Annotated in this window: 51 protein-coding genes and 1 pseudogene (1 of these 52 running past the window's edge); 23 read left to right on the top strand and 29 right to left on the bottom strand. The window is 64.8% G+C overall.

All coding sequences use genetic code 11. The annotated features are described in order from the left end of the window. The 4 genes in view from MJ606_RS06590 to MJ606_RS06575 are tightly spaced (at most 33 nt apart) and all read left to right on the top strand, a layout consistent with a single transcriptional unit that may run on beyond the window. On the top strand, nucleotides 1-2,275 hold the 3' portion of the coding sequence (locus tag MJ606_RS06590; RefSeq protein ID WP_243048652.1) for a TonB-dependent receptor. 227 nt of this gene lie to the left of the window's left edge; only the last 2,275 of its 2,502 coding nucleotides appear in the window; its start codon lies off the left edge, out of view; it ends in the stop codon at nucleotides 2,273-2,275. A 26-nt stretch (nucleotides 2,276-2,301) separates the two neighbouring features. Further along, a complete protein-coding gene (locus MJ606_RS06585) occupies nucleotides 2,302-3,570 on the top strand; it encodes a histidine-type phosphatase (protein WP_243048651.1) in 1,269 nt (422 codons plus the stop codon). Between the two features lie 33 nt (nucleotides 3,571-3,603). Then, nucleotides 3,604-3,777 (top strand): hypothetical protein, encoded by a 174-nt coding sequence (locus tag MJ606_RS06580; RefSeq protein WP_243048650.1) that lies wholly within the window; start codon nucleotides 3,604-3,606, stop codon nucleotides 3,775-3,777. 23 nt (nucleotides 3,778-3,800) lie between these two features. Beyond that, entirely contained in the window at nucleotides 3,801-4,808 is a 1,008-nt protein-coding gene (locus tag MJ606_RS06575; protein ID WP_243048649.1) for an NAD(P)H-quinone oxidoreductase, read from the top strand. Here MJ606_RS06575 and MJ606_RS06570 read toward each other — a convergent pair. Further along, nucleotides 4,805-5,035: a hypothetical protein gene (locus tag MJ606_RS06570; RefSeq protein ID WP_243048648.1), complete on the bottom strand. Its 231-nt coding sequence runs from the start codon at nucleotides 5,033-5,035 to the stop codon at nucleotides 4,805-4,807. The two genes, MJ606_RS06575 and MJ606_RS06570, sit on opposite strands and share 4 nt — an antisense overlap. Nucleotides 5,036-5,158: 123 nt before the next feature. Between MJ606_RS06570 and MJ606_RS06565 the strand changes: the two genes are divergently transcribed. Further along, the gene (locus tag MJ606_RS06565; RefSeq protein WP_243048647.1) at nucleotides 5,159-5,386 is read left to right on the top strand and encodes a hypothetical protein; all 228 of its coding nucleotides are present in this window, start codon (nucleotides 5,159-5,161) and stop codon (nucleotides 5,384-5,386) included. A 59-nt stretch (nucleotides 5,387-5,445) separates the two neighbouring features. Here the strand turns inward: MJ606_RS06565 and MJ606_RS06560 are convergent, their stop codons facing one another. The 3 genes from MJ606_RS06560 to MJ606_RS06550 all read right to left on the bottom strand — a co-directional run bounded on the left by MJ606_RS06560 (nucleotide 5,446) and on the right by MJ606_RS06550 (nucleotide 9,935). Beyond that, nucleotides 5,446-6,117 carry a c-type cytochrome gene (locus MJ606_RS06560; RefSeq protein ID WP_243048646.1) on the bottom strand — a complete coding sequence of 224 codons (672 nt, stop codon included), beginning with the start codon at nucleotides 6,115-6,117 and terminating at the stop codon, nucleotides 5,446-5,448. Between the two features lie 61 nt (nucleotides 6,118-6,178). Next, nucleotides 6,179-8,818, bottom strand: a complete 2,640-nt coding sequence (locus MJ606_RS06555) for an MtrB/PioB family outer membrane beta-barrel protein (protein WP_243048645.1) — start codon at nucleotides 8,816-8,818, stop codon at nucleotides 6,179-6,181. Between the two features lie 31 nt (nucleotides 8,819-8,849). Further along, complete coding sequence (locus MJ606_RS06550) at nucleotides 8,850-9,935, bottom strand: DmsE family decaheme c-type cytochrome (protein WP_243048644.1); 1,086 nt, start codon at nucleotides 9,933-9,935, stop codon at nucleotides 8,850-8,852. Between the two features lie 279 nt (nucleotides 9,936-10,214). Here MJ606_RS06550 and MJ606_RS06545 point away from each other — a divergent pair, with 279 nt between their 5' ends. Then, a complete protein-coding gene (locus MJ606_RS06545) occupies nucleotides 10,215-11,174 on the top strand; it encodes a LysR substrate-binding domain-containing protein (RefSeq protein WP_243048643.1) in 960 nt (319 codons plus the stop codon). Nucleotides 11,175-11,202: 28 nt separating this feature from the next. Here the strand turns inward: MJ606_RS06545 and MJ606_RS06540 are convergent, their stop codons facing one another. Beyond that, nucleotides 11,203-11,637: a universal stress protein gene (locus MJ606_RS06540; RefSeq protein WP_243048642.1), complete on the bottom strand. Its 435-nt coding sequence runs from the start codon at nucleotides 11,635-11,637 to the stop codon at nucleotides 11,203-11,205. A 291-nt stretch (nucleotides 11,638-11,928) separates the two neighbouring features. On the opposite strand from MJ606_RS06540, the gene MJ606_RS06535 reads away from it, so the two are divergent. The 3 genes from MJ606_RS06535 to MJ606_RS06525 all read left to right on the top strand — a co-directional run bounded on the left by MJ606_RS06535 (nucleotide 11,929) and on the right by MJ606_RS06525 (nucleotide 13,903). Beyond that, nucleotides 11,929-12,366, top strand: a complete 438-nt coding sequence (locus MJ606_RS06535; protein WP_243048641.1) for a universal stress protein — start codon at nucleotides 11,929-11,931, stop codon at nucleotides 12,364-12,366. Between the two features lie 102 nt (nucleotides 12,367-12,468). Next, complete coding sequence (locus tag MJ606_RS06530; RefSeq protein ID WP_243048640.1) at nucleotides 12,469-13,050, top strand: GNAT family N-acetyltransferase; 582 nt, start codon at nucleotides 12,469-12,471, stop codon at nucleotides 13,048-13,050. Nucleotides 13,051-13,066: 16 nt separating this feature from the next. Further along, nucleotides 13,067-13,903 carry a universal stress protein gene (locus tag MJ606_RS06525; protein WP_243048639.1) on the top strand — a complete coding sequence of 279 codons (837 nt, stop codon included), beginning with the start codon at nucleotides 13,067-13,069 and terminating at the stop codon, nucleotides 13,901-13,903. Nucleotides 13,904-13,941: 38 nt separating this feature from the next. On the opposite strand, the gene MJ606_RS06520 is transcribed toward MJ606_RS06525, so the two are convergent. The 5 genes from MJ606_RS06520 to MJ606_RS06500 form a co-directional block, all read right to left on the bottom strand. Next, complete coding sequence (locus MJ606_RS06520) at nucleotides 13,942-16,233, bottom strand: TonB-dependent receptor (RefSeq protein ID WP_243048638.1); 2,292 nt, start codon at nucleotides 16,231-16,233, stop codon at nucleotides 13,942-13,944. 652 nt (nucleotides 16,234-16,885) lie between these two features. Then, nucleotides 16,886-19,963, bottom strand: a complete 3,078-nt coding sequence (locus MJ606_RS06515; protein WP_243048637.1) for an error-prone DNA polymerase — start codon at nucleotides 19,961-19,963, stop codon at nucleotides 16,886-16,888. Continuing rightward, nucleotides 19,960-21,369, bottom strand: a complete 1,410-nt coding sequence (locus tag MJ606_RS06510) for a DNA polymerase Y family protein (RefSeq protein ID WP_243048636.1) — start codon at nucleotides 21,367-21,369, stop codon at nucleotides 19,960-19,962. Before MJ606_RS06510 ends, MJ606_RS06515 begins: the two co-directional genes overlap by 4 nt. 9 nt (nucleotides 21,370-21,378) lie before the next feature. Next, complete coding sequence (imuA, locus tag MJ606_RS06505) at nucleotides 21,379-22,002, bottom strand: translesion DNA synthesis-associated protein ImuA (protein ID WP_243048635.1); 624 nt, start codon at nucleotides 22,000-22,002, stop codon at nucleotides 21,379-21,381. A gap of 4 nt (nucleotides 22,003-22,006) precedes the next feature. After that, nucleotides 22,007-22,576 (bottom strand): S24 family peptidase, encoded by a 570-nt coding sequence (locus MJ606_RS06500; protein ID WP_243048634.1) that lies wholly within the window; start codon nucleotides 22,574-22,576, stop codon nucleotides 22,007-22,009. 182 nt (nucleotides 22,577-22,758) lie between these two features. Here MJ606_RS06500 and MJ606_RS06495 point away from each other — a divergent pair, with 182 nt between their 5' ends. The 3 genes from MJ606_RS06495 to MJ606_RS06485 are packed head-to-tail and all read left to right on the top strand — an operon-like array spanning nucleotide 22,759 to nucleotide 24,887. Continuing rightward, the gene (locus MJ606_RS06495) at nucleotides 22,759-23,034 is read left to right on the top strand and encodes a hypothetical protein (protein ID WP_243048633.1); all 276 of its coding nucleotides are present in this window, start codon (nucleotides 22,759-22,761) and stop codon (nucleotides 23,032-23,034) included. Then, nucleotides 23,031-23,288: a hypothetical protein gene (locus MJ606_RS06490; protein WP_243048632.1), complete on the top strand. Its 258-nt coding sequence runs from the start codon at nucleotides 23,031-23,033 to the stop codon at nucleotides 23,286-23,288. The genes MJ606_RS06495 and MJ606_RS06490 overlap by 4 nt, the downstream gene beginning before the upstream one ends. A gap of 15 nt (nucleotides 23,289-23,303) precedes the next feature. Then, on the top strand, nucleotides 23,304-24,887 hold the full coding sequence (locus MJ606_RS06485) for a PepSY-associated TM helix domain-containing protein (RefSeq protein WP_243048631.1): 1,584 nt from the start codon (nucleotides 23,304-23,306) through the stop codon (nucleotides 24,885-24,887). On the opposite strand, the gene MJ606_RS06480 is transcribed toward MJ606_RS06485, so the two are convergent. The 8 genes from MJ606_RS06480 to prfB form a co-directional block, all read right to left on the bottom strand. Further along, nucleotides 24,881-25,198 carry an antitoxin Xre/MbcA/ParS toxin-binding domain-containing protein gene (locus MJ606_RS06480; RefSeq protein ID WP_243048630.1) on the bottom strand — a complete coding sequence of 106 codons (318 nt, stop codon included), beginning with the start codon at nucleotides 25,196-25,198 and terminating at the stop codon, nucleotides 24,881-24,883. The two genes, MJ606_RS06485 and MJ606_RS06480, sit on opposite strands and share 7 nt — an antisense overlap. 147 nt (nucleotides 25,199-25,345) lie before the next feature. Continuing rightward, nucleotides 25,346-27,058, bottom strand: a complete 1,713-nt coding sequence (locus MJ606_RS06475) for an alpha/beta fold hydrolase (protein ID WP_243048629.1) — start codon at nucleotides 27,056-27,058, stop codon at nucleotides 25,346-25,348. A 172-nt stretch (nucleotides 27,059-27,230) separates the two neighbouring features. Next, a complete protein-coding gene (gene zipA, locus MJ606_RS06470) occupies nucleotides 27,231-28,265 on the bottom strand; it encodes a cell division protein ZipA (RefSeq protein WP_243048628.1) in 1,035 nt (344 codons plus the stop codon). An 11-nt stretch (nucleotides 28,266-28,276) separates the two neighbouring features. Then, a complete protein-coding gene (gene smc, locus MJ606_RS06465; RefSeq protein WP_243048627.1) occupies nucleotides 28,277-31,786 on the bottom strand; it encodes a chromosome segregation protein SMC in 3,510 nt (1,169 codons plus the stop codon). A 264-nt stretch (nucleotides 31,787-32,050) separates the two neighbouring features. Continuing rightward, complete coding sequence (locus MJ606_RS06460; RefSeq protein ID WP_243048626.1) at nucleotides 32,051-32,314, bottom strand: BolA family protein; 264 nt, start codon at nucleotides 32,312-32,314, stop codon at nucleotides 32,051-32,053. After that, nucleotides 32,311-32,616, bottom strand: coding sequence for a YciI family protein (locus MJ606_RS06455; RefSeq protein WP_243048625.1), 306 nt, complete (start codon nucleotides 32,614-32,616; stop codon nucleotides 32,311-32,313). Before MJ606_RS06455 ends, MJ606_RS06460 begins: the two co-directional genes overlap by 4 nt. Before the next feature lie 3 nt (nucleotides 32,617-32,619). Further along, nucleotides 32,620-34,164, bottom strand: coding sequence for a lysine--tRNA ligase (gene lysS / locus MJ606_RS06450; RefSeq protein WP_243048624.1), 1,545 nt, complete (start codon nucleotides 34,162-34,164; stop codon nucleotides 32,620-32,622). A 147-nt stretch (nucleotides 34,165-34,311) separates the two neighbouring features. Next, a protein-coding gene (prfB, locus tag MJ606_RS06445) for a peptide chain release factor 2 (RefSeq protein ID WP_243048623.1) occupies nucleotides 34,312-35,437 on the bottom strand; the annotation gives its coding sequence in 2 pieces (ribosomal slippage) (nucleotides 34,312-35,361 and nucleotides 35,363-35,437; 1,125 coding nt in all). Between the two features lie 142 nt (nucleotides 35,438-35,579). On the opposite strand from prfB, the gene MJ606_RS06440 reads away from it, so the two are divergent. The 4 genes from MJ606_RS06440 to MJ606_RS06425 all read left to right on the top strand — a co-directional run bounded on the left by MJ606_RS06440 (nucleotide 35,580) and on the right by MJ606_RS06425 (nucleotide 41,459). Next, nucleotides 35,580-36,884, top strand: coding sequence for a retropepsin-like aspartic protease (locus tag MJ606_RS06440; RefSeq protein ID WP_243048622.1), 1,305 nt, complete (start codon nucleotides 35,580-35,582; stop codon nucleotides 36,882-36,884). Between the two features lie 139 nt (nucleotides 36,885-37,023). After that, complete coding sequence (locus MJ606_RS06435) at nucleotides 37,024-38,097, top strand: 1-acyl-sn-glycerol-3-phosphate acyltransferase (protein WP_243048621.1); 1,074 nt, start codon at nucleotides 37,024-37,026, stop codon at nucleotides 38,095-38,097. Nucleotides 38,098-38,109: 12 nt separating this feature from the next. Beyond that, entirely contained in the window at nucleotides 38,110-38,967 is an 858-nt protein-coding gene (locus MJ606_RS06430; protein WP_243048620.1) for a phosphatase PAP2 family protein, read from the top strand. After that, complete coding sequence (locus MJ606_RS06425) at nucleotides 38,964-41,459, top strand: PEP/pyruvate-binding domain-containing protein (RefSeq protein WP_243048619.1); 2,496 nt, start codon at nucleotides 38,964-38,966, stop codon at nucleotides 41,457-41,459. Before MJ606_RS06430 ends, MJ606_RS06425 begins: the two co-directional genes overlap by 4 nt. Before the next feature lie 50 nt (nucleotides 41,460-41,509). Here the strand turns inward: MJ606_RS06425 and asnB are convergent, their stop codons facing one another. From asnB to MJ606_RS06405, 4 genes are all read right to left on the bottom strand, one after another. Then, entirely contained in the window at nucleotides 41,510-43,183 is a 1,674-nt protein-coding gene (gene asnB, locus MJ606_RS06420; protein WP_243048618.1) for an asparagine synthase B, read from the bottom strand. Between the two features lie 94 nt (nucleotides 43,184-43,277). Then, a complete protein-coding gene (locus MJ606_RS06415) occupies nucleotides 43,278-43,466 on the bottom strand; it encodes a hypothetical protein (RefSeq protein ID WP_243048617.1) in 189 nt (62 codons plus the stop codon). Continuing rightward, nucleotides 43,463-43,855 (bottom strand): STAS/SEC14 domain-containing protein, encoded by a 393-nt coding sequence (locus MJ606_RS06410; protein ID WP_243048616.1) that lies wholly within the window; start codon nucleotides 43,853-43,855, stop codon nucleotides 43,463-43,465. The genes MJ606_RS06415 and MJ606_RS06410 overlap by 4 nt, the downstream gene beginning before the upstream one ends. Nucleotides 43,856-44,062: 207 nt before the next feature. Next, nucleotides 44,063-44,278 (bottom strand): hypothetical protein, encoded by a 216-nt coding sequence (locus MJ606_RS06405; RefSeq protein WP_243048615.1) that lies wholly within the window; start codon nucleotides 44,276-44,278, stop codon nucleotides 44,063-44,065. Nucleotides 44,279-44,539: 261 nt separating this feature from the next. On the opposite strand from MJ606_RS06405, the gene MJ606_RS06400 reads away from it, so the two are divergent. The 3 genes from MJ606_RS06400 to MJ606_RS06390 all read left to right on the top strand — a co-directional run bounded on the left by MJ606_RS06400 (nucleotide 44,540) and on the right by MJ606_RS06390 (nucleotide 47,569). Beyond that, entirely contained in the window at nucleotides 44,540-45,367 is an 828-nt protein-coding gene (locus MJ606_RS06400; protein ID WP_279236707.1) for an SAM-dependent methyltransferase, read from the top strand. Between the two features lie 127 nt (nucleotides 45,368-45,494). Then, nucleotides 45,495-45,782, top strand: a complete 288-nt coding sequence (locus MJ606_RS06395; RefSeq protein WP_243048613.1) for a hypothetical protein — start codon at nucleotides 45,495-45,497, stop codon at nucleotides 45,780-45,782. 77 nt (nucleotides 45,783-45,859) lie between these two features. After that, nucleotides 45,860-47,569, top strand: a complete 1,710-nt coding sequence (locus MJ606_RS06390; RefSeq protein ID WP_343214799.1) for a GGDEF domain-containing protein — start codon at nucleotides 45,860-45,862, stop codon at nucleotides 47,567-47,569. 122 nt (nucleotides 47,570-47,691) lie between these two features. Here MJ606_RS06390 and MJ606_RS06385 read toward each other — a convergent pair whose 3' ends face one another. Beyond that, complete coding sequence (locus MJ606_RS06385) at nucleotides 47,692-48,162, bottom strand: Hsp20 family protein (protein ID WP_243048612.1); 471 nt, start codon at nucleotides 48,160-48,162, stop codon at nucleotides 47,692-47,694. A gap of 261 nt (nucleotides 48,163-48,423) precedes the next feature. After that, nucleotides 48,424-49,056 carry a hypothetical protein gene (locus MJ606_RS06380; protein WP_243048611.1) on the bottom strand — a complete coding sequence of 211 codons (633 nt, stop codon included), beginning with the start codon at nucleotides 49,054-49,056 and terminating at the stop codon, nucleotides 48,424-48,426. 497 nt (nucleotides 49,057-49,553) lie between these two features. Between MJ606_RS06380 and MJ606_RS06375 the strand changes: the two genes are divergently transcribed. Further along, nucleotides 49,554-49,841 carry a helix-turn-helix transcriptional regulator gene (locus MJ606_RS06375; protein WP_279236706.1) on the top strand — a complete coding sequence of 96 codons (288 nt, stop codon included), beginning with the start codon at nucleotides 49,554-49,556 and terminating at the stop codon, nucleotides 49,839-49,841. Between the two features lie 51 nt (nucleotides 49,842-49,892). After that, nucleotides 49,893-51,410, top strand: a complete 1,518-nt coding sequence (locus MJ606_RS06370; RefSeq protein WP_243048609.1) for a PAS domain-containing sensor histidine kinase — start codon at nucleotides 49,893-49,895, stop codon at nucleotides 51,408-51,410. Here MJ606_RS06370 and MJ606_RS06365 read toward each other — a convergent pair. Genes MJ606_RS06365 through MJ606_RS06355 form a run of 3 tightly spaced genes read right to left on the bottom strand, consistent with a single transcriptional unit; the run spans nucleotide 51,394 to nucleotide 53,643 of the window. Beyond that, the gene (locus tag MJ606_RS06365) at nucleotides 51,394-53,094 is read right to left on the bottom strand and encodes a GspE/PulE family protein (RefSeq protein ID WP_243048608.1); all 1,701 of its coding nucleotides are present in this window, start codon (nucleotides 53,092-53,094) and stop codon (nucleotides 51,394-51,396) included. The genes MJ606_RS06370 and MJ606_RS06365 overlap by 17 nt on opposite strands. Next, nucleotides 53,087-53,248 (bottom strand): hypothetical protein, encoded by a 162-nt coding sequence (locus MJ606_RS06360; RefSeq protein ID WP_243048607.1) that lies wholly within the window; start codon nucleotides 53,246-53,248, stop codon nucleotides 53,087-53,089. Before MJ606_RS06360 ends, MJ606_RS06365 begins: the two co-directional genes overlap by 8 nt. Further along, on the bottom strand, nucleotides 53,245-53,643 hold the full coding sequence (locus MJ606_RS06355; RefSeq protein WP_243048606.1) for a response regulator transcription factor: 399 nt from the start codon (nucleotides 53,641-53,643) through the stop codon (nucleotides 53,245-53,247). The genes MJ606_RS06360 and MJ606_RS06355 overlap by 4 nt, the downstream gene beginning before the upstream one ends. Before the next feature lie 373 nt (nucleotides 53,644-54,016). On the opposite strand from MJ606_RS06355, the gene MJ606_RS06350 reads away from it, so the two are divergent. Together MJ606_RS06350 and MJ606_RS06345 are read left to right on the top strand one after the other, a co-directional pair. After that, nucleotides 54,017-55,156, top strand: coding sequence for a hypothetical protein (locus MJ606_RS06350; protein WP_243048605.1), 1,140 nt, complete (start codon nucleotides 54,017-54,019; stop codon nucleotides 55,154-55,156). Next, nucleotides 55,153-55,563, top strand: a complete 411-nt coding sequence (locus MJ606_RS06345) for a hypothetical protein (RefSeq protein ID WP_243048604.1) — start codon at nucleotides 55,153-55,155, stop codon at nucleotides 55,561-55,563. The genes MJ606_RS06350 and MJ606_RS06345 overlap by 4 nt, the downstream gene beginning before the upstream one ends. 78 nt (nucleotides 55,564-55,641) lie before the next feature. Here the strand turns inward: MJ606_RS06345 and MJ606_RS18260 are convergent. Next, a pseudogene (locus MJ606_RS18260) lies at nucleotides 55,642-55,791 on the bottom strand (integrase core domain-containing protein); the annotation flags it as partial. Between the two features lie 38 nt (nucleotides 55,792-55,829). Further along, nucleotides 55,830-56,711 (bottom strand): IS3 family transposase (locus MJ606_RS06340; RefSeq protein WP_279236705.1); only part of this gene is annotated, 882 nt, incomplete at its 5' end.

Here is a 56,711-nt window from a genome sequence, read left to right as displayed (position 1 = left end):
CAGGCAACAGCTGGCGCAGCTGCTGAAAGGCACCGGGCTGGGCTATCGCTTCCTCACCCCCACCACGGTCAACATCGTGCCGGAGCATGCCGCGGGAAACGCGACGGCCGCGGACGCAGCGACGTCGCGCGGCCTTCCGCCGGTCAATCCCAATGACGGCACGCACGATCTCGCCCCGATCAGCGTGCATGCCAACGCCGTGGATACCCTGGCGCCCAGCGCCGCACCGCTGGATGCCGTGCAACCGACCTCGGTGATCGACGAACGCTTCATCCGCGACGGCCTGCGCTTCAACGCCAATTTCGACGACATCATCAAATACGCGCCCAGCGTCACCGTCACCTCGCCGGAAGGCCCGGGCCTGGGCAAGAACGAAGGCATCAGCATCCGCGGCTTCCAGGACGGCCAGTTCAACGTGACTTTCGATGGCATTCCGTTCGGCGATGCCAGCGACCTGCACCACACCACCTCGGCCTATTTCAACAATCACGTGCTGGGCCAGGCCGAGATCGATCGCGGCCCCGGCGGCGGCTCCACCATCGGCAACGCGACGTTTGGCGGCACCGTGGCCTTGCGCTCGCGTGATCCGAACGAGGTACCGGGTGTCACGCCGTACATGACCATCGGCAGCTGGAATACGCGGGCCGGCGGCGTCAACGTCGATGAGAACCTTGGCGACCACACCAAGTTGTTCGCGGATATCTCCAAGGAAGCCAGCGATACCTATCTCAAGGGCACGGACGACCGTCGCGAGCATATTTTCATCAAGACCATCACCGAGCTGGGCGAGGCAACCACGCTCACCTTCGTCACCAGCTACAACCGCGAGCACCAGAACACCGTGCAAGGCGCCACCAAGGAAGAGATCGGCCAGTACGGCTGGCGCTACGGCCTCACCGACGATCCCGCGTTGCAGTCGTACCAGGGCTACAACAACGCGGCTTACTACTCGAGCTTCACCTACGTGGGACTCGCCAGCCGCCTGGGCGACTGGGACGTGGACAACAAGGTCTACCTCAACACGTTCGACCACTGGGCCAACAAGACCAGTGACGCGACCGACAACGACCCTGCCGACAATGGCGTCACGCTGTATGACGCCAAGGGCAAGAAGGTGGGCAAGTCGGCCACCGATGTACCTGGCAAGCTGGCGGATTCGGGCTTCCATGCCTTTGGCGACGTGCTGCGGCTGGCGCGCGAGCTCGGCCCGGGCACGCTGCAGACCGGTGTGTGGCTGGAACGCAATCTCGACGCGCGCTACCAGTTGCCGCTGGACATGACCACCGGCGAGGCCACCGGCACCAAATACGGGCCGCTCTACAACTACCAGTTCAACGATCGCACCGACACCGCGCAGCCCTTCGCGCAGTACGACTGGAACGTCACCGACACCTTCACGCTGAGCCCCGGCGTGCGCTATTCATCGGTGACGCGCCAGCTCAATGCGGCGCTCAACAAGATCTCGCCGCCGGTACCGTCCTACGCCCAGGCCACCTACGATGCCACCCTGCCATCGCTGAGCGCGCACGAGAAGCTCAGCGACGAGTGGAGTGCCTATGCCCAGGTCGCCAAGGGCTTTCTCGCGCCGCCGATCGATGTGATCGAACTCAACGGTGCGCATGGACTGGACCCGGAGCAGACCACCAACTACCAGCTCGGCACCGCCTACGCGACGCGCCAGTTCACCTTTGGCGCCGACATCTACTACATCGACTTCTCCAACTATATTGCCCAGGCCGAGGTGAAGACCTCCAACGGCAACGAGAGCACCTACGTCAATGCCGGCGGTGCGATCTACAAGGGCGCGGAAGTGGAGGCCACCTACGCGCTGACGCAAACCCTCAGCCTCTATGGCAATGCGAGCTACAACAAGGCGAACTACAAGAACTCCGATGTGCAGGTGGCGGCCACGCCCAAGACCACGGCGGCGCTGGGACTGCTCTACAGCAGCCCGCAGGGATACTTCGGCTCGCTGATGGGCAAGTTCGCCGGCAAGCAATACGGCGTGGACAACGTGACGCTCAGCAATGGCAACAGCATGTTCCAGAACAGCCAGCCCATCGCCGGCTACCTGACCACCGATGCCGCGCTGGGCTATCGCGCCGATCACGGCCCCTGGGGTACCAAGGGCTACTCGGTGAGCGTGGATATCAACAATCTGTTCAATGTCCACAAGATCACCGGCTACGCCGGCACCCAGTCGGTCAGTGGCGCACCGTTGTTCTTTGGCCTGCCGGGCCGCGGCGTATTCCTCGACCTGTCGGTGAAGCTGTGATGCCTGCCGCCTCCCGGATCTCACTCATGGGGCGCTGGTTCCTTGGCTTCTGTGCGCTCGGGCTTGCCCTGACGGCCACGGCAAGCACAGCGCCGGAAACAAGGCCGGCACCACAGCTGCTCCTGCGCATCGTGGTGATGCGCCACGGCGTGCGCTCGCCCACCAGCGCACCAGGGGAGCTGGCGCCCTACGCCCATCGTCCCTGGGCCGAATGGCCGGTCGCACCCGGCATGCTCACCAGCCATGGCGCACAAGGCATGACCGCGCTGGGGCAGCGCTATCGCCAGTCATTCGGCGATGCCGGGCTATGGTCGGGGCGTTGCGGCACGCTGGACAAGGTGGTGGTGATCGCCGACAGCACCCCACGCAATCGCGCCAGCGCGGCGGCCTTGGTGCAGGGCCTGGCGCCTTCCTGCCATGGTCATTACCTCGCCCTGGCCGCGGACCAGTCCAACCCGCTGTTCCATTTCGGCGAATCGAAGGATGCCAAGGAAGACGATGGCGCGCCGTCATCCATACCTACCCCATGGCCACCCGATGCACTCAGGCTGTTGCAGCGGGTACTGCTGGACTGCAGCGGCGACGCGTGCCTGGCGCAGGCGAAAACAGCCGGACGCAAGCTGCTGGTGGACCCGGCCCATGCTGACGATGCCGCGCGCGCCAAGTCGCTCAAGACCGCCGGCAGCCTGAGCGAGAACCTGATGCTGGAATATGCGCAGGGCTTGCCGATGGCGCAGGTTGCCTGGGGAGCGGGCGACGGCGGCACCATCGGCCAGCTCATCACGCTGCACAACCTGCAGTTTGCATTGAGCAAGAAGAGCATGCCGGCGGCCGTGCAGGCGGGCTCCAACCTGATGGCGCATATTCTGGCCACGCTGCAGCAGGGCAGTGGCGCAACGCCAGTGGTCGCCCCCTTGTCCGACCGGCATGCCAAGGTGGTGATCCTGCTCGGTCACGACACCAACCTGGCCAATCTCGCCGGCATACTTGGGCTGGACTGGCACGACGCACGGCAACCGGACGACTATCCACCGGGCGGCGCACTCGTGTTCGACCTGCTGGACGAGCATGGCCAGTACACCGTGCACGTGGCCACTGCCATGCCGACGCTCGATGCCTTGCGTCGTGCCGACTTCAGCGAGGAAGAAGCCCTCGTGCGGCATACGCTCAGCCTGCCCGCCTGCCCCGGCCAGTCCACCTGCCCGCTATCCGTGGTAAGCCATTGGCTGGGCTCCCGCCTGGACCCGCAGCGCATCGAGGAAGCCATTCCCGTCATGCCAATCAACATGCCCTGAGCGGCCCTTGAACCCCTGCTGGCCTTGCCGGCGATGCTGGCCGGCTACAACGGCATCTACGGCCGCAGCGGCAGGTTCGTGATGTACAGCCAGACCCGCATGCTGCAGTTCGAGGCGATCGCGGCGGTTCTTCTCCTGATCGTCATGATCCTCGCCATACGCTGGGCCATCCGTCGACGCAGGCGCCGCCACGCCGCCTCGGCATAGCGTGCCCGCCTCGAAGGAACCCGATGCGCCAGCTACCCGCCACCATGACCGAAATACGGATCAACGCGCCGGGCGGCCCGGAGGTGCTGCAACCGCATCTCGTCCCCGTTCCGCGGCCGGGCCCGGGGGAAGTGCTGGTGCGTGTCGAGGCAGCGGGCGTGAATCGACCCGACGTGCTTCAACGTGCGGGCCAATATCCGCTGCCGCCGGGCGCCAACCCCATTCCCGGGCTCGAGGTGGCCGGCACGGTGGTGGCGCTGGGCGAAGGCACCCACAGCTTCGCCCTGGGTGATGCCATTTGCGCACTGACCAACGGCGGCGGCTATGCCCAGTACTGCGTGGTACCCGCTGGCCAGGCCATGCCGATACCCGCAGGCATCCGGATGCTGGAAGCGGCCGCCATTCCGGAAACGTTCTTCACGGTCTGGGCCAACCTGTTCGACATGGGGCACGCCCGCAAAGGTGAGATCGTACTGATCCATGGCGGTACCAGCGGCATCGGCACCACGGCGCTGATGCTCTGCCGCGAATTCGGCATACGCACCTTCGCCACCGCGGGTGGCGCGGAGAAATGCGCGGCGATTCGCGAGTTGGGCGGCGAAGCCATCAACTATCGCCAGGAGTCCTTCGCCGAGGTCGTGCTTGCCAGGACCGATGGGCATGGCGCCGACGTGATCCTGGACATCATGGGCGGCAGCTATTTCGCCGACAACCTCGACACCCTCGCCCGCGATGGACGGCTATTGATCATCGGCGTGCTCGGCGGCCCGGTGGCCGAGCGGGTCAACCTGCACGCGATCATGGCCAAGCGCGCGGTGATAACGGGCTCGACCATGCGTCCGCGCACGACCAGAGAAAAAACGGCCATCGCCGAAGCCCTGCAGAAGCATGTCTGGCCCGCGCTTGCGCAGGGCCGCTGCGTGCCGATCATCCACGCGGTCTACCCGCTGGAACGCGCCGCCGACGCACACCGCATGATGGAAGCCAGCGAGCACATCGGAAAGATCGTGCTCGAAGTCGGCGAACGCTAGTAGACCCGCGCTTCCAGGCCCGCCATGGACGGAAACGGCGTGCGTCCGCGCGACGTCTCCACCAGCTCCTCCATCTGGCGCCGGGCCTCCCGGATCTGAAGCTCGCCAGAGGGATGCCGGCGCAACTGCGCGCGCAGCAACTCCACCTCCTGCTGCAGCAGCGAGTTCTGCTCAACCAGCTCGTCGCATGCGCGGGAAAGCAGGTCGTTTTCGCGATCCCATTCCATGACACGCTCCGCCTCGTCGCCAATGAGGGACATTGAAGCTGCCTCGACCGCCGTTAAACCAGCGTGACCCTTTGGATAAAACTTTCGCGCCGCGTTCATGGACAGCTGATATAGGCTCATGCCATGGCCAAGTCACGCGCCGAACTGGAGCAGATGCTCGATGCCCTGGACGCATTCATCCCGGGGCTGGTGCGGAGCAAGCCGGACGCCGGCGACTTCTGGGACGCATTCAACCGCCTGGCTGATGCAGTGCAAAAAAATGCCGCCCCTGGCGATAGCGGCTGGGTTTGCGACCGGCTGGACGCCATCCAGGTAAAGCATCATCTGGTACCACCCGCCGACCAGATCTGAGCGAGGCCCTGTCGCGGCGCTCACACTCGCCCTGTCGATGCCGCCTTACAGTCAGCCATTCAACGCGTGGACAGATACGCGCCCAGGGCCTGTATGTCGTCGTCCCCAAGCGTCTGCGCCACGCCCTGCATGATTCTCGCATTGCTACTTTCCGCACGCGCGCCGCTGCGGAAATCGCCCAACGCCTTGCCGACATACAACGATGACTGGCCACGCAGGTGGGGAAAAGTGGCCCATGGCGGTGACGGCTTGCCATCCGGCTCCGGGCGCGGCCCCATCGCGTCGACGCCATGACAACCCTGGCATGGCGGAATGCCTCGCGCCGGATCGCCCGCCAGATACAACCTCGCGCCCGCCGATGACTCATCGGCTGGCCCGGCCGGCTTGGGCGCGAGCGATGCGTAATAGCTGGCCAGATCGCGCATGTCCGCATCGCTGAGCGTGGCCGCCTGCCCGCTCATGATCGGGTCGTTGCGCTGCCCTTGCTTGAACTGCTTGAGCTGCACATACAGGTACGTGGCCGACTGCCCGGCCAGATTGGGGAAGTTGGGCGCGATGGAAATACCTTGCGGCCCATGGCAGGCACCGCACACCGTTGCCTTGCCCGCGCCCGCCTTCGCGTCGCCGCTGATCGGCTGCTGCCGACGAACATCGGCAAACGCCGGCGGCTTGGGCGCGGCGCTGGATGCGGCGGCCGGCGCCTGCTGGGCAGCCGCAGCGCTGGCAAGCACGAGGGCCCCCAAGAACATGGGCAGGCACGCAACGAAACGACGGATCATGGCCGCGCCCTCCCTAGAGCTTCAAGGTAACGAAGGCGCCCAGCACCGCCGCGTGCCAGTGCGTCTGCGGGCCCAGGTCGGTATACACGCGGTTGCCGATGACCAGGTCGCCCGGCGAATCGAAGCCGGTGTAATGCCAGTCGGCAAAGCGTCCAAACTCATACTGGCTGTAGAGACGCAAACCGACGCGCGGCGTCAGCGCGATATTCATGTTGGCGCTGAGGGTCTGCAGGCGATAGATGTTGGCGGGAAAGCTGTTGCCGATATCGGCGGTCGTGAGGATGTTCCAGTAGGAAGGTGAAATCGCGCCCATGCTGCTGTAGTCGTACCCGTTCACTCCATGCGAGTAGGTGTAGTTGTAGCCAACGTCCAGCTTCACCCGCGGCGTGAACACATGACTGATGGTCAGGCCCGCATTGGCGTCGCGCTCGGTATCGGTGGCAGTCCAGAAGTTGGCATAGGGATACATGGGTCCGCCGAACTCCATGTCCGCCTGCAGCGGCGAGGTGCCGATCAATGCCTCGTTGTCGGCCACGTTGCCCTGCTTGATGCGCGACGACTCGATGCTCAGGTAACTGTTGAAAGTAGTCGTCGCCGACGGCGTCCAGTCGAAGGAGACATCCGCGCCGGTGGTGCCGACGGACTGCCGCCCGATATCGGCGCCGTAATGGTTGCGGTTGCCATAGACGGTGGTGGTCAGCGTCGCCGTATTGCCCAGCGGGGTGGTCAGGATCGCCTTGAGCTTGGTCGCCTTGAGGTTGCTCATGTCGTACTTGTACATCTGGTCGACGGTATAGGCGACCACGCCCAGCGCATCCTGCACATAGCCGGGAAGCGATGGCGAATACCAGTTCATGTACGGAAACGCGTTGTACGGCCCGCCCGTGCGCTTCTGGTACTCGTAGCTGAAACGCAGGGTGGAATCGCCGAACGACTTGGAGTCCCAGGTCAGCTTGATGTGCTGGTCGTTGAGGTAAGTGCGCTCGCGCTGCTGCGGGGTCTGGTGATCCAGCGTGTAGGTGAGCCCCAGCGAGTTCTGATTGTTGAGTTGATAGGTACCGCCAAGCTCGCCCTGGCGATCGTTGTAGCTGTAGGGAATATTGGCGAACTGGGTGAAATAGGACTCGTACAACGGGTTGCCGGCCTGGAACAGGCCCGCCTCCGCATTGCCGATGATCACTGCCTGCGAGCCGCTTTCGTGCAGGAATCCATACTGGCCGGTCAACGGGTTGTACATGGTGTAGCGCGTCATGTTGTTTTCGCCGTACCAGCGTACGTTGGCGTACCAATTGAAACTGGCCGTGGGTCGAAAGCTCAGGCGCAGGTTCACCAGGCCGGTATCGATGCGCGCATCGCCATTCTGCTGCGACAGTGCCGCCGTGGTGTTCCAGTCGGAACAGGGAATGCCAGTGGTGCCGATGAATTGCCCGCTGGGGCAGAACATGGCGTTCAACGGCGCCTGCAGCGTATCGTTCTGGCGCATGCTGCCGTACGCCGCCGAGGCGGAGAACTGGCCGTTCCACCACTTCAGCGCATGCGAACCTTCCAGCCGCACGTTGTAGTAGTTGTTGTCGGGCTCCAGCGAAAACGTGCCGCCGGTAATCGACGTGGCCGGCCCCGGCAGCACGCCGAACGGTGCGGTGAAATCCAGGTAATCCTTGTGATCGCGGAAGAACGAAGCGGTCATGGTGAAGTTGAATAGCCAGCCCGATGCGCCCGCCTTGTTGCGCAGGCCCAGGTTGATATCGGTGGTGGTGAAATCGACCGGCCGCACGGTTTCGTTCTGCCCGCCCATGACGCCCGGCACGCTGGGCGTGCCGATGCCGCCGGGCCCCGGCGACAGGAAGGGATAGCTGAAGAACATGGAGCCGCCCCAGTCACGGTCGCCGTTGCGGTTCTCGTTGGTGACGCCGCCGTAGCCGATCCAGTCCCGCCCAAGCGCGCCCTCCCAGCTGACGCCTTCGCTCTCGCGTGTCACCGACAGCGTTCTCCGTGGACGCTGGGCTTCGACCGCGGCTATCTGCGCCTGGCTGCTGACCCCCGGCGTAATCCCGGGCGGCAAGGTGAGGTTGGTCGAGCCCACGCCATTCCACAGGGGATAGGCGTCGGTACTCAGGACATGGGGAATGTCACGGAAGAACGCCTCGATGCGGTAGCTGCCGTACTGGCCGGCGCGCAGGCGGTAGTACTGGTCCTTGTCGCTGACGTGGCTGCCGCGAAACTCCACGTATTGCCCGGTTTTGCGGTTATAGGCGGAGAACGCGAGCATCCCCACGGCGCCGGCATTGCGCCAGTCCGAGTACATCTGGAAGAACTCCGCGTTGCGATCGCCGCTGGTATGGATATAGCCGAACTGCAATAGCCACGAATAGGTCCAATCGCCCTTGCCCAGCGGCGCTTCGTCCGGCGCCTGGGCGGGATACGGGTACAGCGCACCGGTGGGCGTGCGCAACTGGTCGGGATGCAGATACGACATGCCCATCGGATCGGGCGTGGTGAACGGCGCCCAGCCGGTCGGGTCCAGCGTGTTGCCAAACTGCATGTTGCCCACGCGCTGGGTATCGCTGGTGTCACTCTGCGCCCACACCACTGGCGCACACGCCAGGCCGGCCAGCACAGCGAGGCATGCGCTAAGGGGTTTCCGTGTCAACATCGTCCGCCTCCTTATGCCACGCGCATTACGGCTACTGGTGGAACATGGAACCGTTGGGATTGTTCGAGCCATGGATGTTCGTGTGACAGGTCAGGCACGAACGCCCCATCAATCGCTCGTCGGGCACCAGGCCGTTGCGCATGCTCTGGCGCGTCTGCAGGTCATTGGGATGCCGGTTCATGGTGTGGCATTGCTGGCACAGCATCGGCAGCGGCAACACCAGCAGGGTTTGCTGGTTCGACCCATGCGGGTCGTGGCAATTGAGGCAGCTTTCACGCACGGGCGCATGCTCGAACACGAAGGGTCCGCGCTTCTCCGCGTGGCACGTGTAGCAGGTCTCGTTCACCGTGTCGGTCTTCAGCAACGGCTTGGTGATGCTGCCGTGCGGATTGTGGCAATCGGTACACGCCATCTGCCCCTCCGGCAGCGGCATATGCGAACGTCGATTGAACTTCACCAGGATGTCCTGATGACAGGTCGCGCACACCTGGTTGATCGACGACTTGGCCAGCACGCCTTCCGGCGAGTTGCGCACCATCGGGTTATGGCAATCGGTGCAGGACAGGCCGCGTGCCTCGTGCACCGAACCCAGCCAGTGCTGGCGGGCGCCGCCGACGTGACAGCCCAGGCATACCGTGGTTTGTGTCTCCGCCGTGCTGGCGCTGCCATGGGTAAAGGCAATGATCGAGCCCTTCGCCGTGGGGTTCTTGGCGTGATCCGAGCCCGGTCCATGGCAGGCCTCGCAAGCCGCCTGGGGCCCGGTGTTGGCCGCACCTGCACGGAATGACGCCACATGCAGCGAATGCGAGGCCTGCAGGTTCTCCAGCGCATGGCAGGCAATGCAGGTCTTCGCACCCACGGCCTGGGCTTGGGGTGCGAGCGGATTGTCAGGCACCCTCGCGGCATCGAATGGCGTGGCCGGGTTGTCGCCAACCGGCTGCAGGTGCGGATCGGCGTTGCGCGCGGCATTGGCGCCCATGTCAGTCGAGGGCAGCATCCGCGCGATGTCGCTCTGGCTGAGCGCCGGGCTGCCAGCCGAAGTCGATGCCGACGACTGGGCCTGCGCGCCCGGCGCCATCAGCAACAGCCCGCCCAGTGCGAGCCATAGGGAAAGCACAACCGCAACCCAGAGCGGCAAGGCACGCATGGCTTCAGATCCCCTTCTGCTTTGCGTGTTCAGATCAAATCGATGCGCGAATTAGCCCCAGATTCGCGCCATCCCTGTGATGCCATGAAAACCACGGGCGCCAGTATTCATGCGGGCTTAGCGCGGAGTAAGCGCCAACTTACGGAATGAATATCCAAGATCACCGAACAATCGGGCTGAATATTGCACTGCAGCAAGGGCATGGCCTGACTGGGGTAGCCTAAAGAGGGCTTCGCAAGGACCAAGGCCATGCAGGATCTGAATGACATCCTCTATTTCGTCCAGGTGGTGGAACAGGGAACCTTTACCGCAGCCAGCAGGGCGCTGGGCGTCGCCAAGTCGCAACTGAGCTTTCGCATTGCTCGGTTGGAGGAAAACCTCGGCGTGCGGCTCATCCAGCGAACGACCCGCCGCCTGCATGTCACCGATATCGGTCGCCTGTATTACACCGAGTGCCTGCAGGTGATCTCCGCCGCCCAGCAGGCGCAGAACGTCATTGAGGAAACCCAGTCGGCGCCGCGGGGACGCCTGCTGGTAGGTTGCCCGGTGCTGTTCGGCCAGGCCTTGCTTGCGCCTGTACTCACGGACTATCTGAAACGTTTTCCCGAAGTGCAGATAGACCTCGGCATCTGCGGGCATCAGGGCGACGTGCTCGCCGAGGGTTTCGACATCGCCTTCCGCGTGCGCCAGTCCGTCAAGGATTCCAGCCTGATAATGCGCAGCTTCGGCATGGATCCACAGCTGCTCGTGGCAAGCCCGGCCCTGCTCGATGGAAGGGTTGCGCCACGACACCCCAAAGATCTGCGGCGCCTGCCGAGCGTCAGCGTGGTCGGCGAAGACGGCCGCCATTTCTGGTCGTTGACCGATCGGCAGGGGCGCAGCGAATCCATCGAGCATCATCCGCGACTGGTGACGGACGATCTGCACGTGCTGTTTCGTTCGGTATTGGGCGGCGTCGGCATGGCCCAGCTGCCGCAATGGCTTTGCCGCAAGGCACTGGCACAGGGCGAGCTGGTTCGGCTGCTGGCGCCGTACACGCTGCCGCCCGGCAACGTGCATGCGGTCTACCCCTCACGGCACGGTCACACGCCCGCCCTTCGCAGCTTCATCGAGTTCGTGGCGCGCGAACTGCCACGCATCCTGCTATCTCTACAACGCCAGTCGAATGCCTATGCATCCGACGCCCTGGTGCAGGCCATCCAGGCATGACACCCGTGATGGCCTGCCAGCAGGCCGATCAATGACAGACCAGCACCGGCACATCGCAGCTGAGCATCACCTTGTGCGTTTCACTGCCTAGCAGCATGCGTTCCAGACCTTTGGTCCCGCGCGAGGACATTACGATCAGATCGCAGTGGTGCTTGTTGGCGGCCGCCACGATGGCCACATAGGGGCGCAGATCGAATACGAACTCGGTATCGCAGGGCACGCCGGCGGCGCGTGCACGCGAGGCCACTTCATCGAGATAAGTGCGTGCGCGCTCCTTGGCCAGATCGGAATAGGAGGCGCCCGACTTCAACAGCTCCGCCACAAAGGAAACCGCCGGCAACGGCGGCAGGACGTGAATGGCATGCACCCTGGCCTGCAACCGGCTGGCCAGCGCGATGCCGGTATCCACGGCATTGAGTGCATGCTCGGAACCATCGACGGGCAGAAGAATGTTCTGGAACATTGCGGAGCCTCCCTTGGCATTGCCTGGCATCAGTGTATCCCGGCCGACGTGTCGCAACGTGCATGACGCGTCTTGTGTCGCCGGTGGCGTAAAGTGTCCATGCTTCCCCCCTGTCATGGGCTGAGGCATACCGCCGCGCGGCAGATTGACGCCCGGCCGTGGCCCGCGCCGGCGGGCACGCCTAATCTCGCCATGACGGGCAATGCACGTGTCTTGGGCAACGCTGCCGTATCCACGCTCCCTTCCTGCACATCCCACCAACCACCCAAGTGGCAACCGACGAGGCTACCCATGTTCCAGCACATCCTCATTCCCATCGACGGCTCCGAGCTGTCCATGCGCGCGGCCAAGACCGGCATCGAACTGGCCAAGCTGAGCCAGGGCCGGGTCTGCGCCCTGCACGTGATTCCACCGTTCCAGACCATTGCCTACATGGGCGCGATACTGGCCGCCACCGAGTACGCCTATAACGAGGAAGCCGAAGCCAATGGCAAGCGCTACCTCGCCGATATCCAGGCCATTGCCGAAACGGCCGGCGTACCGTTCGAGGGAAAAACCATCTACGGCGACCAGCCGTTCGAGCTGATCGTGCAAACCGTCGCAGAAAAACACTGCGACCTTGTGGTCATGGGCTCGCATGGCTGGCGAGGCATGACCCGCCTGTTGCTCGGCAGCGAAACCCAGAAGGTGTTGCTGCGCTGTGACGTGCCGGTACTGGTCTGTCACTGACCAGGCGACCTCATTGACTCAGGTCACTCCCGGATCACCGTCGCAGGCGTACAAGTTCCCTGTTCGCCACGTTGGCGGTTCCTCACCTGTTCGGAGGACGACATGACCATCTCAAGCCACACGCTCAACCCCTCGGCCGAAGCGGGCTTTTCCCCATTACCTGGCGCGTTGGAGGGCGATCACTGGATCGAGCCGCTACGCGACGGCACGCCTGTGCTGATCCGCCCACTTCGCACCTCGGATCGCGAGCTTGAAACGGATTTCATACGCAACCTGTCACTCAAGTCCCGTCGCCAGCGCTTCCTCAGCGACTTCAAGGAGCCTAGCGAGGCGCTGGTCGATCAAATGATGAATGTCGATTACGACAAGCGCATGGCCTTCATCGCGCTCATCCACGACGACGGCAAGCTGCGCGAAATCGGCGTCAGCCGCTACTGCGCCACTACCGACCAGACCCATTGCGAGTGCGCCGTCACCGTGGCCGATGACTGGCAAAAACGGGGCCTGGGTGCATTGCTGATGCGGCATCTGATCGACGAGGCGCGCAAGCACGGCTTCAAGAGCATGATTTCGGTGGATGCCGCCTCCAATCAGGCCATGCGCGAGCTGGCGAGGCATCTTGGCTTCACCCGCCGACTGGATCCGGCCGACCCGTCGCAGGCCATCCATACGCTTGACCTGTAGCCCAGCCATGAGCGCCATGCCGCCTCCTGCCGGTGCACCGGTCGACCTACTCGCCCTGGTCACCTCCACGCAGCCGTGGAGCCCGGCGGCGAACGTCGCCATGACCCTGGCGGCAAGCTTCGGCGCCAGGGTGACCGGCTGCTTCGTGGGTCCATCCTTGCGGACGTTGCGCGGGGGCGAGGCAGAGCCTTCCGTGGTCGCGCTGCTGCTCGATGAACCGCAGGAAGATCCTGCCGATCGGGATGCGTTTCTCGCACTGGCCCGGCAAGCCGGCGTGCACGGCGCTTCCTGGCTGGTGACTCGCGCGGGCATTGCAAGAACCCTGCGCCAGCTGGGCGCGTGGCACGACCTCGTGGTGATCGAGCGCGACCTGGTGCAAGACGCCAACGTGTTCGAGGTGCTTGGCGAGGCCTTGCTCACTTGCCACGCTCCCTGCCTGATACTGCCGCCGGCCTGGCATGCTCCAGCACAGTTCAACCGGATCGCCATGGCCTGGAATGGTTCCATCGAATCCACCCGGGCCATGCATTCGGCCATGCCATTCGCACTGATGGCGCGTGAGACCGTGCTTATCGACGGGGAGTCACCCGCCGATGAGGACGACCAGGACCGCGCTCCGCGCTTCGATCCGCAGCGCTATCTCACCGCCCGTGGCGTCAAGGTAAAAGCACGCCGCCTGCACATCACGCCACAGGATGCCGGCGAGGCGCTGCTGCGCGAAGTCGCGCAGACCCATGCCGACTTGCTGGTCATGGGCGCCTATGGGCATTCACGGGTGCGCGAACGGGTCTTTGGCGGCGCCACCCGACACATCCTGCAGCACGCCACGGTACCCGTACTGATGCAGCACTAGCCGTTCGCCTGCTCCGGCACGCCGGAGCAGGCATGCCGTCAAAGCGTCAACTTGAGATCGGCCACGTAGGTGCGCTGCGGAAACGGGTGATACAGGTAGTACTTCTGGTTGGTCAGGTTGTCCACGCCAAGCGAGGCCGCCAGATGTTCATTGATCTGATAGTGCGCGCGCGCATCGAACACCCGGAAACTGTCGAACGCGCCAAACACGTGCGGCGTGTTGTCGGTATTGTCCAGCGTCGAGTACTGCCGTCCGCTGTAACGCCCCGCCAGGGTGAACGCCCAGGTCGCATTGGGACGATACGTGGCCATGGCGGTGGCTCGCCAGCGCGGCACGTAGGGGGCGTGCTTGCCTTCGGAGGTGGTGCCCGCGGTGCTGACGAAACTGTCGTTGGAGAGAATGGTGGAATCGACGAAGGTTACGCTGCCCGACAGCTCCAGCCCTCGTATCAGCACGTTGTCCTTCTGCGCCACCAGTTCCACGCCGCGATTGCGCAGCTCGCCCACGTTCATCACGTAGGTGACCGGCACGGCCACATTGGGCAGGGTCGACGTCTGCGAGATCAAGGCCTGCCTGGTGTTCTCCTGGAACAGCGACAGCCGCAGCAGGCCCTGGTCGACGGCATGTTCCACCGCCAGCTCGCCGCTGCGCACGCTTTCCGGCTTCAGGTCGGGGTTGGGCACGCTGTAGGTCGAACCGGTGGAGACCAGCTGGTATAGCTCGCCCACGGTGGGAAAACGCACGGCCTTGGCCAGCGAACCGGTGATGCGCCAATCCGGCGCCGCACTCCACTGCAACGTCGCCTTGGGCGAGAACGCATCGGCCTTTTCCACTGGCTGCTGCACGGCGGTCTTGCCGCTGAAGTTGAAGCCGTCGCTGGCCTTCCACCATTCGTAGCGGCCGCCGACGGTCAGCAGCCACGCGGGCGCCAGTTGCAAGGCGTCCTGTATCCATAGCGCCTGCGTCGTGGTCTTGCCGCTGCCGGCCGAATAAAGCGTGGTGACGGTGGACGGGTCCTGCCAATTGGCGAGGTTGCTGGTGGGGTTGTCCAGCTCGTAGCGGTCGGCATGCGCGCCCAGCGACACCTCCTGTCCACCGCCGATACCCTGCGGACGCCAGATGCCCGTGGCATCGGCCGTCGACCATTGGGTGCCGCCGTAACTGGCCAGCCGGCCATTGGTGGTCACCCCGGTACCGCTGGTGGCGCCGGCGGGCGACCACTGGTTGTCCTTGATGAAATCGTAGTGAGTCACCACGAACGAAGCATCGTAGTCACCCTTGGTGTCGGACTTCACGGACAACGCCTGCATCAGGTGATGCGCACTGAGCTGATAGATGTTGCTGGCGAAGCCCGCCACCTTGCCGTAGGTCGGGTCGCCCTGCGCATCGGTGAGATAAGTGTCGGCATGCGACTGGCCGTGATTACTCCAATAGCCGGCCAGATAGCTCACCTGCCACTGCGGCGTGATGTCATAGCTGAGCTTGCCGTTGAGATCGAGCATGCGCGTGTGCAGCAGGCCACCGGCGCCATAAACGTTGGCCACCTGACCCAGCTTGTTGAGCGCCGGCACCGTGCCGCTGGTGCCCGCGGGCGTGCTGGCGCCGGTGATCATGGATAACGGCTGACTGAAACTGTTGGCCGCATTGGCGCCGAAGAACCAGCCCAGGTTCCCGCTGCGCCCGCCGGCGGTAAGCGTGGTCTGGCTGGTGCTGTAGTTGCCGTGGGTGCCGTACAGGTCAAACGACTGCACGGCCTCGGTCTGCTTGATGGTGACCTCGGTCTTGTCCGGCATGCGCGTGACGATGCGCATCACCCCGCCCATCGCATTGCCGGCATAGGCCGCCGAAAACGGCCCGTAGAGCATATCGACATGATCGATCGCCTCCGGCGAGGTCATGCCCCAGCGCGGCGCACCGATGGTGTTGTTGTTGGCGATCAGCGCCGAAATCGGAATGTCGTCGATGTACACCAGCGTGCGTGCGCTGGAGTTCAGGCCCCAGGTGCGCGTGGCCAGTACCGGCTGCGTATCGCCGTAGTTGCGCTTGCGGATGAACACGCTGGGCAGGTACTTGGCCGCGTCTTCCACATCCACCGCGTTGACGGTCGCCTCGATACGCTCGGCGGGCACGCTGGCCAGGGTGGCCGGAAAGGCTGGTGGCGTCACCGGCTGCGTCAGCGCCGTCACCTTCACCGCGCCCAGGCTGGTGATCCGCTTGTCGGAAGAGTTGGTGTTCTGTGGATCGGCATCGCCCTGTGCCAGGGCCAGCGAAGAAGCAAGCAAGGTCAGCGGCAGGCCCAGGGCCGCGCCGCGAAGAAAAGAAGAACCCATGGTAGTGAATCCATTGATCACCCACGCCAGCCGTGGCGCAGGCAGTGCCCGAGCAACCACGGAACAGCCTGGCGAGGCGGCGCGATCCCGCGCGCGACTCATCGCCCTGCAACCATGGCTGTCGTCAATAAAGGGGCGTGTATGCGCACTGCGCACGCACGGCCCATGCCGTCGTCATCCGTAGCGGAGCGACGGCGGCCCTCGCGGATTCGCACTGAGCAACGGCCGCGCATGCCAGCGCCCACCGGCTTCGACGAACGGAAGCGGCGCCGGGGCCCAAGCCGCCAATGCCATCGGGGCTGCATGACCACCCAGCAGCGGAGCATGTCCCAGCAACGCGCAATAGCCGCACTGGTCGGTATGGTCAGCCGGATCGCCGGGGGGCGACGGATGCTGGTCGCTGAGTCCGTGGCCGGTGCACCAGGCACCGAGGTCGGGCGACCACCATGCGGACGGCAGTGCGCGCGAAACGGTGGGAGCGGCCACCAGCAGCCACATGGCGGCAAGTGCCAGCCATGCAGCGAAGCGCTGTTTTGCCCTGCTCCGGATCAAATGCGTCCCCAGTCCGCCCAAGCCTTGAGTAGGCTCCAGGCATGGTCGCATAAACATGTACCGCGCGCAGCATGAGGCGCCTGCGGCATGGCGCCACGCGTCACTGGAAATCCCGTGAGCGGCTGTCGAGCGTGCCAAGCAGCTGGCTGAAATCGATCAGGCGATGCGCGATGAGATGGCTCACGCCATCCACCTGTTCCCAGCGCCCCTCCACGCCGAGCAGGCGCGCTTCCAGGTAAATGCGTCGCTGCCGCTCGGCCACCTGGCTCCAGACCACCACGTTGATCGGCCCGTATTCGTCTTCGATGGTGATGAAGGTGACGCCGCTGGCCGTTTGCGGGCGTTGCCGCTGGGTGACCAGGCCGGCGGTGCGCACGTGGCTGGCATGCGGCTGGTGGCGCAATGCGCGCCCATCGGTGCAGTGCAATGCGTGTAGCCGCGCGCGGATCTGCCGCACCGGATGCGGCCCCAGGCTCAGGCCCATGCGCGCATAGTCGGCCAGCGTGTTCTCGCCCTGCGAGGGTGGCGGCAGAGCCACTGCCGGCTCGGCCGGACTGGCATGCCCGAACAGCGGCAGCTGCGGCTCGATGCCCGCGATGGCCCAGCGCGCGCGATGGCGATGACCGGCCAGTCCACGCAGCGCATCCGCCTCGGCCAGCGCCTCCTGCTGCTGCCGGTTCATGCCGGTGCGTGCGCACAGGTCGGCCACGTCATCGAAGGGACGTCGCGCCCGTTCCGCCACCAGCCGTTCCGCCATGTCCTGGCGACAGCCGCGCACCTGGCGAAGACCCAGCCGTATCGCCAAGCCGCCGCGCGAGCTGGTGTCGTGTTCCAGTTGGTTGTCCCAGTGGCTATGGCGCACATCGACGGGGCGCACCTTGACGCCCTTGCGCTGCGCGTCCTGCACGATCTGGCTGGGCGAGTAGAAACCCATCGGCTGCGCATTGAGCAAGGCGCACAGGAACTCCGCCCGGTAGTGGCATTTGAGCCAGCTGCTGGCATAGACCAGCAGCGCAAAACTCGCGGCATGGCTTTCGGGAAAACCGTAGGACCCGAAACCCTTGATCTGCTCGAACAGGCGCGCGGCGAAGTCGGGCGTGAAACCGTTCTTGAGCATGCCGTGCATGAGCCGCTCGCGATGGCCCTCCATGTCGCCATTGCGCCGCCATGCGGCCATCGAGCGGCGCAACTGGTCCGCTTCGCCCGGCGAGTATTCCGCCGCGTCGATCGCCAGTTTCATCACCTGCTCCTGGAACAGCGGCACGCCCAGCGTACGTTCGAACACGTTCTTGAGCTTGTCCGACGGATAGCTGACCGGCTCCTCGCCGCGCTTGCGGCGCAAATAAGGGTGCACCATGTCGCCCTGGATCGGGCCGGGCCGCACGATCGCCACCTGGATCACCAGGTCGTAGAAATTCGCCGGGCGATGACGCGGCAACATCGCCATCTGCGCGCGCGATTCGATCTGGAACACGCCGATGGTGTCGGCGTTCTGGATCATCTCGTAAGTGTCGGGGTCTTCCTTGGGAATCGTCGCCAGGGTCAGCTCGCGGCCGTGATGGGACTTCAGCAAGTCCAGGCATTTGCGCAGGCAGGTCAGCATGCCCAGCGCCAGGCAATCGACCTTGAGCAGGTGCATGGTATCCAGGTCGTCCTTGTCCCACTGGATGATGGTGCGCTCGGGCATGGACGCGTTTTCCACCGGCACCAGCCGCGACAGCGGCTGGTCGGAAATGACGAAGCCGCCCACGTGCTGCGACAGATGGCGCGGAAAATCCCGCAGCTCGGCGGTGAGCGCCAGCACGCGCCGCAACACCGGGCTGTCCGGATCGAAGCCGCGCTCGCGCAGGCGCCCTTCGATGGGATCATCGCCGTCCTGCCAGGCGAACACCTTGGACAGCAGGTCGACCTGGTCCATCGGCAGGCCCAGCGCACGCGCCACGTCGCGCACGGCGCTCTTGCCGCGATAGCAGATCACCGTGGCGGCCAGCGCGGCACGCTCGCGGCCATACTTGCGGTAGATGTACTGGATGATCTCCTCGCGCCGCTCGTGCTCGAAGTCGATATCGATGTCCGGCGGCTCGCCGCGTTCGGCGGAGATGAAGCGCTCGACCAGCAGCACGGTTTCGACCGGGTCCACGGCGGTTACACCTAGCGCATAACAGACCGCCGAGTTGGCCGCCGAGCCGCGCCCCTGGCAAAGAATGCCCTCGCGTTGCGCAAAGCTCACGATGTCCTGCACGGTGAGGAAATACGATTCGTATTTCAGTTGAGCAATCAGCGCCAACTCATGATCGATCTGCTTGCGTACCTCGGGCGGCGCGCCTTGTGGCCAGCGCCAGCGGATGCCCTCTTCCGTCAGATGGCGCAACCATTCGGTGGCGGTGTATCCCTCGGGGACCAGTTCGGCCGGATAGGTGTAGTGCAGGTCGGTGAGCACGAAACGGCAGCGCTCGGCGATGCGCACGCTTTCTTCGCGCAGCGACGGGGGGTAGATTGCCGCCAGCGCCTCGCGCGTGCGCAGGTGGCGCTCGCCATTGGGAAACAACAGGTCGCCGGCCTCGGCCACGGTACGGTGATGGCGCAAGGCCGTCATCACGTCCTGCAGGGCACGGCGGCGGCGCACGTGCATATGCACATCACCGGCGGCGACCATCGGCAACCCCAGCGAGCCGGCCAGGGCTTCCAGCTGCGCCAGGCGACGCGCATCGTCGGGGCCGCGGTGCAGCTCGACGGCCAGCCACAAGCGATCGCCGAAGCATGCGCGCAGCCATTGGCCATGCTCGCGCGACGGCTCGGCCGATGGCAGCCACAAAGCCAGGGTGCCGGGCAGGCCATCGGCCAGATCCTCGCGGATGACGCGGTACGTGCCCTTGCCGGCCGCGCGCCTTCCGCGCGTGATGAGCGCGCACAAGGCGGTATAGCCGTCCTGGTTTTCGCACAGCAGCACCAGCTTGGGGCCGTCCTCCAGCTGGAACTCGGCGCCGACGATCAAGGCCATGCCGGTATCGCGTGACGCCTCGAACGCGCGCACGATGCCGGCCAGCGAGCATTCGTCGGTGATTGCCAGGGCGCGATAGCCGCATGCCTTGGCACGCTCGAACAGCTCGCGCGCGCTCGACGCCCCGCGCTGGAACGAGAAGTTCGACAGGCAATGCAGTTCGGCATAGTCGTTCATGCGAACCACCCGTGCAGCATCCATCCACCCTGCTCGCCCGGCGCGCAGAACACCCATGCGCACTGCCCCTGCGCGGTGCGCACCACGTAGTAGTCGCGACGCATGTCGCCGCCGTCCCACCAGCCGGTCTCGATACGTTCCGGGCCTGCCAGGATGGTCGGTGCCGGGCCGCGCAACGGCTGGGGCGTTTCAAGCAGCCAGGTGGGTCGTGGCAGCGCTGCCACGCCAACCGCCGCCACGCCCGTCGTCGTGGTTTGCGCAAACTCGGGGCGCGGATCAACGGTGCGGCGCAGATGCTGGATGGACGCCTCGCCCAGCCGCGCGCGCAGGCGCTCGCGCAATTGATCCAGCGGCACGGCATGGGCGGGGCGCGTGTCGAACAGGTCGCGCCCCGCCGGCACGAAGGGCGGCAGGTCACGCGCCACCAGCCGCATCGCCACCACGGCTTGCGGCAACACCAGGCGTTCCAGGCGACCGCGCGCGCAGTCGAACAGCAAGGCGGCATCGCGCCCGGCGGTGAGCATGCCTACCGTCACGTGCGTCGGCGGCCCGCTGCGATGCTCCAGCTCAAGCTCGAAACGCTGCACGCCACCATCGCGCCCGGCCAGGTAGGCGGACAGGTCGCCGGTCAGTCGACGCAGCGGAAACACCAGCGCCTCGACCTGCTCGATCTCGTGCGTCCACTCCATGCGCTGCTCGAACGTATCGGGCGGGCGATAGCTTTCCATCGGCGCCGGCTCATCGCCCAGCAGGCGATCGATCTGCATCACCAGCCCGCTGCCGAAACGCCGCTGCAGGCCGGCGCGCGGCAACGCGAACAACTGCCCCAGGGCGCGGATACCCATCGCCGACAGGCCCTGCGCCGCCTCGGCGGGAAGCCGTGCGCGGGCCACCGGGATGGGCGACAAGGCATGTCGCAAGGCATCGGGCGTCATCACCGCCATGCCGTCGTGGACGCCGGCAAGCACATAGGCCGCCTGCGCCGTCGGCGCCAATGCGATGCGATGGCGAAAGCCCAGCTCCTTCAGGTCGGCGCGCAGCAGCGCTTCAAAACGCGGCCAGGGCCCGAACAGGTTCAGGCTGCGGCTGACCTGCAGCACCACCGCATGCGCGAACAGCCCTACCTCGCCGCTGTAGCGATACGCCCAGGCGGCGAGCAGGCGATGCCAGCGCGCCTCTTCCTCGGCATCGTGCTCCACCATGGTGAACTGGCTGAGCAAGGCCTGCGCCGCGGCCAGACGCTGCCCGCGATAGAGGCCGGCGGCGCGCGCCGATGCATTGGCCGCGTGCACGATGCGCGCCTGCGCCGGCCCGCTGACCAGCACCAGCGGCTCGTCCGATGGCGGGCGGCGCCGCAGGACACCGTCCAGCGCCAGTTGCGGCAGCAGTAGGCAAGCCCATGACATGGCGCGTCCTCACGACCAGCCGGCGGCGAGCGGCACCGCGCGGGCCGGTGGATGGCCGCCACGGCATTTGCGCACCTGCACCCGCAACGAGGGCTCGCTTTCCAGCTCCAGCCGCAACGCCGCCGGCGAAGCCTGCACGGCATGCCGGTGATCGCGGAACACGAAGGCCAGCGCCTTGCCGGTATCGGCCGCCACCTGCAGGCGACGCAAGGCGCGGTCGTCCGCCTGCAGCGGCCACGCCAGCACCGCCGCGCAGCTGCCCGAGCGCAGGCATTGCTCGGCGGCCCACAGCACATCGCGTTCGTCGGCCTGCACGATATCCACCCATGCCATCACCACGCCGCGCGCTTCCCAACCCGGCGCATAGGGCAGATAGGGCGGCGCGATCACCATCACGCTGCGTGCCGCCTGCGTGAGCCGGGCCAGCGTAGGCAGCACCAGCTGCAACTCGCCGATGCCATCGGCAGGCAGCAGGATTTCCGTCAGCGCGTGTTCCGGCCAGCCGCCGATGGGCAATGCCGCATCCAGCGCGGGCCAGCCGGTCGACTGCGTGCTGCCCGGCAACGACGCACCGCGCCCCTGCCAGACCTGGCGGGCATCGAGCAGCGCATCGAGGGCAAGCAGCTGGCCCATGGTGTCAGCGCAAGGTGCGCAGGCAGCGAGTAACCACGCCCCAGACCGACAGCGTCTCGCCCTCCTTGAAAACGATGGGCTTGAAGTGCGCGTTCTCCGGCAGCAGGGCGACGTGCCCATCCACCTTGCCGAGCCGCTTGATGGTCAGCTCGCCGTTGACCATCGCCACCACGATATCGCCCTGGCGCGGCGCCAAGGCGCGATCCACCAGTACTTCGTCGCGGTCGAAAATGCCCGCGCCGATCATCGACCAGCCCGACACGCGGATGATGAAGGTGCTCGGCTCATGCCCAGGCAGCACCAGGTGTTCATTGAGGTCGACCACCTCGTCCACCGCATCGTCCGCCAGCGTCGGCACGCCGGCCGGCACGCGGCTCAGGAAAGCGGTGAGCGCCACGGTCGAGGGCGTCATGGACAGCGGGCGCGGCGCCTCCAGCGCGGCCGGGCTGCGGTAGGCCTCCAGATAGGCCTGCACCGCCGGCACCTGGCTTTCAGGCACGCGGATGCGCTGGCTGGGCTCGCCAGCCGGGCGGCCGGCGCCCGGGCGACTTCCACCGTGGTCGGAAGGAGGCATGGGTCATCTTGATTAACGGGACGATATTCAAGATACCATCATCCCGATCTCAGCGTCCGAGATAGATAGCGTCGTGCCTGCCACGCCCGGCGAGGTTGACACGCCAGCCTCACAAAATGAGAATTGTTCTCAATAATGCCAACTAGCGGCCTCGTTTCGAGGCCCGGCCAAGGACATACCACGTGATCACGCTCTGTGCGCTGCTGCTGAACCTGGCGGGCGCTGCACTGGTTTACCTCGCGAGCAGCCAGCAACGACTGCTGGCCGTGCCGCTGCCATCGCCAGGCCGGGTGGCCGGCTGGCTGTTGATCATGGCTGGCGTGGTCCTCTGGCTGCTCGCCGCCGGCATCGGCGCGGGTATCGCCGCCGCCCTGACGACCTTGATGCTGGCCTGGGTCATCCTTCCCTACCTCGCCTGGTGGCGCGGGTCGGATGGTGGGGAAACGCACACCTCATGATCGCCCGCTGTCTCGCCGGCACGTTGCTTGGCTTCCCACTCGCCGCGGCCCTGCTGGCCTTGCTGCTGCACCTTTTGCCCGGGCATGGCGAGGCCTTCCTGATACCGGTGCTGATCCTGTTCTTCCCGCTATGGATCGCCTTCATGGCGGGCGCTTATATGTTCCGTAGCGGCAGGCGCGCCTGGCTGGTCCTGGGCGTCGCCAATGCCGCCGCCTTCCTCACGCTGTGGGCCGGACGCCTGGCGGGTTTCTGAGACAAGGACGCCAGTATGAAAGCCACCACCCTTCGCACCTACCAGACGGTGCATACCTGGACCGGCCTGCTCGCCGGCTTCGCCCTGTTCGTGGCGTTCTATGCGGGTGCGCTGACCGTCTTCCACGACGACATCGCCACCTGGCAAAACCCGCCGTGGCGTAGCGCGGTGGACGCCGATGTGCCGGTCGACACGCTGATCGAGTGCCTGCTTGCCACTCATCCGGCAGCGAAGGACGATTTCGGCATCGTGCTGCCCGCCGATAGCTCGCACGCCGCCTATGCGTACTGGCAGGACAAGGACGACACCCGCTTCGCCACCGCCAGCCAGCTAAGCGCCCCGCGCGCTGACGCCGCCGAGAACGAGCTGGCCGATTTCGTCTACGCCCTGCACGACTCGCTCGGCCTGCCGGTGGTGGGCCTGTACCTGATGGGCATCGTCAGCGTGTTGTATGGCCTGGCGCTGGTGTCGGGCATCCTGATCCATCTGCCGCAACTGGTGAAGGACCTGTTCGCCATGCGGGTGGGGCGCAACCTCAAGCGCCTCTGGCAGGACGCCCACAACGCCATCGGCGTGATCAGCCTGCCGTTCCATGTGATTTTCTCGGTCACCGGCGCGCTGTTCTGCCTGTTCGCCATCACGCTGGCGGCGCTCAATACCATCGCCTTCGACGGCAAACTGTTCGACGCCTTCGCCAAGGCGACCCAGACCACGCCCGCGGTCACCGCCAGTGGCACGCCGGCGAGCATGCTTTCCACCGGGCAACTGATGGCGCGCGCACGTGCCACCGCACTCGCCAACGGCGTGACGACGTTCCGGCCGGACTATCTGCACTTCGTGCACTACGGCGATCGCAACGCCGTGGCGGAAGTGCGCGGACTCTCGCAACACACGCTGGGCACCTACGGCACGGTGGCGCTGTCCGCCCGCGATGGCAGCGTGCTTGCCACCCATGTCGGCGATGCCTATACGCTCAACGGCATCAGCTATGCCGCGCTGTTCGGCCTGCACTTCGGCAGCTTCGGCGGACGCACGGTGCAATGGCTGTACTTCGTGCTGGGCCTGGCCGGCGCGTTCCTGTTCTATTCGGGCAACCTGCTGTGGATCGAGTCGCGCCGCAAGCGCCGCCACCTCGACCAGCCGCGCCGCACGCAGGTGATGGCGCGCGCCACCATCGGCGTGTGCATCGGCAGCTGCCTGGCCATTTCCGGCGCGTTCGCGGCCACCTGGGTCGCCGTGCGACTGCACATGGATGCCGGCCTGCCGCAACGCGTGGCCTGCTACGGCCTGTTCCTGGCCGCTTGCGCCTATGCCTGCGTCCGCCCGATCGCGCGGGCGACGGTGGAGCTGCTCGTCGCCACGGCCGTGCTCACCCTGGCCGTAGCGGTGATCGACCTGATCGGCAATGCCGTCAACTTCGCCCAGGCCTGGACGCCGCTGGGCGGGCGCGTGCTGGGCGTGGACCTCACCGGCATTGCACTGGGCATCGTCTTCGCCTGCCTGGCACGCGCGAGCGCCCGACGAGCCCGCCATGGTGGCGCGCATAGCGTGTGGTCGCTTCGCGCTGGCCGAGGCCGCGGGCCAGCAGGGAATCAGTAGGCCATGCGCACCGAGTTGAGCCGGGCCGCCGCCGGACCGTCGCTCATCAGCGCTATCTCGTCCCACACGGTGTCTTCCTCGCCATCGGCAATCAGCTCATAGGCGCTGCGCCCGCCAAACGCGTGCTGGTTCCGGCACATCCAACGCACCGCGCGCTGCCGGTCGCCCAGGCTCTGCACCAACATGGTGGCCAGCGTGGCATGACGCTGTTCCAGCAAACCAAAGGCGCGCTCCATCACGTCATTCCGCAAGGCATTGATCTGAGCAAGCTCCGCGGCGACATCCTGAAACTTGAGCGTAACTTTGCGCATACGTTGGTTCCTTTGGCCCAAAACGCCTTTCATTCGCCCACAGCGACCGGGCGCCCCCGGCACCGCCGGGACATGCCGCACATTGCGCCGGCGCGGCTGGATCATGCGGAAGCGTTTGCTGAATCCGCGTGAATTCGGCGCCCCTGTTCAGGGCTGGCGAAGAATCGCCACGATCTTGGCCAGCACTTCGTCGTTGAGATACAGCTGGTGGCCATCCCTGACGATCGTGGTGGATTCCGCGCCGGCAAGGATGGCGCTCTGCAACGGCACGATGCCGTCACCCGGCGGCTGCGCCCCCGGAAGACTGCCGGCAAAGGTGTCATAGCGGACCCCTGGAATGGGCATCAGCGATTGCGAGGCGCGGCTCACGGGCTGATCCGCGCGCAGGGTGCTGATGCTGCTCAGGCCTTCCTTTTTGTAGTCCGCCGTCAACTCGGGTGAGACGTGGGCTCGATTCGCGTTGGTCACGCGCAACAGCGTATCCAGTTCCGGCGCATGCACCCGCACCAGGCGTACCGCCAGATGACCGATGAAATCGTCGGCTACCGGGCTGCCCCGGTGCGGCGTGGCCAGGAAAATCGCGCGCCCTATGCCGGGATAGGCATTGAAGTGAAAGATGCTGTCTACCGTGGCGATGTCGGCGGGGTTGCCGGTCAACGCCGTCACCGGCTCATCGAAAACCGCATTCCAGACCACCTCGCCACTATTGGCCGCAAGCAGCCGCGAGATCACGCCGCCCAGGCTGTGCCCGATCAGCACCATGTGCTGCCTCGCCGGCGCGGTGCCCGATGGATCGAGCAGGCTCCAGCCGTGATCGAGAAACTGCGCCACGCGATGACGGTCGAGCAGTATCGGCGTGCTGGTGGGATACACCACATGCCAGACCTGATAACGCGCGCGCAGGTCCGGCGAGCCGAGAATCATGTTGGTCAACCGAGCCCAGATCAGCGGGCTGCGTCCAAGCCCATGCAGCATGATGATGGGCGTCTTGTTCGGGTCGTAATCCTCCAGCAGGTACAAGCCCTCGCGAACCGTCAGCTGGCTGCCGCCCAGCAGGTTCCAGATGGCCAGCCGGCCGATGCCCGATTTATCGAATGCCGCCGCGTAGGGCGCCGTGACATCACTGGCCAGCGCGACATCATGGCCGGCCAGCTTGATGGTCGGATGCAGAAACGGATCGGTCATTACCAAATGAGGGGTGCCGAGCCTGCCCGGCTCGACCCATGCCGTCACCGGACGGAATATCCCTTCCGGAGGAAAGAGCTGGCACACCGGTCGATCAGTGCAACGCGGCTGCATCGCCACCAGGGAAATACCAAAGCCGGCTGTCGCATGACGCGCACCCATCACGGGAGGTACGGCCACCGCATCCGCGCGGACCAGTGCCACCGCCCCCGACAAGGCGCTGGATACGCCGCGAAATTCGATATCGAGCTTGGCACCGCTGATCTTGATCGTCCTGGACGTCCACTGCTGCGGCTCGCGGCTGAGCAGGATATCCAGCAGCAGGCTGGTGCAACGGTTGCCGATGGCCTCGGCCTCCTGCTGTCGCCCCGCATCGGTTGAGTCCAGCGCCAGGTAAGCCAGCGAAGCGCATTGCATGGCGATCTGGGCCGACAGCTCGGGATCGGACTGATAGGACAGATCCCGCCACAGCGTCCTGGCTTCGACCAGGGGATCCGCCGGCGAGGTCGCCGGATGCCATGCCGTGCCGCAGGAAGACAACACGTAGCAGAGTGCCAGCACGCCCAGCCGGCGCCACCCCGGCATCGCGGCATACGCCAACCATCTGCGCAGCCAATGAGGTGATGACGGATCACGCAAGGCGTACCGCGCGTCACGACCTTTGGAGTGGCGCATGCAAGCTCTCGTCACCTGCAGAAGCTTCGACCCGCGCGCATCGACTGACCGCGCGCCCCCGATCCAGCGCGATCAACTTACGCTCTTCGTCCGGTGGACGCACCTGCCCCGAAAGCCGGGTTTACCGTTACTGCAGGCGCGGCGGCGCCATGGCCGCCATGGCTGCCTGGCGTCAACGGCCGAAAGTGATTTCCCTGCCCTCGTGATCGCGATCCCAACCGCGCAATTCGTCGCGGATGTGGGCGACACGCTGGCGGCCGAGCGCGTTGCGCTCCTCGTCCAGTACCTGGCCATCGAGCAGTTCGGCCAGCCGCTGCGCCGTGGGCAGCATGGTGTCCCAGGCGTCCAGTGCGGTAATCGGCGCCGGCAAGGTCATGAAGAAACTCAAGCCCGGCGTGCGCAGCGCATCGAGCCGGGTCAGGTCGAAATTGCCGGGCTTGAGCATATTGGCCACGCTGAAGACCGGCCCAAGCTCGCGCTTGCCGTCCACCAGGCGGTGATAGATGCCCATGTCGCCGAATTCCAGGCCCGCCTTCTCGGCGGCCACGATCAGGTCGGCGCCATTGAACACGCTGCCTTCGCGCGCCACCACGAACAGCGTGACGATGCGCTCGACCGGCATGCGCTCGGGGCGGCGACCCACGTCCGAGCGCGGCGGCACTCGTGGGGTGGCCGGCGCTGTAGCCGGAGCAGGTACCGGTGCCGGTGCCACCGGCGGCTCGGCTGCCGCGACACGCGGCGGCGCGGGCTCGCTGGAGGTGGCGCCGGAGAGGCTCTGCTCGAACTGCTCCGGCGGCGCACGCAGCGCATCGACGATCGACGCGGCGATGCCCGACGGCTTGTTGACCGGCGCGGGCGTCGCCTTCTCCTTGCCGTCGCGGCCGCCGGCCAGCGTGGCGCCAAGACGCTCGAGTTCTTCGCGCAACCCCATGTCCAGCTCGCCCTGCTGCGGCGACGGGTGGTCCAGCGGATCCATGTGGAAGTCGTCGCGCGCGCTGAACGAGGGCTCGTCCGACACCTCGGCGTCGTCGCCGAAGGTGGGTTCGCGACGCTCGCCGGATGTGTTGGGTACGACGCGCCGCCTGCCCTGCTCCTTCTTCGGCTGGCCGAACAGCCAGATCAGCGCCAGCACGATCAGGCCGACGATCAGCAGCGGAATACCGACGGCGGGGTTCCAGGCGAAGGCGAGCACGGGTTGCACGGTCATAGGGAAAATCCTCAGGCTGCGCCTGCAAGTTTAGCCGCTTCGGCGAGGTCGACCTGCACCAGGCGGGACACGCCCGGTTCGCGCATGGTCACGCCGCAAAGCTGCGAGGCCGCCTCCATGGTGGCCTTGTTGTGACTGACAAAGATGAACTGCACCTTCTCGCTCATCTCCTTCACCATGCTGGAGAAGCGCCCCACATTGGCTTCATCGAGCGGCGCGTCCACCTCGTCCAGCAGGCAGAACGGCGCCGGGTTGAGGCCAAAGATGGCGAACACCAGCGACACCGCCGTCAACGCCTTCTCGCCACCGGACAGCAGGGTGATGTTGGAGACGCGCTTGCCGGGCGGACGCGCCATGATCGCCACGCCGGTATCGAGCAGGTCGTCGCCGGTGAGTTCGAGGTAGGCATGGCCGCCGCCGAACAGGCGCGGGAACAGCTCCTGCACGCCCGCATTGACGCGGTCGAAGGTTTCCTTGAAGCGCTGGCGCGTCTCGCGGTCGATCTTCTTGATCGCCGCCTCCAGCGTCTCCATCGCGCTGACCAGGTCGGCCAGCTGGTTGTCGAGATAGGTCTTGCGCTCGCTCTGCTCGGCGTGTTCCTGGATCGCCGCCAGGTTCACCGGCTCCAGGCGGGCGATCTTCTGGCCGATGTCGGCGAGCTGCGAACGCCACTGGCTGGCGTCGGCATCCTCAGCGAGTTCGGCCAGCAGCGGCTCCAGCTCCAGGCCCGAAGCGGTGATCGCCTCGGCCAGCTGCTCCGCGCGCAGGTGCAGGGCCTGGGCGGCCAGCTTCTTTTGCGACAGGTTTTCACGCAGGCCATTGAGGACCTGCTCGATGCGATGACGCTCCTGCTCCAGCCGACGGAACTCGGCATCGCAATCTTCCAGCGCGCGACGCGCTTCCACCAGTTGCTTGTCCACCAGCAGGCGCTGATCGAGATAGGCCTGGCGCTCGGCTTCCAGCTCCGCGATGGGGTCGGAGCCGGCGGCCAGCTGCTCGGTAATTTCGGTGCGGCGCGCCTCGATCTGGCGGATCTGCGAATCCATGCGCGCCAGCGCCTGCTCCAGCGAGGTCAGCGCGGAACGCTTGGACTCCATCGACAGTGCCAGCGCGTGCGCCTGGTCGGCCGCCTCGCGGGCGTTCATGCGCGCTTCCTCGCGTGCTTCCAGCAAGGCGCGGCGTTCGTTCTCCAACTCGCGGCGCTGGTCTTCCAGGTCGCCCATATGGCCGACCGATTCGTCCAGGCGCGCACGCGCATCGCGTGTCTGCGACTGCAGCTCATCGAGCTGGTTGATCAGGTCGGACAGCTCGCCGGCCACCTTTTCGGCACGGGCGCGGGCGGTTTCCATCTTGCCGCGATGGCTCTGCAACTGGCCGGCCAGCTCGGACTGGCGACGGTGCGCGTTGTACAGCTCGCGCTGGGCATCGTCGCGGGCGCGTTCGGCCTCGAACTTGCGCGTGCGCAGGTCATCGAGGGTATTGGTGGCTTCCTCGATGCGTTCTTCCAGCGCCGTGATCTGCTCGGCCAACGTGCGCATCTCACGCTCGCGCGCCAGCACACCCACCTGGTTGCCCTGCGCGCGGCGCACACGAGCCCAGCCTGGGCCCAGCCATTCGCCGGTACGCGTCATCACCGACTGGTACGGCGCCAGCGCGGACAACCCGGCCACGATCTGGTGCGCATGCTCGATCGAATCGGCGGTCAGCACATGACTGAGGATGGAAATGGCGGCAGCGGGGCCGCGCACATGCGCCGCCAGCGTGCCGGCAGTGTTGACGCCTCCCTCGGCAGCATCGACCAGGGCCACGTCGGCGTTCTCCAGCGCGCCGAACTCGCTCGCCAGCGCATGCGAGCCATCCACCAGCACGGCGTCGAGGAAGCCCGCCAGCGCGGTTTCCACTGCGGTTTCCCAGCCGGCTTCCACCTGCAGCGATTCGCCGAGGCGACGCGACTTGTCCAGGCACAGCCGAGCCAGCCAACCGCTGGCGGCGCTTTCTTCCTGGCCCAGCGCGGCATGCTGCAGGGCTTCGAGCGAGGCCTGGCGGCCGCGTGCGCTCTGCAATTGCTGGCGCGCCTCGTTGAGCGAGGACTGCACCTGGCGTTCCTCGTCCAGCACTTTCTCATAGCTGGCCTTGTGCTGATCGAGCAGGCCGCCCAGCGACTCCACCCGCTCGCGCTGGGTATCGTGTTCGATATGCAGTTGTTCGGAGGCGGCATCCAGCGCGGCCACGTCGGTGGCTTTCTGCTCGGCTTCCAGCGCTTCGCGACGGCGCGACAGGTCGATGGCCTGGCGGTCCAGATAATTGAGCTTGGTGCGCTCCACCTCGGCGGCGCGGCTGGATTCGCCAGCCGTGCGGGTGTGCGCGTCCCAGCGCTGCTGCCAGTCGGCCAGCTTGGCCTCGGTTTCCCGCACCGACTCGGCGGTGTCGTCCTGCATCTGCTGCAGGGCCTCGAGCTTGGGCTCGCCCTCGGCCAGCGCCAGGCGCAGGGCTTCCAACTGCGTGCGGTCGTTGGCGATGTGCTCGGCCAGCTCGGCATGCTCGCGCTCGGCATCGGCCTGGGCGCGCTGCAGGCGGTCGGCCGTCTCGCGGTTGTAGCGCACCTGCTGTTCGACGCGGGCGATCTCGGCGCCAACCTTGTAGACCTCGGCCTGCACCGCGTTCAAATGCTCGCTGGCGCCAGTGTGGCGCTCGCGCACGCTTTCCAGCTGCGCTTCGATATGGCGCTGGCCGGCCAGCTGCTTCTCGATCTCGATCTCGGCGGCGGACAGGCCGGCGCCTTCGCCATCGTGCTGGCTCTTCAGCCCGCGGTATTCGAGCGCGCGCAGCTCGGCTTCCTTGCGCGTCTGCTCTTCCTTCAGCGCCTTCCAGCGCTCGGCCGCGCGGGCCTGGCGGTTGAGGTGTTCGAGCTGCTTGTCCACCTCGTCGCGCACGTCGCGCACGCGGTCGAGGTTTTCGCGGGTGGACTTGATGCGGCTCTCGGTTTCCTTGCGGCGCTCCTTGTACTTGGAGATGCCGGCGGCCTCTTCCAGGTGCGTGCGCAGCTCGTCGGGCGCGGCCTCGACGATCTGGCTGATCATGCCCTGCTCGATGATCGAGTAGCTGCGCGGACCCAGGCCGGTGCCCAGGAACAAATCCGTGATGTCACGGCGACGACAGCGCGCGCCGTTGAGGAAATAGGCGGACTGGCCATCGCGGGTGACCTGGCGCTTCACCGAGATCTCGGCGTACTGGCCGTATTCGCCCTGGATGGTGCCGTCGGCGTTGTCGAAGATCAGCTCCACCGTGGCCTGGCCCACCGGCTTGCGCGCGTTGGAGCCGGAGAAGATCACGTCGGTGAGCGAGTCGCCGCGCAGGCGGCTGGCCGCGCTCTCGCCCATTACCCAGCGAATGGCGTCGATGATGTTGGACTTGCCGCAGCCGTTGGGCCCCACCACGCCGGTCATATTGGTCGGCAGATGCAGGGTGGTCGGGTCCACGAAGGACTTGAAACCGGCGAGTTTGATGGTGGTCAGGCGCATGCGGGCATCAACATCTAATGAGGGATGCCCGAGGCACTCGGGCGATGGGTCACTGTGCCAAACGCGGGCCGCTGCCGCAACGCGCTTCGGCAGGATATTTCACTTTAATAATGACACTTAGGTCAATGTTATTAAAGGTTTTATTAGGATAACTACCAGTCATCCCTGACGTCACCCCAGCGAAAGCCGGGATCCAGCGACTTTCCGGGGCGCCGGAGCGCCAAAGGCGCTGGTCCAGCTTTCGCCGGAATGACGGGAGGACGATTACTCGCCCGGCGCCTTCGCCTCGATCGACAGCGCATGGATGCCGTTGTCCATCAGCCCCTGCAAGGCGGCATAGACCAGCCGATGGCGCTTGATCGACAACTGCCCGGCGAACGCCGCGCTGACGATGCGCACGTGGAAATGTCCCTTGCCCGCGTTGGCGTGGCCGGCGTGCTTGTGCCCCTCGTCCACCACGTCCAACACCACCGGGTCGAGCGCCTGCTGCAGGCGCTCGCGGATCTGCTCGACCATCGGCGCGCTCATGCCGGCGGCAGCGCCTTGCGGAACGGCTTGACGCTGACGCTGGCATAGACGCCCGCGTCCACGTACGGATCGACCTTGGCCCAGGCCTCCGCCTCGGCCTGCGAGGGGAACTGGGCCAGGATCAGGCTGCCGGTGAAGCCGGCCGGGCCCGGGTCTTCGGACTCGATGGCCGGGAAGGCGCCCGCCACCAGCAGGCGGCCCTCGTCCAGCAGCTTTTGCAGGCGCTCGATATGGGCGGGGCGAGCGGACTTACGTTTCTCAAGCGAATCAGGCACATCCGTACCCATGATGGCAAACCACATGAATCAGGCCTCCGGGCGCATATAGGGGAACAGCAGCACGTCGCGGATGGACGACGCGTTGGTCAGCAGCATCACCAGGCGGTCGATGCCGATGCCCAGGCCGCCGGTGGGCGGCAGGCCTACTTCCAGCGCGCGGATGTAGTCGGCGTCGAAGTGCATGGCCTCGTCGTCGCCGGAGGCCTTGGCCTCTACCTGGGCCTGGAAGCGCGCGGCCTGGTCTTCCGGGTCGTTCAATTCGGAGAAGCCGTTGGCGATCTCCTTGCCGTTGACGAACAGCTCGAAGCGGTCGGTGATGCCCGGGTCGGTATCGCTTTCGCGGGCCAGCGGCGAGACTTCCACCGGATGCTGGGTAATGAAGGTCGGCTGGATCAGGGTGTGTTCCACCGTCTTCTCGAAGATCTCCAGCAGCAGGCGGCCCCAGCCGAAATCGGCCTTCACCTGGCAGCCCAGACGCTTGGCATGAGCCGCCATCGCCTCGCGGTCGCGCAGGTCCTCGCGGCGGATTTCCGGGTTCAGTTCAAGCACGGCGTCCTCCATGCTCCAGCGGCGGAACGCCGGGCCGACGTCGATCTCTGTGCCTTCCCAGGTGAGCCTGGTGGTGCCGATCACCGCCTTGGCCGCCTCGCGGATCACGGCCTCGGTGAGGTCCATGATCTCGGTGTAGGTGGCGTAGGCCTGGTACAGCTCCAGCATGGTGAATTCGGGGTTGTGCCGGGTGGACACGCCCTCGTTGCGGAAGTTGCGGTTGATCTCGTACACGCGGTCGAAGCCGCCCACCACCAGGCGCTTGAGGTACAGCTCCGGCGCCACGCGCAGGTACAGGTCCATGTCCAGCGCGTTGTGGTGCGTGATGAACGGGCGCGCGGTGGCGCCGCCCGGGATCACGTGCATCATCGGCGTTTCCACTTCCATGAAGCGGCGCGGCTCGGCCTCCAGCCACTTGCGGATGAAGCCGATGATCTTCGAGCGCTGCGCAAAGGTGCGGCGGGCTTCCTCGGTGACGATCAGGTCGACGTAGCGCTGGCGATAGCGCTGCTCCACGTCGGCCAGGCCATGACGCTTGTCCGGCAGCGGACGCAGGCTCTTGGTGAGCAGGCGCAGCCCATCCACCTTGACCGACAGTTCGCCGGTCTTGGTGCGCATCAGCACGCCCTCGGCGCCCACGATGTCGCCCAGGTCCCAGCCCTTGAAGGCCTTGAAGGTGTCTTCGCCCACCGTGCCCTGGTGGATGAACAGCTGGATGCGGCCGCTGAAATCCTGCATCTGCACGAACGCCACCTTGCCCTGGTCGCGCTTGAGCAGGATGCGACCGGCCACCTTCACGCGGCGGGCGGCGCCTTCGATGGCCTCGGCCGTCCAGCGCTCCCCGTCGGCGAACTCGGCCTGCAGGTCGCCGGCGAACGCATCGACCTTGAAGTCATTCGGGAAGGCCACGCCCTGCCCGCGCAACGCCTTGAGTTTCTCGCGACGCTCGGCGATGAGTTTGTTCTCGTCCTGGGGGACGGACTCGGCGGGTGCCTGGGCGGGAGAAACGTTGTCGCTGGTCATGCGTGGGTTCCAGTCTGGGTGTTGTTTTGTTGCCGTTTGAAGCCGTGCCCGCGTGAAGCCAGTACGGCAATATGTTCAAGGCGCCATCCCTGCGAAGGCAGGAATGACGAGCCCCGTAAGTCGATCTAGCCCGAAAGCGCGTGAGCTTTACGCATCCACGCGCTTGGCGCCCGCATCCAGGCCGGATTTCAAGCTGGCCTCGATGAATTCGTCGAGGTCGCCGTCGAGCACCTTCTGCGTGTCCGAGCGCTCGACGCCGGTGCGCAGGTCCTTGATGCGGCTCTGGTCCAGCACGTAGTTGCGGATCTGGCTGCCCCAGCCGATATCCGACTTGGTGGCTTCCAGCGCGTCCTTCTCGGCATTGCGCTTCTGCACTTCCAGCTCGTACAGCTTGGCGGCCAGCATTTTCATGGCGCGGTCGCGGTTGGCGTGCTGGCTGCGCTCGGTCTGGCAGGCCACCACCACGCCGGTCGGCACGTGGGTGATGCGCACCGCCGATTCGGTCTTGTTCACGTGCTGGCCGCCGGCGCCGGACGAGCGATACACGTCGGTCTTGAGGTCGGCCGGGTTGATGTCGATGTCGATGTCGTCATCCACTTCCGGCGACACGAACACCGAGGTGAAGCTGGTGTGGCGGCGGTTGTCCGAGTCGAACGGGCTCTTGCGCACCAGGCGGTGCACGCCGATCTCGGTCTTCAGCCAGCCATAGGCGTAGTCGCCCTCCACGCGGAAGGTGGCGGACTTGATACCGGCCACTTCGCCGCCGGACACTTCCAGCAGCTCGGTCTTCCAGCCGCGCGACTCGGCCCAGCGCAGGTACATGCGCAGCAGGATTTCGGCCCAGTCCTGCGCCTCGGTGCCGCCGGCGCCGGCCTGGATGTCCACGAAGGCGTTGTTGGCGTCCATCTTGCCGGAGAACATGCGCTGGAATTCCAGCTTGGCCACCTTGGCCTCCAGCCCGGCAAGATCGGCGATCACCGACTGGATGGTGTCCTCGTCGCCATCGGCGGCGGCCATCTCCAGCAACTCGCTGGCGTCGGTCAGGCCAGCCGTGAGGCTGTCGATGCCGCTGACGATGGTGTCCAGGCGGGCGCGCTCGCGGCCCAGTTCCTGCGCGCGCGGCGGATCGTCCCACACGGTGGGGCTTTCCAGTTCGCGGCTTACTTCTTCGAGACGCTCACGCTTGGTGGCGTAGTCAAAGATACCCCCTAAGCGACTCGACGCGGCCCTTGAGGTCCGCAATCTGCGCGAGGATCGGATTGGTTTCGATCATGGATGGGAAGTCTTGGGAAAACGGCCCCCCATGGTAGCAGAGCCCCAGGGCGGTCGGGGTCGACGCCCGTCGCAGCCGTACGTGAAACCGACATGTGAGACTGCCTATACTCCGCGCTCCTCGACCGGCAAGGACGCATCGGATGAAGTCTTGGTTCATGGTGGGCCTGGCCGCGCTGGCCACGGTGACGACAGGCTCGTCATGGGCGCAAAGCGCCCCGGCGTCGGCATCGTCCAGCCCGAGCGCGCCTGCCCCGGCGTCGATGAGCGCACCGCAGGCCGCGCAAGCCGTCAACGTCGCGCTCGCCAAGGCCGACGTGCCCGCCATGGCGGCGCTTTACCAGGAGAACCCGGATCCGGCCGTGCATGTGCTCGCCGCCATGGCGCTGGAGCGCATCCACTACAACCTGGACAAGGCGACGGAGGATGCCCGCCTGTGCGAGAAGGAACTGCTCGCCACGCGCCCCATGGTGGCGTTCTATTGCGCGCGCTTCGCCACCGGCAATATCCGCCTTGCCCAGGGCGACACCGCGGCCAACGATGAAGAGCTGGACATCGTCAAGCGCTTCGCCGGCCATGTTCCCCAGGACGAGCTCGACCGGATGACTCGCTACGTGGCCGAACGCCACGATATCCCGCCTTTCCGCCTGAGCAAACCGGAAGGCGACTTCACGATTCCCCTGCTCAAGGCTGCCTACGACCAACGCGGTGCCGTGATGCTGGTCGCCGCCAACGGCGAATCCGTCCGCATGACGCTGGACACCGGCGCCGGGGACATCATCATGGACATGGACACCGCCATGAAGCTCGGCGTGCGCGCCATCGGCATCGACAGCAAGACGCGCGGCATCCTGTCGAAGAACGTGCCTGTCACGCGCGGCACGCTGGAAGAGGCGCATTTCGGTCCGGTCACGCTGAGCCATGCACCCGTGGAAATCGTGCCGAACGATCGCCGACTGATCGGCCTGCACATCCTTCGCCAGCTGGGTGCCTTCCGATTCACCGAGCGCGAGCTCAACGTCTACGGCAAGAACGGCACGCGCCCTGCCTGCAAGGAGCCGATGCTCGTCTCCACCGACATGTGGGGCAACTACGTGCGCCCCGTCGTTGCGCTTTCCATCAACGGCATGCTGCGCACCACGCTGCTCGACACCGGCAGCGGCTTCTACTTCACCGGAAACCAGGCGGCGATGGATGAAGTGCAGTCCCGTGCGCACCAGAGCATGCGCCTTCGCGACATCGGCGATCAGCACCTGGCACGGGTAAAGCAGGCCACGGCCGATGTGCTCATTTCCGGCCAACCGATCCAGATGACCTTCGGTGTGTTCCCCGACGCGGATATCGCGTGGAACTACATCCTCGGCAGCCGCGCCCTCGGCGACATGGACTTCTATTTCGATTTCGAACAGCAGCACACCTGCGTGCTGGTGCACGACCACCTGCACTGACAGCGCCAAGGGCCATGTGGACGGCCTTGCTGCCCCGTGCGTCGTAGGGAATGTCGGATTCGCTGGACCACAATAAATTCTTTACAACCGCCCCGGGGCTTCTCGGCATGATGCCGCCGTCGCCCCTTCGTGGATCGGAATGACCAAGTCAAGGAAGACTGCCTCCAGTGCGACCGGAGCGTCGCTGCCGTGGCGTTATCGCCTCGTCGCCTGCTTGCTGCGTACAGCGTATTTCGGCCGTATCGGTGTTCGCGGCACGCCGCCGCCCGCCAAGGGCGCGCGCCTCGTGGTCAGCAGCCATCGCAACGGCGCCATCGACGGCTATACGGTGCTCAAAGCCTTTCCGCGTGCGCAGTTCCTGGTCTCGATCCAGTTGCTGCGCAGCCGAATGCTGCGCTGGATGTTCACCGGCATTGCCGTGGTGCGCGAGAAGGATCGCAAACGCTACGGCATCCAGCGTGCCGCGTTCGCTGATCCGGTCGACGCGGGTTGCGCGCATCTGCGTGCCGGTGGCGACCTGGTGGTGTTTCCGGAAGGCAGCAGCGAGTGGGGCTGCCGCCCTCTGCCTTATCAACGCGGCGCCGCCCGCATGGCCCGCCGCCTGCTGGAGGAAGGCGTTCCCGTAAGCGTGCTGCCCGTAGGCCTGCATTACGCGCGGCCGGATGGTTTCCGCTCGCATGTCGAGATCATGCTCGGGTCAACCATCACCCTGCCTGCACGCGAAGCGGAAGAGCCAACGCGCCAGTGGGAAAAACGAGTGCACGAAGCCATCGGCAAAGCATTGGACGCCGTATCCGTGCATTGTCGCGACGAGACCCACTTCAACGCCGTACAGGCGCGTGCGCGACACGCGCTTGCTGCTGGCGACTCATATGCCGAAGCCTTGCTCGCCGCACAGGGGCAACCCGAACTTGCGCCACCACCGACACAGCCGCATCGCAGTGGCCTTCACTGGATCTGGGACGGCCCGCTGCTCGCCTGCCTGACCCTGGCCTGCCTGCCGATCGCGCTCGCTGGCTGGTATGCGGGAAGCAAGGCCGATGGCCGCAACACGGTGACGTTCTTGCGCATGGCGGGCGGTTTCTTCGCGAGCTTCGTCTGGTTGCCGATAGCCGTGGCGTTAGCTGTCTGGCAACCGTGGATTGCCCTGCTGCTGGGCGTGTTGGCAGCGATGGGCTGGTGGCGTTACCCGCGCATGTGTCCGCAGGAATGACAACGAGTGACGATGGAACGTTGGGGCCGGCTCACCGGCATGCTGTTTCAGATCGAACTGCTGCTGATCCTGGTGGCCGGAAGCCTCGCCGCCTTTCGGCTCGACGATCGCATGCTGCTCGCCACCGAAGCCGTGGGTGCGATCGCGTGGCTCGCCATGGCATGGGCACAGCAACGACCGGACGGTTCGCGCTTCGCCGAGTGGCGCGGCACCCTGCAGTTCGCCGCATGCTGGCTGATCTTTCCGGCGTTCAAGGCCATCCGCGCCGTGTACATCCATCATCCAGCCGACGGTGCGCTGCTCGCGCTGGATCGTCGCTTCTGGGGCGGTGCCAGCCTGCCTGAGCACCTGCTGGGCTGGGAGCACGCATGGCTGTCGGAGATCCTCAGCGCCGGCTACTTCCTGTTCTATTTCGTGGTGCTGATCCCGGTCATCGTCTTCAGCATCCGTCGCCGCAGCAGTGAAGCCAGGGCATTCTTCACCGGACTCACGCTGATGTATCTCGTGGGCTTCATAGGCTACGTGCTGGTGCCGGCGGGCGGGCCGTACATGGCCTTTCCGGAGACCTTCCCGTATCCGCCCCAAGGCGGGCCCATCACCACGTTCCTGGTGTCCGTGGTGAAGAACGGCATCACCGGCATGGATGTATTCCCCAGCCTGCATGCCGGCATCGGCACCTATGTGCTCGGCTTCTCCGCGCTGGGCGGTTACCGGCGCATCGCGGTGCTGCTCGCACCCGTCGTCATGGCGCTAGTCGTCGCCACCCTCTATCTGCGTTACCACTACGGCATCGACGTGCTGTGCGGCCTGGCGCTGGCCGCCGCCGTACTCACCTTCGTCCAACGTTATCGCAAGGAATGCTCCCCATGACTTATCTGTTCGCGCTCACCGATCCCCTGGCCAGCGACGTCGCACGCAGCGGGGGCAAGGGTGCCAGCCTCGCTCAGGCGGCGCAGCACCTGCCGGTGCCTCCGGGCATCGTGGTGGCCAGCGATGCCTACCGCGACTTTGTCGCGCCCTTGCGCGAGCAGCTCGCCGGCATCCTCGCCGACCGGCATCTGGACCACGACGCCCGCAGCGGGCGGATCCGCGCCCTGATGCTCGCGCAGCCCTTGCCGACCGGACTGGAACAAGCGCTGGCAACCGCCATCGACAACGCGGGGCTCGATGGCCCCGTGGCTGTCCGCTCGTCCGGCACCATGGAAGATCTGCCGGGCGCGGCCTTTGCGGGGCAGCACGATACCTTCCTCGGCGTGCGCGGCGCGGCGAACATCGCCGACGCCATCCGCGCCTGCTACGCCTCGCTATGGAATGCCCACGTGCTGCCCTATCGCGAGCGCATGGGGTTGAACCACCTGGATGCGGCGATGGCCGTCGTCGTGCAGCGGTTGGTGCGCGTCGGCGCCAGCGAGGCGGCCGGCGTGGCGTTCTCCATCGATCCGGTACGGGGCGAGCTTGACCATGTCTTGATCAATGCTTCGTTCGGCCTCGGCGAAACCGTGGTGGCCGGCGAATCTCCCGTGGATGAATTCCGCCTGCAACGCGGGGATTTCGCCGACACCGATATCGCCATTGCCGAGAAGGCCCGCGCCCTGGTGGCCGATGAGGCTGGTGGAACCCGCCACATCATGCTGCCCGCGGAACAGCGCTCGCACGCCTCGCTGGACGAAGCCCAGCGGCAGGCCGTAGCACGCCTTGCCGTCGCCGCCGAACTCCACTTCGGCTTTCCGCAGGACATCGAGTGGGCCTGGCAGGACGGTACGCTGTACCTGCTGCAATCGCGTGCCATCACCCGCGTTCCCGCCCGCTGGACGCGCGACGAATCGGCGGAGCGCTTTCCCAACCCGATGACGCCGCTCACCTGGGACCTGTGCGAAGAGGGCTTCCACGCTTCGCTCAACCACAGCTTTCGCCTGATGGGCTTGCCGCCCTTCGGCGACAAGTGGTTCGTGATGCGCGATTACCATATCTACGGCAACCAGAACGCCGTGCGGCTCTACAGCGGACGCACGCCCACGCGCATGCTCAAGGACGTGGAAAGCGTTCGCGCGGCCCTGCCCCAGATAGCCAGGCAGTTCGCTTGGGTGCAGGAGCTACCGGTGACATGGATGCGCGATCTGGACACCTACCTGATCGAGATCGGCTCGCTGATGCGCGAACCGCTGGATGGGTTGTCGCTGCCGGAACTGTGGGACTACGTGCTGCGCATCAACGCGCTGGGCACGCGTTACTTCCTGCCCAATATCGCCATCTCGCTGACCCAGCGCACCTTGTACGCCGGTCTGTTGCAGATGCTGCGACTGGCGCTGCCGCCCGAACAAGCGCAGACCGTGTTCGACCAGCTGCTTGCCGTCACCGATACCAAGACCGGACAGGTCAACGCCGAGTTGTGGTCGCTGTCACGGCTGGCTCGTGCCGATGCGGTACTGGTACAGGCCTTTGAGACCCTGCCGGGGCGCGATCTGCTGGAACGCCTGCCGTCGCATCCGGCCTTTGCGCAGGAGTTCCAGGCATTCCTGCAACGCCACGGCCATCGCGAACTGGACTTCGACGCCTATCACCCGACATGGATCGAAGCGCCGCACACCGTGCTGGACCAGCTCAAGATCCTGTGCCAGCGGCCCGACGAGGATCGCGCCAGCACCGAACGCCACCAGAAAGCCGCGCAAACCGCCATGGAACATCGCGTGCTCAGCGAGGCGCCGGAAGAGTTGCGCTACCTGGTGCACGAAGTCATCCGCCTGGCGCGTGCCTACACCGCACTGGACGACCTGGAGCATTACCAGACCACGCGCCTCACCCTGCCGCTGCGCCGCGGCCTGCGCGCCATCGGCGAACGCCTGGTGCAGGCTGGTGCGCTTGCCGATCCATCGGACGTCTATTTCGTGCCGCTTCGCACCCTGGATGCCGCCATGCGCGAACAGCGCCTGGATGCCATCCCGGCGGTCGTCGCCGAACACAAGCGCGGCTATGAAGCGGCCACGCAACGAGTGCCCGATTGGGTTTATGGCGAACAGGAAGCCGACGATGTCGTCGGCGAGGTGCTGAAGGGTCTGGGTGGCAGCCCCGGCGTGGTCGAAGGCGTCGTGTTCGTGGTGAGGGGCCCGGAGGATTTCTCCCGCTTTCCCAAGGACGCCATCCTGGTGGCCCGCACCACCAACCCGGCGTGGACGCCGCTGTTCTACCAGGCCACCGGCGTCATCACGGAAAGCGGCGGACCGCTGTCGCATGGCGCCGTCACCGCCCGCGAACTAGGCCTGCCCGCGGTCATGAGCGTACGCAACGTCACTCGCCTGTTGCGCGATGGCGAGCGCGTGCGCGTGGACGGGCGCAACGGCCAGGTGCGGCGTCTGGACGTCTGATGGATGGCTCGCCGCGCGGCTCGACAAGCCGCACGGCGAAACCTCTTCCTTTACGCCAGCGCTTGCGCATGCACGCCACGTACCGCCCGCCCGGAGGGATCGGCCTGCTGCGCGAACGCAGGGTCCCACGCCAAGGCAGCCGGTGATGAGCAGGCGATCGACTTGCCGCCCGGCACCGTCTCGGCACACGCCTGTCCCGGATAGAAACGCTCGAAGATGCGCCGGTACAGATAGGCCTCCTTGGTGGCCGGCGGATTGTGCGGGAAGCGCGTGGCCGCTGCTGCGAATTCGCGGTCGCTTACGGCCTGTTCCGCATGAGCCTTGAGCCCGTCGATCCAGCCATAGCCCACGCCATCGCTGAACTGTTCTTTCTGCCGCCAGAGAATCTCGTCCGGTAACGCACCCTGGAACGCCTCGCGCAACACGGCTTTTTCGATGCGCCCCTGCCCCGCCATCTTGTGCCGCGCATCCATGCCCATGGCCACGTCGAGGAATTCGAGGTCCAGGAACGGCACGCGCGCCTCCACACCCCAGGCCATCATCGACTTGTTGGCGCGCAGGCAGTCGTAGCTGTGCAGCGCATCGAGCTTGCGCACGGTTTCCTCATGAAATGCCTCGGCCGATGGCGCCTTGTGGAAGTAAAGGTAGCCGCCGAAGATCTCGTCCGAACCCTCGCCCGACAGCACCATCTTCACGCCCATCGCCTTGATACGGCGCGCGAGCAAATACATCGGCGTGGAAGCGCGAATGGTGGTGACGTCGTAAGTCTCGATATGCCGAATCACCTCGGGCAGCGCATCGAGCCCTTCCCAGAAGGTGTAGACGAAGCCGTGATGAACCGTGCCCAGCGCATCGGCGGCCACCTGGGCGGCGGCGAGATCCGGCGAACCCTCCAGCCCGATGGCGAAGGAGTGCAGACGCGGCCACCATGCCTCGGCACGGTCGTCGTCTTCCACGCGATGAGGCGCGAAACGCGCCGCGCACGCGGCCACCAGCGACGAATCCAGGCCGCCGGAAAGCAGCACGCCGTAAGGCACGTCGGTCATCAGCTGGCGATGCACGGCCTGCTCGAAGGCCTCGCGCAAATGCTGCGGCGACACCTCGTGGCCCTTGGTCTGCGCATAGTCGCGCCAGGGCTTGTGGTAATAGCGGCGCAGCTCGCCGTCAGCGCTGTCGTAGACGTGCCCGGGCGGGAACGGCGCCACATCGGCGCAGACACCGACCAGTGCCTTCATCTCCGAAGCCACGCACAGCCGCCCTTCGCTGTCATGCCCCCAGTACAGCGGGCAGACGCCGATGGGGTCGCGGGCGATCACATAACGCGATGCCTCGCTGTCCCACAACGCGAAGGCGAAGATGCCATTGAGCTTGGCCACCCATTCGGCCGGCACGCCGCCCTCGCGATACAGTGCGTTGATGACCTCGCAATCCGACCCGGTGGTGAAGTCGTAATGGCTGGCGGCGCGCAGTTCGCGATGGTTGTAGATCTCGCCGTTCACCGCCAGGGCCAGCGCGCCATCGCGCGAGTGCAGGGGCTGCGCGCCGCTGGCGGGGTCGACGATGGCCAGGCGCTCATGCACCAGGATCACTCCCGCATCGACAAACACGCCGCTCCAGTCCGGGCCGCGATGACGCTGGCGCTGGGACAATTCCAGCGCCTGCTGGCGCAACGCCGCCAGGTCATCGCCCGGTTGCAGGTCGAACATGCCGAAGATCGAACACATGACACGGTTTCCTTAGGTGGGTTTTCGCGGAGCGGAAAAACAAAAAGGCCCGCGATGAGCGGGCCTTTTTGCGTGAATGTTTGCGTTGTTCTGCCTACACGCCGGCCCACCCGTCGATGCGGGTATTATTGTTGGCGTTGTTATTCAGCGCGCACGCATGGCCGCCGGCCGTCGCCGAAGCGGCGGTGGCAACCATGGAAACGAAGGGGGCGCGGATGCAGGACATGGCGCCGAGTTCACCACAAGGCCCGGTCACTGGCAAGCGCCTCGTGAATCGTTTCATGTGTTTCCATCTTCGGGCTCTGTCCGCGGCTCGCGAATCCAGTCGATGGCCTTGACCAGTTCCGCATTGCGGAACAGCCGAAACTCGGCCGGCACGGCAAAACCCATCGCCGTCGCCGCAATGCGCAGCCACTGCACGTCGGTCACCAGCGCCACCCGGTCCCAGCCACTGAAGTGCCGAAAGCCCAGCATGGCGTCGTCCCACATGGCGCCCGGATCGAACCCGGTGAAGTCGGGCCCCAGGTGATAGAGCAGGCGCAGCTTGCGATACACCACGAATGCCGCCTCGATATCCGGCACCAGCACGCGCTCATAGTCGGCCGCCGTTACCTGCCCGCTGGCGCGAAACCCCAGCGTGCCCGCCGGCAACCCTTCGATTTGCTCGATCATCGGACGTCTCCCTTGAGATGTCTTTTTGTATCGCAGAACCGGTGTTATGGATGCGTCATGAGCGTCCGGCAAGGCAATGCGTCACTCAGTGCAACATGCTGGAAGCAGGCGCTGTCGCGCAACCGTCGATGGCCTGGGCGGCACGCCCCCTGGCATCGCCATCGCCGCCAGCCATCACCCCGTCGGGTCAGTTTCTGCCGCGTGGCGTCAATCTGCGGCGCGAATGCCCCGGATCATCACTTCCGCCTGAACCTGCCCCGCGATGGCCGACTCATCAAAGGCATGGCCCTCAATGCTGTCCTTCAACGAAGCGAAGCCATAGACCCAGGCACGCCAGTACACATGCCCACCCCGCGGATGCACCTCGCAAAAGATATCGAGAGGCTCGCCTTGCTCGTCGACAACGCTGAAATTGAGTTCCATACGGCACGACCTCTTGGAGCCTCATCGCGCGTAGCCCTACCCCGCAGCGCACGACACATGCGCCGCTAACCGGAATGCGAAGGCCTGGGGACCTGGGCGATGTCAATGCTCAGTGATGGGGAATCAAGTAACGTGCCAGCGCCACTCGCGCTATCGCCCCAGGGCACGCCCGCGGGGATAAGTGCGCCCGACAGGCAGCTCGACCCCGCTATGCGTCCACCGGGCGTGCCCTAACCCCAAAAACTGCCCTACTATCACGCGATGAACGCCACCCCCTTACCGTCATCGAACGATACGCCCCGCGGCAGCCTGGCCTGCGTCGGCATGGGCATGACCCTGGGCTCCCACCTCACGCCGTTGGCGCGCAGCCATATCGAGCAGGCCGACGTGGTATTCGCGGCCCTTTCCGATGCCGCGGTGGAGATGTGGTTGCAACGCATGCACCCGGACGTGCGCAGCCTTCAGCCCTACTACCAGGAGGGCAAATCGCGCATGCAGACCTATCGTCAGTGGGTCGGGCTGATGATGGCCGAGGTGCGTGCCGGCAAGCGCGTGTGCGGTGTGTTCTATGGGCATCCCGGCATCTTTGCGTGGTCCCCGCACAAGGCCATCGAGGTTGCCCGCGCGGAAGGTTTCAAGGCGCATATGGAGCCGGGCATTTCCGCCGAGGATTGTCTCTACGCCGACCTGGGCATCGACCCCGGTCGCTTCGGCTGCCAGCACTTCGAGGCCAGCCAGTTGCTTTTCTTTGAACGGCGCATCGACCCCACGGGCTACCTGGTGCTGTGGCAGGTCGGGTTGGTGGGCGATCGGTCACTGGGGCGATTCAAGACCGGTCCGGCCTACCGCCAGTTGCTGGTGGACCTGCTGAGCCACGACTATCCGCTCGACCACGAGGTGATCATTTACCGCGGGGCGACGTTACCGATCCAGAAGCCGCGCATGCAACGCCTCGCCCTGCGCGACCTGCCTCATGCACAAATGACGGCCGAGGAAACGGTAGTCTTGCCTCCGGCGCAAGCCTTGAAGCGGAACCTCGCCATTCAAGAGCGCCTGGATGCACTGGATAAGGCCAGTGCCCTCGCGTGAGGTACAAGGGGCGCCCCATAAGCACCGATAAGGATTGCCATGAAGTCATCGGGTTGATGACTTCATGGCACCAAGCTTGCTAGACCCGTCACGCCATTGCATCGCACCGCAAAAACAGGGGAAACATATGTCGGATACGATTGAACTGCTGGAAGCCATTGGCCAGAACGCAACACTACGCTACGCATCGGGCGAAGAACTGGCCGCCACCCTCGAACAGGCGCAGACCTCCACGGCCCTGATGGCCGCGGTGGTATCCGGCGATAGCTCAAGGCTATTCGAGGAACTCGGTCACAAGCTCATGCAGCACCCGCAAAGCTCCCAGACGGGTCACGAAGACGAAGAGTCGGACGAAGGCGACGAGCCGCCGCTTCCCCCGTCGCCCGAACACGGCAAGCCCTCGCCCCAGTCCTAGGCAAAGTCGACATGCCGCAGCGGTGGCATCGTCATTGGTCATGGCCTGCCTTGGCGGCCATGGCCTTTTGCGCGCTCGTGCAAGCGGGCCATGCCGTCGAAGCGGATATCGATGCAACGACGTTCCTTGACCAAACCGAACGGGTACGCACCAGCGATCACTCGCGCTTTGTCCGCATGCTGGGGCAAATTCACAGCGAGGCACCCTCGCTGACCTCCGGCCAGCAATGGCATCTGCGCTATCTTGATGCGTGGCAAGCGGCTTTTCAGGGTGACTACGGCAAAGCCAATGGCATGCTGCGGGACGTCATCGATCATTCCGGTGACATGACGCTGATCGCCAAGGCATCCGCCCTGCTGATGAGCAACCTTGGGCTCGATAGCCGCTATGAGGATGCCTACACGCTGGCCAACCGGCTGGCATCCGACCTGCCAAAGATCACCGACAAGCTGGCACGCTTCACCGTACTGGCCAACTTGTCGCAACTGCACGCTTTCGCCGGCCAATACGACCTGGCCATTCGCTATGCCCGCATGATGGAGGACACGCTTCCACCTGGGGAAACGCTGTGCAACCCGCTATCCATGCAGGTCAGCGCGCTCTACGCGAGCAAAAAACTGACGCCATCCCATCCGGAACTGCAGCGCGCCATCGACACCTGCCTGGCCGCCGGACAACCGGTGTTCACCAACACCATGTGGCTGGTCAAGGGCAACCTCTATCTGGACGGCAATCAGCCAGGCCAGGCTCTGGATCTGCTTAAGCGGATCATGCCCAGCATCAACGCCAACCATTACTACTCTCACATGCTGGCCGCCCAGACCGAGCTGGCGCAGGCCCATGAGAAGCTGGGCAACGATGAGGGCGCCCGAAAAGCAGCGCTGGCCGCCATCGCCATGAGTGCACCGGACGATATCAGCGAACTGTTGAAAGACGCCTACGAGGTGCTCTACCGGATCGAGAAAAAGCGAGGCAATGCCAGCGCCGCCCTGACGTACTACGAACACTATGTCGCCCAGGACAAGAGCTATCTCAATGACATCAGTGCCAGGGCGCTGGCCTACGAAGTGGCCCGGCAGCACATGCTGGTCCAAAAGCTCGAAACGGAAGGACTAAGCAAGAAGAACAACATCCTTCGCCTGCAACAGGCACTGGACACCAAGGCGGTCGAAACAAGCCGGCTTTATATCCTGCTTCTGCTTGTGGTCCTGGCATCCATCGTGCTGTGGTTGCTCCGGCTCAAGCGCTCGCAGCTCCGCTTCAAAAAGCTCTCACGCCACGATGGGCTCACCGGCATCCTCAACCACCAGCACTTCGTCAGCGAGGCCGATCGCGCCCTGCACCAACTGGAAAAAAAGTTGGGCACCGCCTGCCTGATTTCCATCGACCTGGACCACTTCAAGCAGATCAACGACACCCACGGTCATGCCGTGGGAGACGCCGTACTGAGGCAAGCCGCCGCCACCTGCCAACAGCAACTTCGCCCCACCGACTTGTTCGGGCGCCTGGGCGGCGAGGAATTCGGCATCCTGCTGATCGACTGCTCCCGCGACCAGGGCAAGGCGATCGCGGATCGCATCCGGGTAGCCATTGAAACCACCCCGGCCAACGAAGACGGATGCGTCGTGTCGTTCTCCGCCAGCGTCGGCCTGGCCTCCACCGATACCTCCGGCTACGGCCTGCAGCGCTTGCGTAGAGAGGCGGATGCCGCGCTTTATCGAGCCAAGCGTACCGGGCGCAATCGCGTCATCGCCGATACCGAGAACGATGGCGTGGTCGAAGCCTGAAGCACCTGGCACGCAACGGAAGGCCGCGCGAGCGGGGGTGGTCATCGCGCGGGAAAAAGATGGCGGCACATGGCCGCCATCAAGGAAGGTATCTCGAAACCGATCCTTAGCAGACTGCCTGCTTAGGCAGCGACCTGGCTTTCGATCTGGCGGACCTGCGCGGTTGTTGCCGCTTCGCCGCCAATCCTGATCTGGCGTGGCTTGAGCGCCTCAGGGATATCTCGCTTGAGGTCGATGATCAACAGACCATTCCGTAGGTCCGCGCTGGTCACCTGCATGTGTTCGGCAAGCTCGAAGCGACGGGTGAAGGGGCGATTAGCGATGCCGCGATGCAAAACCTCGCCGACATGATCGCCTTTGCGTTCCCCGGAGACCGTCAAGAGGTTGCCTTGTACCGAGATGTCGAGTTCGTCCTGGCTGAAACCGGCAACCGCCATCGTGATGCGATAGCGATCGTCGCTCAGCTTCACCGAATCGAAGGGTGGCCAATTGTCACCCTGCGGGGTGCGAGACGCGGCCTCGAGCAAGTCGAACACGTGGTCGAAGCCAATACTGGAGCGATGAAGCGGGGAGAAGTCGAGAACAGTTCGCATGGCCATATCCTCTGTGAGCAACATGGAAGGGACTGATCGCCGTGCGACTTGGCACGGTATCGCCAACCCCGAAGCGGCTGGCGTAGGGAAAAATAATCAGATATCCGCGTAGTTCAAGCCCCCCCAAAAGTGGCCATTAATGCATGGTTTTGCTTCATGCACAGGGCTTTGGCGGTGTGCCCGGATTCGCCCCCCTGCGCCCGCACCGATGGATCGAGCGCGAAAGGAAGGCCAGTCGCGTGGCCTTCCCAAAGCTGTCCGTCAATTTTTGGGCTTGGACGCCGCCTTGGGCGCCACCGTCACCGCCACGGCCTCCATGTAGGTAATGCGGACCAGTTCCCCCACCTTGAGCTTGGCCAGCATGGCCCGACGCTCCGGGTCCTTCACTTCGACCGTACGCTGCTTGCCGTCGGAGCCGGTCAAGGTCACCGTGTGGTGCTCTATATCGATGTCGGTAAGTTCGGTGGTCACCGTCACCGCGTGATTGGCCTCCATGGCCGGCTTCTCGCCCTTGTCGGCGGAACTCGAACCGCCTTCGTACTCCACACCGGTCTCAGCGCTATCGGCAGGCAGCAACTGAAGCGCCACGGCGCGCAGATAGTGGGTAGTCACCACATCACCCGGCTTGAGCTGATCGAGATTGTGTATGCCAGGGCCTGCCTCAATGGTGGTTTCCTTGCCATTGGGGTCGCGCAACGTCACGAAATGGGCCTTGGGATCCACGCTGACCACCGTGGCGGTCAACGTGGTCTCTTCTCTTGCCATCTCATGCGCGGTAGTCGATACGGTCGACGAATGCGCCACTTCTTGTGGCTGAGCGAATACGCACAACGGCGCCGTCACGGCCATTGCCATGCCGAACAAATACCACGACGAAAAATGCGGCTTGTTCATGGTGACGCTCTCCTCTGGGTTCGATTGACCTGAAGAAACCTCCTTAATCGCCGACGCATCATGCTGTCGACGCCCCCGACCGTCGGCGTGGCGTGACTCGGCCACTGCCGCTTCAATGATTCGAGCGAACGCGAGGGAATTCAGACTCGTGAGCACTGGCCCATACGCGCGCCGGTTCCATGGGCGGCGAAAGTACAGCCATATGATCCGGCTGGAACCGGTTGAACGCATCGCTGGCGGGCCCCACCGCGCTCGCGCCATTGCCTACAACTCTTCCCCAAGCAGAAGCACCGCCTCAACCGATGGCAGCCAGCCCCAAGGCGCCTAAGTAACGCGTTGCTCGTTACGGCAACGTGAGCGCAACACCAGCCGTGCGCTTCCAAAGTGGGGTGTCTTTCACATCTTATGCACAAAGTGGCGGAACTTATTTGGAACCTGGCGTAGTAACGTAATGGCTCATCGCAAATGAGGAATGGTCCCTTCACGAGCCGTGGGCGTTGCCGACTCCCCTCCACCATGCAACTCGACTCTGTGCATTCATTAAAGTGCTTACACTCCAGGATGTTGCCCATAAGCTGCGCCAGATGCGCACGACCGCGAAACTATCCCAGCAGCAACTTGCTGAGCTGGCGGGTGTAACGCGCTCGACGGTTTCGCGCATGGAAACCGTTGCCAAGGAAGATATGAGCCTGAAGGTTGTGCTGCGTCTTTTCGATGCAGCTGGTTACGAACTACATGTAGTAAAGCGCGGGAACGAGAGCGGCATGGATGCGGAATCCCCCTAGCACCATCGTCCAGCGGCACCTCCTATTGTCCGAGCCCACACAGAATGGATCATGGAAATCCCAGCAGCGAAACTCACCGACATTACGTTCCACCTGATTGTCGAGTCATCGCCCAGCGCCGTGCTTCTGGTCAACAACGACGGCCGCATCGCCTATGTCAATCGCCAGTGCGAGGTGCTGTTTGGCTACACCAATTCGGAATTGATCGGCCAACGCGTCGAGATACTGATACCAGAGCGTTACCGCGAGGGACATCCGGCGCTGCGCGCAGGGTATGGCGACAACCCTACCCTGCGCGCCATGGGCACGGGACGTGATCTCTATGCGCTGCGCAAGGATGGCACCGAGTTCCAGATCGAAATTGGCCTGAATCCGCTGGTGCTCGTCGACGGCATCTGGGTACTCGCGACCGTGGTGGATATCACCGAGCGCAAGCGCAGCGAGGAGCGGTTCCGTCAGGTGGTCGAATCGGCGCCCAATGCCATGTTGCTCGTCGACCGCAATGGCTCCATTACGCTGGCCAATCAACAGGCCTCCGTACTTTTTGGGTATTCGCAGGAGGAACTGCTGCACGCGCAGGTGGAAATGCTGATCCCGGAACGGTTTCGGCCGCATCACGGTGCCCTGCGCGATGGCTTCTTCGCGCATGCCCAAACGCGCTACATGGGCTCCGGACGCGACCTGGTGGGCTTGCGCAAGGATGGTACCGAGATGCCGATCGAGGTGGGCCTCAATCCCATTCAGACCGAGGACCATCTCATGGTCCTCGCTTCCATCGTGGACGTATCGGAACGCCGTGCGCAGGAAGAGCTGAGGGCCAAGAAAGAGGCTGCGGAGGCGGCCTACAAGGCCAAGGGCGAGTTGCTGGCCATCGCGAGCCACGATCTCAAGAATCCGCTTTCATCCATTGCCGGACTGGCCGAGATCATGCTCGACATGAAGAAGGCCGAGCCGGGGGCTTCCGAGCAGGACATCGAATTCCTCAAGAGCATCCACGAGGCTTCCAGCCATATGTTCGAGGTGGTCAAGGGCATCCTGGCCAACGAAGGGCTGGAACAGCAAGGCTTGGCGATCAGCGAGGCCGACATCGATCTGAGCGCGCTGGCGACGGACCTCACGCAGTTCGCCGTCCCTTCCGCGGGGCGCAAGCATATTCAAGTAACCACCGCCATCACCCCGAACATCCACTTCCTGGGCGACAAGACCCGCTTGCGCGAAGCGTTCGACAATTACATCAGCAACGCCATCAAGTATTCACCGCCGGGCAAGGCGGTAACGGTGTCGCTGGCCCCTACCGCCGATGGCCGCTGGATCGAGTTCGGCGTGCGCGACCAGGGGCCAGGTTTGACCGACGAGGACAAGTCCAAGCTGTTCGGCAAGTTCAAGAAGCTGAGCGCGCGCCCGACCGCCGGGGAATCCTCGACGGGCCTGGGGCTGTCGATCGTCAAGGCCATCATCGAACTGCATGGCGGCCAGGTCGGTTGCGACAGCGTGCCGGGACAAGGTGCCTATTTCTGGGCCCAGCTACCCTTCCGCGCCCCGGGCAACCCCTTCACCCCTGCCGCTTGACGGCCGCCGTCACGCGCTCCACTTCATCAACCGTAGTCAGGCCTTGCAAGGCTTTCAGGATGCCGTCGTACCGCATCGATGTAAATCCATGGCGCACGGCTTCACGTTCGATTTCGGTAATCGAGGCATGCTTGGTGATCATGTCGCGAATGCCATCAGTCACCACGAATATCTCGTGGACCGCTATCCGGCCGGCATAACCGGAGTTACCGCAGGCCTCGCATCCACGCCCGCGATAGAAATACACCTCTTCGTTGGTCCAGTCCTTGAACAAGACATTGAGGACATCCGCCGTGGCGGCGTACTTCTCCTTGCAGTGCAGGCAGATTCTGCGCACCAGCCGCTGCGCCACCACGCCAATCACGGACGGCGCCACCAGGTACGGGTCCAGCCCGATGTCCACCAATCGGGTGATCGCCTGAAACGAATTGTTCGTATGCAGCGTGGTCATCACCAGATGACCCGTCAGCGCCGCCTGGGAAGCGATGCGGGCGGTTTCCAGATCGCGAATTTCGCCCACGAGCACCACTTCCGGATCCTGCCGGAGAATGGCCCGCAGCGACCTGGGAAAATCCAGCTCGACCGCTGTGTTCACCTGGATCTGCGACAACCCATCGATGCGCAGCTCGACAGGGTCCTCGACCGTGACGATATTGATGTCCGGCGTATTGAGGCTGGACAGGGCCGAATAGAGCGTGGTCGTCTTGCCCGAGCCAGTGGGGCCGGTGACGTACAAGACCCCATGCGAAACCTTGATCATGTCGCCGAGCAGCTTGCGATTGCGCCGGGAAAGTCCCAGCTCGTCCAGCGACTTCACCACCTGGTCGGACGAACCGATGGCGCGCAGCACGGCCTTTTCGCCGAACGCCGTCGGCACCGTCGAAAGCCTGAAATCGTAGCTTTTGTCGCGCAATTCGAGACTGACGCGGCCATCTTGCGGCAGGCGTCGCTCGACCACATTGAGGCCCGACAGCACCTTCAGGCGGATAAGCAGCGGCTCCTTCAAGGCGCTGCCAAGCGTCAGCAAGGTATGCAGCTGGCCATCGATACGAAACCTGATCGCCAACGCCTTGGCCGTGGGCTGGATGTGAATGTCGCTGGCATTGTTCTTGATGCAGTAGAGCAGCAAGCCCCGCACCAGATGTACCACCCCGGCGGAAGACGCGAACTGCTTCAGTTGCTCTGGCGTGATCTGATCCGGATTGCGAGCCTGATCCGATAGCTCATCGCATACCCGCTGCAGATCCTCCTGGTTGCCATACTCGATCTCGATGTAGTTGGCGATCTCCTGCGGGAAGGCGAATACCGTGCTCACCGCGCTCCCCACCAGCCTGGAGAGCGTGGCTGTCGCCGCCTCATCCTCCGGACGCGCGGTGGCGCAGGTCAATACATTGCCCAGATAGTAGATGGGGATGCACTGCAGCTTGAGCGCCATGTCGCGAACCAGCTTTTCCAGCGCTTCGGCCTGGAACAGGGTCCGCGCCAGGGGCACATAGGCCTTGCCGATGCTGGTGCCGTATAGATGGCCAAGAAGTTCACGATCGTCCGGCAATGAAAGATGGCCGTAGAGACCGATGGCGATGTCGAAATCCTTGTTGCCGTACCGCAGCGGCAATTCCTCGGCTTCCGATTCATGCACGATGCCGTGTTCCACCAGGCTTTGCAGGAAATCGGATCTAGCCATGGGGGTCACGCTTCTTTCTGTTCTTGATGAGTTCCAGGATATCGGACTGCTTGACCGGACCCTGCGGCTTCTCCTCGGCCTCGGCTTCCATCTCGCGCAGCAGCCGGTGCAGTTCGAGCCGGTCGTCGTCGGCCTCTATCGGTTTCTCGCTCATGGCGGCGCGGCCTGGAAGTGTTCTTTCCACACATCGGAAAGCAGCTCCCGCATCTCCGCCGGAGGCGTGTCCTTTCTGATGTAGTGCGTGGCGCCCTCGTCAAGGCTGCCCTGGATGGAGGCGAGATCGGACATCGAAGTCAGCATGACCACCACTGCCTCGGGATCGAACGCGATGATCTGGCGCAAAGCCTCCCGGCCATCCTTGACTGGCATGTTGATGTCGAGCAGCACGACATCCGGCCGAAGCTCCCTGTACAGATCCACCGCCTGGGCGCCGTTTTCCGCCTCGGCAACGATCTCGCAATGGAACGGGATAAGGACAGCCTTCACTAGCTGGCGTACATGCTTCTCGTCGTCCGCCAACAGAACCCGTACTTTCCTGGACTCGGTCATTCGTGCTCCTGATGAATCATCGGGGCGGAACTCATGGCAAATACTGCGTCGCACTGGCCGTTTCATCAAGTGGGGGCGCTGCCGGGCGGATGAAGACGGGACGGCAGTCGCCTCTATCGCCAAGCGGGGCGATTCGTAACATCATCGCCAGCATGCCGTAGCCAATACGTATGTGCGCGTTGGAGCACATGGCTGGCGGCGACCAATGCGGCCCATCGTACCGAAGCAGGTTCCACGCCCCGCCGTTCTTGACTGTTAGGCAAGGCGGTTTATAACTTCTCGACATCCCTAAGGAATGGGTCTTCGCATGTTGCGTCCCTCGCCTCGGTTCGTGGATGCCACCCAAGCGCGACGGCGCTCCTTGGGGTTTACCTTGATCGAACTGGCGATAGTCGTCGCCATCGTGGCCATCCTGGCGTCACTGGGTGTGGCCACCTATCGGGTTTACGTATTGAAGGCCGAGACCGCGCAAACGCTGGTGTACTACGACCATATCCGGACGGTCATCGCCATAAGGACCGACGCGGACGCGGAAACAAGCCTGGAACGGGATAGCGTGCCGGGGGCCGTTCCGCCGGCGCTGACCGGCTCGCTGGACACACAGGAATTCAACGGCCTCGATGGCCTGACCTTCCAACTCATACGCGCGCCCGCAGGCACGTTTTCCTCGTTCCCCGCGAACGATACCTATGCGCTCATCGCTACGGCCAGCAACACCGCCGCCGTACTCCGGTTGCGCGTACTGCGTGCCATGTTGCCGTTTGGGGATGGCGACAAGGTCTGGATTCAGTCATCGTCGGTGGCGTCCGCCGCACAACTGATTTATCCCATTTACGGTGGATCGGCCACGGCCACGGGAAACACCGTTGCCGGCAATGGAAGTTCGACGGGCGGTAGCAGCCCGACGGGTACGCCCGGCAGCGAATCGAAGGACACCTCGATCAATGTGGGTTCCGGCATAACCACTGGATCAGCCACGCCTCCGGCAGGTTCGAATTCGGGCACAACCAGCGGGTCAGGCAACGCCAGTACATCGACGGGCAACACCACGACTTCGACCGGCACGGGTTCCAGCCCAGCGGGCGCCACATCGAGTGCGAGCGGCGTCGCTTCCTCCGGGGGCAGCTCGCCGGGCAGCGGCAATCCACCCAATACAAGTAATCCAACATCGTCCGCATCGGGAAATTCGAACATCACCGGCAGCGGTACGATCAATGGCGACACCTGGACGGCCTCCGCGCAGATTTGCATCGGTGGCGCAGGCGGCGGCGCGCTTACTGGCCAGACCAACACGTCTGCGATCTTCCAGGTGGTCACGCAGTACGCCAATTTCCAGGTGAACCAGATGATCAACCCCACGACCGGCTGTACGAGTTACAGCTACGGCGGACTGCCGCTTGGTTCCAATGCCCAGATAAGCGTGGTGCAAGTCGTGGATTACAACCCGCCGAACAGCGGCAGTACCTCCACGCTATGGGATGGCGTGAAACCCTCATTGACCATAAAGCCATGAATGACTCGATCCAGGACGAATGGGAAAAGCTGGTAAGGCAGAGCCGGAAAGACCCGGCCAAGCCGCCCGTGGAGCGGGAGCCGCCACCACCTAGGCGGCGCATCAAGTGGGGGCTGCCGGCGTTGCTCGTCCTCAGCTTGATCGCACTGGTGCTGCGCTTTCAGGGAACCTTGAATCCCTGGCCCGCCGGACCTTCACCGGATGAAATCAAGGCCGGGCAGCATGCCTCGCTGATGCTGGCCGCCAAGGCCATTCACGATTACGCCGTCTTCCACGGCAAGTATCCCCAGACAGTCGCACAAGTCCTGCCACTCACCGTCAACATCGAGTATCGGCAGACTTCAGATGGCTTCGAATTGAAGATGATCGGCGCCGACGGCGAACCCATCATCATTCGGGGGAAATGACTGTCCGTTGCCAGTGCCCGTTACCGTGAGGCGATGTTCAATTCCTGGGACAAGAACGATCTTGACGTCCTCCCCACGTTAGGTCCGGCATGAACTGAAAAATTCAGCCTTGGGGTTGGAAGTGAATCGTGCGGCAAACTCGGCCGGAGGGACATCACCGAGCGATGAGTGCGTGCGGAAATGATTGTAATCCTGTCTCCAGCTTTCGATCTTCTGACGGGCGACGTCCCCCCGCCTTCAGTAGCGGAGCGAATTAGAGCCCGGGGTTACTTTAGCTGCTCGGCGTAGGCGGCGGGCGTTAGCCCACCCAATGCCTTCTTGGGTCGCTCCTCGTTGTATTCCCGACGCCAGGTTTCGATCTCGGTGCGCGCGTGCAGCAGACTGGGGAACCAGTGCTCGTTGAGGCACTCGTCGCGGAGGCGGCCATTGAACGATTCGATGTAGGCGTTCTGGTTTGGCTTGCCCGGTTCGATCAGACGAAGCTGTACGCCGCGTTCGTGTGCCCAGCTGACCATGGCCTTGCCACAGAACTCCTTGCCGTTGTCACTCCGGATGACGGTGGGTAGGCCACGGCCGAGTGCAAGGCGATCCAGTACGCGCGTGACGCCAGTGCCGGAGATGGCTCGCTCGACTTCGATGACGACGGCCTCGTGGGTGGCATCGTCGACGACGGTCAGGCACTTGATGACGCGCCCGTCCGCCGTGCGATCGAAGACGAAATCCATCGACCAGACCTGGTTGGCTGCCGTCGGCCGCAACAGCGGCTGCCGTTCGCCCACGGGCACTTTCTTCCGCTTACGTCGCCGCACCTGAAGCTTCGCTTCCTGATACAGCCGCTCGACGCGTTTGTAGTTCACGAGTTGCCCTTCCTGACGGAGCTTCAGATAAATCATCCCGACGCCGTAGCGCTTGTGCCGGTGTGCCAGGGCCAGGATGCGTTCGCGCAGCGCCTCGTTGCGGTCCGCTCGTGGCGTGTAGCGCAACGCGCTGGGGCTCATCTGCACCACGACCAACGCGCGGCGCTCGCTCAGGCCTCGGTCCATCAGTTGCCGCACCATCGCCCGCCGGGCGGGTGCGGTCACCACTAATGGGATGGTCCGCCCCCTCCTTGGCGAGATAATCGCCACTCCCTTCGATGGAGGATTCGA

The sequence above is a fragment of the Dyella sp. RRB7 genome (genome assembly GCF_022761115.1).
GTDB lineage: Bacteria > Pseudomonadota > Gammaproteobacteria > Xanthomonadales > Rhodanobacteraceae > Dyella.
Note: the sequence above shows the minus strand (reverse complement) of the source record. Positions and strands in the feature narration are given on the sequence as shown.

Excerpts from the sequence above, each read along its gene's own strand:
- MJ606_RS06530 (WP_243048640.1), top strand. The coding sequence starts at position 12,469 with ATGACCATCTCAAGCCACACGCTCAACCCCTCGGCCGAAGCGGGCTTT.
- MJ606_RS06555 (WP_243048645.1), bottom strand. The coding sequence starts at position 8,818 with ATGTTGACACGGAAACCCCTTAGCGCATGCCTCGCTGTGCTGGCCGGC.
- MJ606_RS06455 (WP_243048625.1), bottom strand. The coding sequence starts at position 32,616 with ATGTGGTTTGCCATCATGGGTACGGATGTGCCTGATTCGCTTGAGAAA.
- MJ606_RS06415 (WP_243048617.1), bottom strand. The coding sequence starts at position 43,466 with ATGAAACGATTCACGAGGCGCTTGCCAGTGACCGGGCCTTGTGGTGAA.
- MJ606_RS06500 (WP_243048634.1), bottom strand. The coding sequence starts at position 22,576 with ATGCCTCCTTCCGACCACGGTGGAAGTCGCCCGGGCGCCGGCCGCCCG.
- MJ606_RS06490 (WP_243048632.1), top strand. The coding sequence starts at position 23,031 with ATGATCGCCCGCTGTCTCGCCGGCACGTTGCTTGGCTTCCCACTCGCC.
- MJ606_RS06575 (WP_243048649.1), top strand. The coding sequence starts at position 3,801 with ATGCGCCAGCTACCCGCCACCATGACCGAAATACGGATCAACGCGCCG.
- smc (WP_243048627.1), bottom strand. The coding sequence starts at position 31,786 with ATGCGCCTGACCACCATCAAACTCGCCGGTTTCAAGTCCTTCGTGGAC.
- MJ606_RS06355 (WP_243048606.1), bottom strand. The coding sequence starts at position 53,643 with ATGACCGAGTCCAGGAAAGTACGGGTTCTGTTGGCGGACGACGAGAAG.
- MJ606_RS06475 (WP_243048629.1), bottom strand. The coding sequence starts at position 27,058 with ATGCGCCACTCCAAAGGTCGTGACGCGCGGTACGCCTTGCGTGATCCG.
- MJ606_RS06485 (WP_243048631.1), top strand. The coding sequence starts at position 23,304 with ATGAAAGCCACCACCCTTCGCACCTACCAGACGGTGCATACCTGGACC.
- MJ606_RS06565 (WP_243048647.1), top strand. The coding sequence starts at position 5,159 with ATGGCCAAGTCACGCGCCGAACTGGAGCAGATGCTCGATGCCCTGGAC.
- MJ606_RS06400 (WP_279236707.1), top strand. The coding sequence starts at position 44,540 with ATGAACGCCACCCCCTTACCGTCATCGAACGATACGCCCCGCGGCAGC.
- MJ606_RS06345 (WP_243048604.1), top strand. The coding sequence starts at position 55,153 with ATGAATGACTCGATCCAGGACGAATGGGAAAAGCTGGTAAGGCAGAGC.
- MJ606_RS06570 (WP_243048648.1), bottom strand. The coding sequence starts at position 5,035 with ATGGAATGGGATCGCGAAAACGACCTGCTTTCCCGCGCATGCGACGAG.
- MJ606_RS06380 (WP_243048611.1), bottom strand. The coding sequence starts at position 49,056 with ATGAACAAGCCGCATTTTTCGTCGTGGTATTTGTTCGGCATGGCAATG.
- MJ606_RS06510 (WP_243048636.1), bottom strand. The coding sequence starts at position 21,369 with ATGTCATGGGCTTGCCTACTGCTGCCGCAACTGGCGCTGGACGGTGTC.
- MJ606_RS06545 (WP_243048643.1), top strand. The coding sequence starts at position 10,215 with ATGCAGGATCTGAATGACATCCTCTATTTCGTCCAGGTGGTGGAACAG.
- MJ606_RS06365 (WP_243048608.1), bottom strand. The coding sequence starts at position 53,094 with ATGGCTAGATCCGATTTCCTGCAAAGCCTGGTGGAACACGGCATCGTG.
- MJ606_RS06585 (WP_243048651.1), top strand. The coding sequence starts at position 2,302 with ATGGGGCGCTGGTTCCTTGGCTTCTGTGCGCTCGGGCTTGCCCTGACG.
- MJ606_RS06535 (WP_243048641.1), top strand. The coding sequence starts at position 11,929 with ATGTTCCAGCACATCCTCATTCCCATCGACGGCTCCGAGCTGTCCATG.
- imuA (WP_243048635.1), bottom strand. The coding sequence starts at position 22,002 with ATGGGCCAGCTGCTTGCCCTCGATGCGCTGCTCGATGCCCGCCAGGTC.
- zipA (WP_243048628.1), bottom strand. The coding sequence starts at position 28,265 with ATGACCGTGCAACCCGTGCTCGCCTTCGCCTGGAACCCCGCCGTCGGT.
- MJ606_RS06515 (WP_243048637.1), bottom strand. The coding sequence starts at position 19,963 with ATGAACGACTATGCCGAACTGCATTGCCTGTCGAACTTCTCGTTCCAG.
- MJ606_RS06385 (WP_243048612.1), bottom strand. The coding sequence starts at position 48,162 with ATGCGAACTGTTCTCGACTTCTCCCCGCTTCATCGCTCCAGTATTGGC.
- MJ606_RS06440 (WP_243048622.1), top strand. The coding sequence starts at position 35,580 with ATGAAGTCTTGGTTCATGGTGGGCCTGGCCGCGCTGGCCACGGTGACG.
- lysS (WP_243048624.1), bottom strand. The coding sequence starts at position 34,164 with ATGACCAGCGACAACGTTTCTCCCGCCCAGGCACCCGCCGAGTCCGTC.
- MJ606_RS06460 (WP_243048626.1), bottom strand. The coding sequence starts at position 32,314 with ATGAGCGCGCCGATGGTCGAGCAGATCCGCGAGCGCCTGCAGCAGGCG.
- asnB (WP_243048618.1), bottom strand. The coding sequence starts at position 43,183 with ATGTGTTCGATCTTCGGCATGTTCGACCTGCAACCGGGCGATGACCTG.
- MJ606_RS06410 (WP_243048616.1), bottom strand. The coding sequence starts at position 43,855 with ATGATCGAGCAAATCGAAGGGTTGCCGGCGGGCACGCTGGGGTTTCGC.
- MJ606_RS06395 (WP_243048613.1), top strand. The coding sequence starts at position 45,495 with ATGTCGGATACGATTGAACTGCTGGAAGCCATTGGCCAGAACGCAACA.
- MJ606_RS06435 (WP_243048621.1), top strand. The coding sequence starts at position 37,024 with ATGACCAAGTCAAGGAAGACTGCCTCCAGTGCGACCGGAGCGTCGCTG.
- MJ606_RS06480 (WP_243048630.1), bottom strand. The coding sequence starts at position 25,198 with ATGCGCAAAGTTACGCTCAAGTTTCAGGATGTCGCCGCGGAGCTTGCT.
- MJ606_RS06580 (WP_243048650.1), top strand. The coding sequence starts at position 3,604 with ATGCTGGCCGGCTACAACGGCATCTACGGCCGCAGCGGCAGGTTCGTG.
- MJ606_RS06520 (WP_243048638.1), bottom strand. The coding sequence starts at position 16,233 with ATGGGTTCTTCTTTTCTTCGCGGCGCGGCCCTGGGCCTGCCGCTGACC.
- MJ606_RS06360 (WP_243048607.1), bottom strand. The coding sequence starts at position 53,248 with ATGAGCGAGAAACCGATAGAGGCCGACGACGACCGGCTCGAACTGCAC.
- MJ606_RS06370 (WP_243048609.1), top strand. The coding sequence starts at position 49,893 with ATGGAAATCCCAGCAGCGAAACTCACCGACATTACGTTCCACCTGATT.
- MJ606_RS06540 (WP_243048642.1), bottom strand. The coding sequence starts at position 11,637 with ATGTTCCAGAACATTCTTCTGCCCGTCGATGGTTCCGAGCATGCACTC.
- MJ606_RS06425 (WP_243048619.1), top strand. The coding sequence starts at position 38,964 with ATGACTTATCTGTTCGCGCTCACCGATCCCCTGGCCAGCGACGTCGCA.
- MJ606_RS06405 (WP_243048615.1), bottom strand. The coding sequence starts at position 44,278 with ATGGAACTCAATTTCAGCGTTGTCGACGAGCAAGGCGAGCCTCTCGAT.
- MJ606_RS06430 (WP_243048620.1), top strand. The coding sequence starts at position 38,110 with ATGGAACGTTGGGGCCGGCTCACCGGCATGCTGTTTCAGATCGAACTG.
- MJ606_RS06525 (WP_243048639.1), top strand. The coding sequence starts at position 13,067 with ATGCCGCCTCCTGCCGGTGCACCGGTCGACCTACTCGCCCTGGTCACC.